The sequence below is a fragment of the Clostridium sp. AF35-15 genome (assembly GCF_003477745.1).
GTDB lineage: Bacteria > Bacillota > Clostridia > Lachnospirales > Lachnospiraceae > Otoolea > Otoolea fessa.
Window position 1 is genome coordinate 1 of the sequence record NZ_QUDY01000002.1, and the last position, 57,671, is coordinate 57,671.

A 57,671-nucleotide genomic window follows, 5' to 3' on the forward strand; every position below is an offset into this window, starting at 1 on the left:
TGTAGTAGTGATGAGTTAGGTGCGCCAAATTTTTTATCAAGATACAGAACTAGCGTTTGCCAAGTGTGGGGGCATATGGTATAATATAAACATGGAAAAAGATATATTTACTATTAAGAGAAATACACTTTCATATGGTAGAGGATATGTGTATTCTTTGCAATATCATCTTGTCTGGTGCACGAAATATCGAAAACAGGTCCTGAAAAATGGGATAGACGCAGAATGTAAAAAAATGTTGTATGGGCTTGCGGAGGAATACAAATTTAAGATTCTGGCGATGGAGGTTATGCCAGATCATATTCATTTACTTCTGGATTGCAAACCGCAATTTTTTATATCAGACATGATAAAGATTATGAAGGGGAATCTGGCACGTCAGTTGTTTCTTTCGCATCCGGAATTAAAACAGGAGCTGTGGGGAGGACATTTGTGGAATCCATCGTATTGTGCAGTCACCGTAAGTGACCGAAGCAGGGATCTGGTAGTGGCATACATTGAGGGACAAAAAGAGAAGGAAAAAAGAAAGTAGGAAATTTTATGCAGATTGTATCCAGCTATGGAGTAGAAATTAAAAAAAAGAATATACCGCTCCGCTCTACGCTGGATATTTTTCGGAAGGCAGTTTCCTATCTGATTCCGGTGTATGCAGAGACCTGGGAAGAACTTTCAGAAATCAGAAATCCACAAAAACGCTTTAATGAAGCGGAACATCTGGTACATGAGACAAAAAAGAATCATGCCAGATTTCTGTTTGACCGTCATTTCCCTAAGATGCCATCTTATCTGAGAAGAGCGGCGATTCAACACGCACTTGGAGCCGTGTCCTCCTATCAGACACGCCTTAGTTTGTGGGAAAAGGGAGAACTGAGAGGAAAACCGAAGCTGGTCTGTGAGAATCATGCGATGCCGGTATTTTATCGGGATGTCATGTATAAGGAAGCAGAACCGGGAGAAGATGCGGCACATTTAAAGCTGTTTGATGGGCGGGAGTGGAAGTGGTTTCAAGTAAAATTACTTCATACCGATATGGAATATCTGCGAAAAAAATGGAGTGGTAAAAAGGCATCTGCCCCTACTTTGGAAAGGAAACATCATAAATATTTCCTTCGGTTTTCATACACAGAGGAAGTAAGCTTATCAAAGACAGATGTAAAAGAGCAGGTGATATGCAGCGTTGCTTTAGGAATCAATACGGATGCGGTCTGCAGCATCATGCGTGCAGATGGCACTATCCTGGGACGTAAATTTATAAATTTCTCCAGTGATAAAGATCATTTGTATCATGTGCTTGGCAGAATCCGCCGTTTTCAGAGGGAACATTCCTCCAGACAGGTCCAAAGCCGATGGGATTATGCAAAAAGGCTGAATATGGAGCTGTCCCGCAAAATAGCTGCGGAGATCACGAAATATGCCGCAGAGTATCAGGCAGGTGTAATTGTGTTTGAGTATCTGGAAATGCAGGGAAAAATATCCGGAAAAAAGAAACAAAAGCTTCATTTATGGAGAAAGCGGGATATTCAGAAACTGTGTGAACATCAGGCACATCGGAACGGAATTCGTGTGTCCAGGGTCAGTGCCCGGAACACCAGCAGGCTGGCCTGTGACGGAAGCGGAGCGGTAGTAAGAAACCAGGAGAACCATAGCCTATGTACCTTCCGGACCGGAAAACAGTATAACTGCGACCTGTCAGCATCCTATAATATCGGAGCGAGATATTTTATACGGGAATTTTTAAAACCCTTGCCGGAAACGGAAAGGTCTTCACTGGAGGCAAAAGTACCTGCAGTGAAGCGTAGAACCTCCTGTGTTTATGCAGATTTGAGAAAGCTTTATGTAGAAGTAAACAATTTAAAAGCGGCATAAATGCAGGCAGATATACAGCGGACTACCTGTAATGTGGAAACCAGCCGTATCCGGCATGGGAAAAGTGCGTATCCGCACGAATTCTAAGTTACTGGCGTATCCGCCGATATTTAGTCTTGCCGTTTAAAACGGCTGAGAAGCATGTGACTTTAGCCATGTGAGGTTCACCCCCATGGACGAAAATGTTATAATTTTTATACTTTGGTTGCCGGAATCCTACGGCACAATAAATCGAAATGAGATGAATAAAATGCAAAAAAATCAAAATGATACATCATACAAGAGAGCACAGCCAAGTGAAAAGCAGGAATCCCGGATTCCAGCGGAAGGCGTTCGTTTAAATCGCTTTTTGAGCGAGGCGGGCATCTGCTCCCGGCGGGAGGCGGATCGGCGGATCGCGGACGGGCGTGTGACGATCGATGGGCGCGTGGCAGAGGTCGGACAGAAGCTGATGCCGGGACAGCGCGTGGCGTGCGATGGCGTAGCGGTGTCCGGCAAGGATGCGCCGGTGCTTTTAGCGGTCAATAAGCCGCGGGGGATTGTCTGCACGACTTCTGATAAAGATCGGGCAGAAAATATCGTAGAATTTTTAGATTATCCGGTCCGGATTTACCCGATCGGGCGTCTGGACAAGGATTCAGAAGGGCTGCTTCTCATGACGAATGAGGGCGAGCTGGTCAACCGGATTCTAAGGGCTCGTTACGGACATGAAAAGGAATATCTGGTAACGGTGGATAAACCCATTGATAGTGAGTTTGTCCGGAAGATGAGCGCAGGAGTGAAGATTTTAGATACGGTTACCCGTCCTTGTGAGGTGGAAAAGACCGGGAAGACGAGTTTCCGGATCATCCTGACCCAGGGACTCAACCGCCAGATCCGCCGGATGTGCGAGGCGCTTGGGTACCAGGTACAGACATTAAAACGCGTCCGGATGCTGAACATTACGCTGGATGGGCTGAAAACAGGCGAGTACCGGGAAGTGACAGCGGCAGAGAGACAGAAATTAGAAGATATTTTGAACGGAAAGAAGAATGGCTGAGACAATGTTGTCTGGCAGTCAGTGCAGGTTCACATATGAGGTTGCATAGAAATGCTTGAAAACGCATTCAGAGGTAGTTGGAGAGAGCGATGGGAAAGGTGGAGTCAGATAGATGGCAGAGGACAAGACAAAACGGATACGGGAGCTGATTGGGACGCTGCGGGCAGCAGGGCGCGCCTATTATCAGGAGAGCCGGGAGATCATGAGCAACTTTGAGTATGATAAGCTTTATGATGAACTGGTTTCATTGGAGAAAGAGACGGGAATTGTGTTTGCGAACAGCCCGACGCAGAATGTAGGATATGAGGTAGTCAGCGCGCTTCCGAAGGAGCGCCATGAGAAGCCGATGCTTTCGTTAAATAAGACGAAGAGCGTGGAAGAGCTGGCAGACTGGCTCGGCGGGCAGACCGGGCTTTTATCCTGGAAGATGGACGGTCTGACGATCGTCCTGACCTATCAGAATGGAACACTTGTCAAGGCGGTTACGCGTGGAAATGGTGAGATCGGCGAGGTTATCACGGCAAATGCAAAGGCGTTCGTCAATGTGCCGTTAAATATTTCCTATCAGGGTGAGCTTATCCTGCGCGGCGAGGCGATCATCCGGTATTCGGATTTTGAGAAGATCAATGAGCAGATCGAGGATGTCGATGCGAAATATAAGAATCCGCGAAACTTATGCAGCGGTTCGGTGCGTCAGTTAAACAGCGAAATCACAGCGCAGAGACAGGTCCATTTTTATGCGTTCAGCCTTGTAAAGGCGGATGGCATTGATTTCAAAAATTCGCGGAAAGAGCAGTTTGAATGGCTGAAAACACAGGGGTTTGAGGTCGTAGAGTACCATGAGGTGACAAAAGAGACGCTGCCGGAGACGGTCAAAATGTATTCTGAGGCGATTGCGGAAAATGATACGCCGTCGGATGGACTGGTGCTTTTGTATGATGATATTGCCTACGGCCAGTCGCTGGGGCGGACGGCAAAATTTCCGCGCGATTCGATCGCATTCAAGTGGGCGGATGAGATTCAGGAGACGACGCTTCTCTATATTGAATGGAGCGCGTCGAGAACGGGGCTGATTAACCCGGTGGCAGTATTTGAACCGGTTGAGCTGGAGGGAACGACGGTCAGCCGTGCCAGTGTCCACAACATCAGCATCATGGAGGCGCTGGAACTGGGGGCAGGCGACCGGATTACGGTTTATAAGGCAAATATGATCATTCCGCAGATCGCGGATAACCTGACGCGCAGCGGCGTCCGGGATATTCCGGAGGCATGTCCGGTGTGCGGCGGTCAGACGGAGGTGCGCCAGCTCAACGATGTAAAATCACTCTACTGCACGAACCCGGACTGCCAGGCGAAGAAGATCAAGAGTTTTACTCTTTTTACAAGCCGCGATGCCTTAAATATTGCGGGACTTTCAGAGGCGACGCTGGAGAAATTTATCGGCGTCGGCATGATTCATGAGTATGCGGACATTTTCCATCTGGACCGCCATCAGGAAGAGATCGTCGAGATGGACGGATTCGGGCAGAAATCGTATGACAATCTGATTGCGGCGGCTGAGAAAGCGTCCCACACGACCCTGCCGAGAATGGTGTACGGTCTGGGCGTTGCAGGCATCGGTCTGGCAAATGCCAAGATGATTTGCCGTCATTTTAAAAATGATTTTGAGGTGATGCGTCACGCCACCGTGGAAGAGCTGGTCGAGATTGATGGAATCGGGGAAGTTCTGGCGCAGGCGTGGACGGCATTCTTTTCGGATGGAAAGAATAATGCGATCGTCGATCATCTGCTGGCGGAGCTGACCTTTGAGGCAGAAGACGAAGAAAGCAGCGAGGGTGCAGATGAGGCATTCGCCGGGATGAATTTCGTCATTACCGGTTCGCTGGAACATTTCAAAAACCGGAAAGAGCTGCAGGAGCTGATTGAGCGCCGCGGCGGCAAGGTGACCGGAAGCGTGACGTCCAAGACGAATTATCTGATCAATAATGATGTGGCGTCGTCGTCCTCGAAGAATAAGAAGGCGCGGGAATTGGGGGTGCCGATTCTTTCGGAGGAGGAGTTTTTGAAGCTATAAGAGAGGTGAAAAAGCCGGACGCCAGACAGTGTTTAGCTGGCTTTTTTTTGCAGCTTGTGTTATGATTAGGAATGCTGATATAGTTTTTATTGTAAGTAGAAATGAATCATATCGGTATATAATAGAATCCTAAAATTCAAACGAATTTTATATAAAAGGGGATATATAACTATGCCAATTAAAATACAAAAGGATCTTCCTGCTAGGGCAATTTTGGAATCGGAGAATATATTTGTGATGGATGAGGATCGGGCGATGAGCCAGGATATTCGTCCGCTTGAGATTTTGATTCTGAACCTGATGCCGATCAAGGAGGATACGGAGACGCAGCTTCTGCGGGCACTTTCGAATACGCCGCTGCAGGTGGACTGTTCATTCCTGATGCTGGAAACGCACATTTCGAAAAATACATCACAGACGCATCTGAATAAGTTTTATGTGACGTTTGACGAGATCCGCCGCAAGCGCTTTGATGGTATGATTATTACCGGCGCGCCGGTGGAGAATATGGAGTTTGAGGAGATCAACTACTGGGACGAGCTGACGAAGATCATGGAGTGGAGCAAGACGCATGTGACCTCGACGTTTCATATCTGCTGGGGTATGCAGGCGGGACTCTATTATCATTATGGAATTCAGAAACATCAGAGAAAGACAAAGCTTTCCGGCATTTACAGACATCGTCTTTTGAACCGGAAGATCCCGCTGGTCCGTAGCCTTGATGATTATTTTTACTGCCCGCATTCCCGTTACACGGAAGACCGGGAAGAGGATATTCTGAAACATCCGGAATTGCAGATTCTTGCGAAATCGGATGAGGCTGGCGTATTTCTGGTGATGAACCAGGATGGAAGCCAGATTTTCGTTCAGGGGCATCCAGAGTATGATCGCATGACGTTAAACAACGAGTACCACCGCGATCTGAAAAAAGGCTTAAATCCGCAGGTACCGTGCAACTATTACCCGGACAACGATCCATTTTCCATGCCGGTGCTGAAATGGAGAAATATGTCCAACACGCTGTACACGAACTGGCTGAATTACTATGTATACCAGATGACGCCGTACGTGCTGAAAGAGGATGAGCAGGAGTAGGAACAGAAATCTGCTATTTATGAGAGTATAAGATATAGAAATAGAGATTTCGATAAAATTGATCGGGGAAAATATCTTCTTCGAACTGGATGATGGGAGCCGCCGTCGGAGTGGTGCTGCTGGCAGCTGGAATGTTTTTGATTTGGAAGAACCGCAAATAAGGCTGCAGATTAATAAAACGGTAAAAAGATAGATATAATACAGATATGAAAAAATACAGGCAGGGCTGTCGGAATTTTGCACAGTGTGGTTGAAACCATGTGTGGGAAAGATTCTGACAGCCCTGTTTATGCGGATTTTTGTTTTTATTAATTCCAGAAATCGGTTTCTTCTTTCAACTCAATATCAGCTGCTTTAAAGACCGGATTCTTCCCAGCCTGTTTCTGTGCCCGGTAGTCTTCCAGGCAGCGGAGCGCCGGCTTGGCAATCAGGAAGATAATTGGTACGTTGATGACTGCCATCAGTCCCATCAGAACATCGGCGGTATCCCACACGATGCCGAGACTTGCCACAGAACCGATGAGGACAATCACGATAGCGATCACTCTCTGGGTAATCCGGACGCCCTTGACCGGAGTTTTGCCGCAGAGATAAGCCATGCCGGTTTCAGCAAAATAGTAGTTTCCGAGTAGCGTGGTAAAGGCAAATAAAATCAGGGCAACTGTGATAAATACAACACCTGCGGTGCCGAATACGTTATTCATAGCTGCCTGCACATATGCCATGCCAGCCATGTCTGCACTCGGTGCAACGCCGGAGCAGAGCAGTAAAAATGCGGTTGCAGAGCAGATGACAACAGTATCGATAAATACGGATAATACCTGAACAAGACCCTGTTTGACCGGGTGGCTGACACCCGCGGAACCGGCTGCGGTAGCGGAAGCACCGACACCTGCCTCATTGGAGAACAAGCCTCTCTTGATGCCGAGCATCACAACGGATCCCATGAAGCCGCCGAAGATAGCCTGAATATCAAAAGCCCCTTCAAAAATGCTTGCGAACATACCCGGAATCATGTTTCCGTGGAGAATAATCATCAGCAGGGCAGCTGCAATGTAAAGTCCGCCCATTACCGGAACAAGAATTCCTGTGATTTTAGCGATCTGTTTGCCGCCGCCGCTGATGCAGATGCCGAAGATAACAGCCTGGATGATACCGATGAGAATCGGAGTCAGGCTTGGATTGTAGAAACTGTATACTTTAAAAGAATCTGCCACATTGAAGGATGCAACGAGGTTAAATCCAACCATGTAAGTCAAAATCATGAAAATAGCATAGAGAACACCCAGCCATCTTTTTTTCAGAACGGCTTCAATATAGTAGGAAGGACCGCCGTAGCAACTTCCGTCCTCGGCACGGCGTTTGTAGATCTGTGCCAGCGTACTTTCTACAAATGCGGTTGCACTTCCGAGGATCGCGGTCATCCACATCCAAAAGATAGCGCCCGGACCGCCGAAACAGATGGCGGTAGAAATGCCGGCGATATTTCCGGTGCCGACGCGCGAAGCAGTGGAAACCATCAATGCCTGAAAGGCGGAAATAGACTCATCTTCCTTGTCGGATGGCTCCAGGATAACCCGGATAGATTCAAGTAAGTAACGAAGCTGTACCCCTTTGGTGCGGATGGTAAAATATATGCCGCCGCCTACCAGCAGGATGATTAACACGTAGCTGTAAAGATAGTTGCTTGCTGTGCCGATTATCTTTGCGTATAAATCTGCCATTTTAAAATACCCCTCTCATACAATTTACATATTGTTTTTGCTATAAAGTGTGCCGCTGCGGATCAAACATATGGAGATGCAGTTCATGTGACATATATTCAAGCACGCATTCTCCAGCGACGCTGTTCCCCTTTTTATCTAACGCCGGTCCGAAGATGCCGATTCCCATCTCGCCGTCTACCACTGATAAGATACCGCCGCCGACGCCGCTTTTGGATGGGATGCCGACCCGGACGGCAAATTCGCCGGAACCATCGTACATACCGCAGGTAAACATGAGTGTTTTGACGATTTTAACCGCCTGGCTGCTTAAAAGCCGTTTCCCCGTGTCTGGATGAATGCCATCGTTGGCGAGAATCAGTCCCAGTCCGGCGAGGCTTTCTGCCGTCACGCTGAGAGAGCACATTTTGACATAAAAATGCAGGCTGTTTTCCACATCTTTATTCTTTTCGATGTACCCCTTGCTCTCCAGCAGATAGGCGATTGCCCGGTTGCGGGAAATATGAGACATTTCCGAGTGATAAACCTTTTTGTCGAGGTTGATGTCCGGATCCATGCAGAGAGCCCGGATGGTATCAAGCATGGTATCGAAACTGATTTCGGAAGCAAGGCAGCTTGCCACTACGATAGCGCCTGCATTGATCATCGGGTTGTAGGGGGAACTGTCCGTATTTTCCAGTTTCATCAGCGAGTTAAATGGATCGCCGGTCGGCTCCATGCCTACTTTTTTAAATACCTGGTCGAAGCCGCAGATTTCCAGCGCGACTGCAAGGGTGATGATTTTGGAGATACTCTGAATACTGAATCGGACTTTCGTATCCCCGACGGAAATCCGTTTGCCGTTCCGGCAAAAAACACTGACTCCGAGCTGACTGCCATCTACCTTTCCAAGTTCTGGTATGTAGGTGGCAACTGCACCCTCATGGGTATGTGTTTTTCCCAGTGCAACGGCCTGTTCAAGTACATCTCTCATACTTAAACGCCTCCTGTTTTTTATTCGGTGTTGCTTTCTGATAGTATGGTAGCATGGGGAAGACAGTTTGTATAATGCGTGTCAGCTTTAAGGGATATGACAAAAAGGTATAACGGGATATATATGTCAGATATGAATAAATATTTATGATGAACGGGGAAGAGGTGCTGAAAAGGATCAAAAAAAACTGCCGGGACGGCTGTGAATGTCCGGCAGCTTTGATGGTGTTTTTTTAGAGAAGTTTTTTCTTTAAGTCATAAATAAATTCTTGTACGATCGCCGTCATTGGCGTGTCTTTCCGCATTGCATATCCAAATTCCAGCATAAAACCACAGTTTGGAATCGGAATAGAAGTGGACTGGTAGGAGGCTTCTTGTTTGGCGAAATCGTGGATGCCGATGCTGTAGCAGTCACTGATCGAGATCATGTACATCAGGGTGGCGCGGCTGGAAATATAGGTGATTTTCGAGCGCATTTTTTCTGCATTCTGATCTCCTTCGGAGAGAAGCTGGTAAATATAATCATCGCATTGTCCAAGATACCAAAGAAAGCCGTACTCTGCCAGTGTGTGCAGGTTGACCGGTTTCTGTTGCAGCAGAAGCGGATGTTTGCGGGAAATGATAATGTGTGGTTCGATGTTGGCAAGAAAATGGTATTCCAGCCCTTTTGATTCGAGCAAGGCCTCCATTTCACGCCGTTTGCGGCTGTCAAAATGAAACACGCCTACATCGACACGCCCGGATACCACATCCTCGATGACTTCGTCTGAATTGCCTTCATACAGTCGATGGGAGAAGGATGGCTGATCGCGGTGACGCAGGACTATTTCACTGAAACTTTCCATGATATGGGAAAAACGTGTCATGGAGACAGCCAGCGGATCAGAAATTTTGATTTGTTCCTTCTTTTTCTGAAACCAGAGCTGTTCCATTTCGTCAATGATTTTTTCGGAATGTGTCAGAAATTCCATTCCTTCAGGCGTTAATGTTACGCCTGAGCGGCTGCGGTTAAAGAGCCTGGCGCCGAGATTTTCTTCCAGATCGTGCATGATTTTCCCAAGATACGGCTGGGAAATATAGAGCGCCTGGGCGGCTTTATTGATGGATCCGAGGCGCGCTACCTTGATAAAATATTCTAAATGCCGAAAATTGATATCGTATTTCAAAAAAGTTCCCCCTTTGTAAATCCCCCTGAATGTAATAAGTATAAAATAAAAAAATGTAAATTGCCAGAAAATACCTAAACATATTGCATTTAAGGGATATAGCAAAATAGCATATAATTTATTGTTTGACTGTACCTGTATGTAAGAGAAGCAGTCCTCCTATATACAGCAGGCAAAGGATACCGGACTGGATGAGGACAGGCGGAAACAGGTGAGGCAGGTAAGACGCGTTTGGAATAACTTCTAACATCCCAATCGAAACCAGCAGGCAGAATGACGGTTTTACAATGCCCTGGCTGACTGGTAGGCGGATCGGGACTTCGCAGGCGAGGGCGTGGATGTGGAGAAAGGCGAGCACCAGTTCGCTGATGAGAAGCGCCGCCAGATAGGCGAAAATTCCCCATCGCGGGATGGCGAAAAGGACGAGCGACAGGGTGAGAAGCATGGAAACCGTATGGTGGACGAAGACGGTTCCCGTTTTCCCAAGTCCGTTTAAAATACTTCCCATGGTAGTGGAGAGGTAGAGAAACGGGCAGAGCCAGGATAAAATCTGGATGAAACGTCCGGCATCGGCGTTGTGGTAAAAGGTTTCGCCCAGTGCTGGACCAAAGCGGGTGAAGAGCCCGACGCAGAGAATTCCCATGTACAGGCTGTAGCGGAGTGCCATGGAGATGGTGCGTTCGATTTTGTCCGGCTGATTCTGCGCCTGCGCTTCCGAGACTGCCGGGAGCAGGACGACGGCGAGGGAGTTGGTGATGGCGGATGGAAAGAGGACAAAGGGGAGTGCCATGCCTGTGAGGACTCCGTAAATACTGACCGATTCAACCCGCGAGAGCCCGGAGAGGAGAAGCTGGTTCGGTACAAAGATGGCTTCGAGACTCTGGAGAAAGCTGAGCGTGAGGCGATTCGCCATGAGGGGGAGTGCCATGGTGAGGAGGGGGAGGAGCAGGGGAGTAATAGGTGTGTTTGCATTTGGCAGTATGGCAACGGACTTCGAGCATCCATAAACCAGCAGACAGAACACCGCCGATGCCGCTTCCCCGATCAACAGCCCCCAGACAGCCAGCAGCACCGTGATCGGAATCCTGTTCGTGCGGCAGACATGGACGATCAGCAGGACGGAGAAAATGCGGATGCACTGCTCGACCACCTGTGAAAATGCCGGGACTGCCGTTTTTTTGAGCCCATAATAATACCCGCAGCAGCAGGCATGGATCGCGCAGAAGGGGATCGAGAGGGCGAGTGCGGGCAGAAGCGGCGCACATTCGGGCGCAAGAAGGACGCGCGCGGCGAGAAAATCGGCGAAGGTGTAGATCAAAGAGGTCAGCGGCAGGGCGATCGATAGTGAGAGTGCGAGGCTGACCCGCAAAAAGGCGCGTCCCTTTTCCGGGGAGGCGGCGGTCAGGCGGGAGAGTGAAGTCTGGATTGGACCGGCGCAGAGAGCAAATGCGATGCCATGTATGGGAAAAATCATCTGATATAAACCCAGACCTTCGGCGCCGATCGTCCGGGAGAGAAAGATGCGGTAGAAAAAGCCGAGAATCCGGCAGAAAAATCCGACTGCTGTCAGGAGCAGGGTTCCGGTAATCAAAGGATGAAATCTTCGCATAGCAGATCTCCGGGGAGGGTATGTCAGAAAAGTATATGAAGAAATAGAAAAAAGTAGAAGAAAGCTGGACGATTATAAAATGTTGGGAAGTCTTCTTTTTTAGATCAAGAAACAAACGAATAGAGAAAAAGCAGGGATTTTTTGCGTAAGATACAAAAATTAGCTGTATTTAATACATAAAATAACAGATGGACATTAAGGTGGAACAGGAATATACTAAAAACATCAAAAACAAAAGATTATGATGAAAAATAACAGGTTGGTAGGAAAGAGAGAGGAAGTATGCTGGAGGGAATTGTATTACTTGCATTTATCGCGGCGCTGGCAGGCTGCGTGTTTACCGGCGCGTCCGTGCTTTGGGCGTTGGCGGGTGGCTATCTGATTTTCTGTGCGTATGGCCTGATTCGGAAGCACAGCCTCGCGGAACTCGGAAAAATGTCGCTTTCTGGCGTTAAAACCGTCCGCAATATCCTGATGATTTTCGGACTTATTGGCTTTATCACAGCGCTGTGGCGGGCATCCGGCACGATCGCCGTGATCGTGTGCTGGTCGTCGAAGCTGGTGTCGCCGTCGGCATTTCTGGTGATCGCGTTCCTTCTTAACTGTATGGTGTCGATCCTGACCGGAACCTCCTTTGGAACCGGCGCGACGATGGGCGTTATCTGTATGGCGATGGGACGTGCGATGGAGCTTGACCCGTTCTGGATCGGCGGTGCGATTCTTTCTGGCATCTATTTTGGCGACCGCTGTTCACCGGTATCGTCCAGCGCGAATCTTGTCTGTGTGCTGACGAAGACGGATATTTATGAAAATATCCGCGAAATGATAAAGACATCGCTGGTGCCATTTGTGGCTACATGTATTCTCTATTATATAGTGGGACGTTCCATGAGTGCCGGAAACGGACGGATGGATGTGGAAGGGCTGTTTTCCAATCGTTTTGTACTTCATTGGAGCGCGGTAATCCCGGCGGCGATTATCCTGGTGCTGTCTGTGTTCCGGGTGGAGGTCAAGAAAACGATGCTGATCAGCATTGTGTTGGCGGCGTTTCTGAGCGTGGTGCTGCAGGGGCGGACAATCGAAGAAATTTTACAGATGTGCCTGACCGGTTATCAGGCAAGCGATCCGGCGCTCAATGCTATGATGAACGGCGGCGGACTGAAATCAATGATTAAGGTGGCTGCGATTGTGAGCCTGTCCTCCTGTTATGCAGGAATTTTCGAGGGAACTGGGCTCTTGAAGCCGATTCAGGGGAAAATAGAGGCGTTGAGCCGGAAAATTACTCCGTTTGGTGCGACCTTTGCGGTGGCGGCAGTTGCTTCCATGATCGCTTGTAACCAGACGCTTTCGATCATGCTGACCCATCAGCTCTGCAAGGAAGGAAATCCAGATAATAAACGATTTGCAATCGATCTGGAAAATACGGCGGTTGTGCTGGCACCGCTGGTTCCGTGGTCGATCGCCGGAGCCGTTCCTCTGGCAGCCGTCGGTGCTCCGATTGCGAGTGTGGTGGTGGCGTCGTATCTGTACATACTGCCGATCTGGAGTTTTTTGGTTCGTCTCATAAGAAGGTCGTAGGAAAAGGAGGAAGAGCCATATGAATTTACTCGAACTTTGCAACCTACAGGGTTCCTTATTCCTGATGATACTGGCGGGTGCGGTACTGAAACGTCGAGGGATCATCAGCAAGGAAGGCGAAAAATGTCTGACGGATCTCTGCGTGAATATCGTGATTCCCTGCAATATTGTGAAATCGTGCCTGATTTCATTTGATGCTTCGATTTTTAAAACGTGCGGGTTGCTGTTGGCGGTTGGATTTGTCTTGCAGCTTGTCTGTGTGGCACTCAACAAAGTGCTGTTTAAGGAATATTCAGAGCAGCACCGGAAGGTGCTTCAATACTGTACGATCGTTTCCAACGGCGGATTCCTTGGAAACCCGGTTGCGGAAGGCGTATATGGAAGTATGGGACTTCTCTACGCATCCATTTTCCTGATTCCGATGCGCGTTGTCATGTGGTCGGCGGGTACATCCTATTTTGTTGGAGGCGGTTCTGACCGGAAAAAGGTATTGAGAAATGTCCTGACGCACCCGTGTCTGGTCGGTGTCTACATCGGTATGTTCCTGATGGCGACACAGCTGCAGCTTCCGGGCGTGCTGAAATCGACGGTTACCTACATTGGAAACTGTAACTCGGCGCTGACGATGTTTATTATCGGTACGATTCTGACCGATGTGAAACTGCGTGAGATTATTAATCCGACGGCCCTCAAATTCAGTGTGCTCCGTCTGTTCCTTCTTCCGCTTCTGGCATATGGAATCAGCCTGGCGGCCGGATTGGATTCGGTGGCAGCAGGTGTGGCAGTCATCATGACGGGAATGCCAGCCGGTGCAACTGCAGCGATCTTTGCGGCGCGCTATGACAGCGATGCACCGTTTGCAGCGAAAACGGTAGTGCTCACAACGCTGATTTCGATGATTACGATTCCGGCGTGGTGTCTGTTTATAGGATAAAAAGAATAGGTAAGAAGCAACAATAATAGAAAGAATACTAGAAAAATTGAGAAAATAATGTAAATATGGTAAATGAATATAAAAAGACCTGAAAGGTGCGGTAAATGGCTGCTCTTCAGGTCTTTTATATTTTAAAATGAATCAAAGGTTAAGCAAACAGAGGTTGAAAGAATTAGTTTATGATTCTTATTCATTCGTTTCACTCTTTCGTGAAATCCGCGCTTCTTCCAGATAATTATACAGTGTATACTTGGAAATCTGCATCGCGTCGCACAGGAGCAGGCTGGTTTTTGTGATCTTGAAGACGCCTTTCTGGTCAAGATAGTCGAGTGCACGAATCTTTTCTTCCTTGTTCATCAGCATCATCGGTTTTCCGATCATGGACTCTGCCTGATAAATATAGTGCTGTAAAATATCATCGACATTCTTTTTGAGAATAAAGTCGCGGTCAGACATGGCTGCCTGATTTGCGCCATTCGTGCCGTCCGTGCTGCCAGTTCCTGAAAAGGTGCCATCAGAAGCCATTCCGGATGGTGTGCAGCCAGACATGCCGTCGATCTGTGCGCCCACAGCTGCCGATACGCCGATGGTGCCTGGGCGTCCGATCAGATTTTGCAGGGCGCTCTGTGCCAGATAGAGATCGCGAACATCCATATTTAAGCAGACAGATCCGATAATTTTGTGATGTTCGTTCTCGATGAGCGTTGTGCAGGACTTAAAAAGCCGGTCTTTCTGGCTGGTATCGAGGGAAATGATCGAATGCTTGAGCGGCTCGATATCATTGCCAAGCTGTGTGATCATGCCGCCGCGCGGGGAACCGCCGACGTCGCGCCCGCTTAGCTGTGAGTTGAATGCGTAGACGATCGTGTGATCGTAGCCTTTGCGGTAATCGTGGACGATGATCTCACAGTTATCTCCGAGAAACTTTTGAAGTCCTTCGAGAAAACGGATGAGAAACTGAAAGTCCATGTAGTTGGAAATTTCCATGAATACCTCCTTTGGGGTGCTCTGTGCCTCGAGTGTGTATCGCAAAATTTTGCGTCTTAAAATAATTCGGAAAATGAAATGCACAGGGATTGTCTTTCTTTTGTCAAAGTTCCTGAAAAAAATTTTATCGCGTTCATTTTGCTGCGTCAATCCTGTTTCTATAGAAAAAAGTTAGTAGATAGGGAACATAAATAAGAGAATGTTCTCCTTTTTTGTTTAAAAATCAAAAATTCAGGTACAAGATAACGGGAAATGAGAGCAAACCTGTTTCTTTCATCATACTCTCAGACAAACTGTTTGTCAATTAACAAACCAAACTGTAAGTTTTTCTTGACAATTTGTCAGTGCATCCCTATAATTGAGAAAAAATCAAACAGACAGTTAGTCAAACAAAAAATAAGTTTGGAAAAATACAAACTGAAAGTGAGGGAGCAGGATGGACAGGGACAGTTATGTATATAAGACACCGGCTTCAAAGCTGGTACAGGTGGCTGCGATTGCGGCGGAATACAAGGGCAGACCGGATATGCTGATGACAGTGATCATCCGGGCGCAGAAGGTTGTGTCGGCATTTTCCAAGGAGGTGGCGTCAGTCATCGCCAGGGAGATGGATATTCCGATGAACAAGGTGTACAGTTTCATCACCTTTTATGCGATGCTGTCGGTAAAACCGAGGGGGCGCTACATTGTCCGGATGTGCAAGAGCGCGCCGTGCCACGTACATGGGGCGCAGGCAGTCGTTCAGGCGCTGGAGGATCAGCTCGGCATCAGCATCGGGGAGACGACCGAGGACGGAAGGTTCACCCTGGAATACTGTCCCTGCCTGGGACTCTGTGAAATATCCCCGGCGATCATGATCAATGAGCACGTGTACGGCAACCTGACGCCGGAATCGGTGCGGGATATTATCAAACAATATATACGGGAGGATGTGGAATAGTATGGAGGAAATGCACGTATTGCTGAAAAACCGCGGCAAGATTAATCCGAGAAGTTCACAGGAGTATGCGGACCGCGGCGGATTTGAAGCGCTGAAAAAAGCACTTTCGATGGACAGTGAAGCGATTATCGATGTGATCCGCGCCTCCGGACTTCGTGGACGCGGCGGTGCGGGATTCCCGACCTATCGCAAGATGGAGTTTACCGCCCACGCATCTGACCCAACGAGATACATCGTCTGTAACGCCGATGAGGGAGAGCCGGGAACGAATAAAGACCGGATTCTTCTCTCTACCGACCCGTGTGCGGTCTTCGAGGGCATGGCGATTGCTGGAAAAGCAGTCGGCGCCCATACCGGATATATTTATCTGAGAGCCGAGTATACATATTTGTTCCCGGTATTAAAAGATGCGCTGGAGGATGCGGAAAAACGCGGATTTTTAGGAAAAAATATGATGGAGAGCGGTTTTGACTTTGAAATCAAGTTCCGCTCCGGTGCGGGTGCTTACGTCTGCGGCGAGGAGACGGCATTGTTTGAGTCCATTGAGGGAAAACGAGGCGAGCCACGTTTCCGTCCGCCGTTTCCAAGCATTCACGGACTCTTTGGAAAACCGACCATGTTAAATAACGTAGAGACGCTGGCGAATATTGCACCGATCCTCTTAAACGGAGCGGAATGGTACCGCAGCATCGGCACAGCGAACAGCCCTGGCACAAAGCTTTTTACGGTCTGTGGAAATGTAGTCCGCAGGGGCGTATTTGAATTTCCGATGGGCGTGAACCTCAAAGATATCATTTATGAAGTGTGCGGCGGCATCGCGGATGGAAAAGGGCTTCTGGGCGTGCAGACCGGTGGTACCTCCGGTGCGATCATCAATGCCGATCAGATCGATATGACACTGGATATTGATACAGTTTCGGCATCCGGCGGACGTCTTGGCTGCGGTACGATTCTGGTCATCGACGACAGCAACTGTATTGTAGATATTGTGCGAAACAATTTGGACTTCTTCCGCGGCGAGTCATGCGGAAAATGTACACCGTGCCGCGAGGGCGGCCAGCAGCTTTACAATCTGGTTACCCGCATCAGCCGGGGGCTGGCGACTCTGCCGGATCTGGAAAAAATCGATGAGCTGACGGAGACGATGCGCCTGACTGCCCTGTGTGGTCTGGGACATTCGACCGCTGTTCCGGTGCAGACGAGCATCCAGAACTTCCGTAAGGAATATCTGGCGCACATCGACCGCGATTACTGCCCGGTCTGCGCTCAGGCAGCCGTGGCGGAAGGAATTTATGAAGCAGAAGAAGATTATAGAAACGATGGAAACAGCCGGATGGGAAGACGGCGTGCAGCAGTCGGTGAACGCGATGTCATGTATGATTCGTATGACGCGTATGCGAGACACCGCAGCCGGGGAACATCCTACGCGGGACGATTTGAGCGGAGAGGAGGAAGAGAAGCATGATGGTACATCTGACAATCGACGGGCAGCCGGTAGAGGTGGAGGAAGGAACGACGATCCTACAGGCGGCGAAAAAAGCCTGTATCCACATTCCGACTCTCTGTTATCATGAGGATCTGAGCATCAAGGCGGTCTGCCGCATCTGCGTGGTCGAGGTAGAAGGACAGAGACTGCTTCCGACGGCGTGCAGCACACCGGTTTCGGAGGGAATGGTCGTGCAGACGGCCTCCCCGAAGGTATTGAAAGCGAGAAGAAATATTCTGGAACTGATTTTTGCGAGACATCCGCAGGAATGCCTCGTATGTCCGAAGGACGGAAAATGCGATCTGCAGAAGGTAGCGCAGGATGTCGGAATGCACCTCGATATCCGCTATGACAAGCAGCTCCGCCATCAGAAGGAGGACTGGAGTTCTCCGGCCATCATGCGGAATCCGCAGAAATGTATTCTGTGCGGGCGTTGTATGGAGGTCTGCAATGAGATTCAGGGAATCAATGTCCTTTCGAAGGAAAACCGTGGATTCCATACGCTGATTGCCCCGGCCTATGGGGAAAAACTGGCTGATACCAATTGTATTAACTGCGGCCAGTGCGTGCAGGTGTGTCCGACCGGAGCATTGACGGTGCATTATCATACCTACGGGTTATATCGCCAGAAAGAATTAGGCAAAAAACTGATTATCCAGGTGGCTCCGTCCGTCCGCATTACGCTGGCGGAGGCACTGGGCGAACAGCCGGGCGTTGTCAGCACAGGACGTCTGGTGTCGGCTCTCAAGCGCCTGGGATTTTACAAGGTATTCGATTCCGATTTCTCTGCCGATCTGACGATCATGGAGGAAGGAACCGAGCTTTTGAACCGCCTGCAGAACGGCGGAACCCTGCCGATGATCACCTCCTGCTGTCCGGCGTGGGTCAAATATTGTGAAACCTATGCACCGGAGTATACAAAGCATTTATCGACGGCGAAATCTCCGCAGCAGATGTTCGGCGCGCTGATTAAAACCTGGTTTGCGAAGCGCGAGGGCATCGATCCGGGTGAGATCTGCAGTGTTTCCGTTATGCCGTGTACGGCAAAGAAATTTGAGTGTACCCGTCCGGAAATGAAGGACAGCGGCTACCAGGATGTGGATATTTCCATCACGGTTCAGGAACTGGCTGCCTTGATCCGTGCCGGTGGAATCGATTTTGCCGAGCTTCCGGATACACCGTTTGACGATCCATTTGGCGAAGGAAGCGGCGCGGGACTTATTTTCGGTGCTACTGGCGGCGTCATGGAGGCGGCACTCCGCACCGTCTACGCGGTGGTAACCGGCAAAGAGATGGAACATCTCGACTATACACCGGTCCGCGGCTTCGAGGGAATCAAGGAATCACAGGTTGATTTGAACGGCAGAGTCATCAAGGTAGCGGTGGCACATGGCATTAAAAATGCGAAAGTTTTGCTGGAAAAGGTAAAAAACGGAACCGCCGATTATCAGTTTATCGAGATCATGGCATGTCCGGGCGGCTGCATCGGCGGCGGTGGAAATCCGCCTAAGACATGGTCGATCATGGAGAAGCGGAAGAAAGCCATCTATGAGGCAGAGGCAGAGCTTCCGGTCAGACAGTCGCACAAGAACCCGGCGATCCAGAAAATTTATGAGACGTATCTGGGAGAACCGTGCGGGGAGCTGTCACATAAGCTGCTGCATACAGAGTACTGCAACCGGCAGGATCTGTTGCAATAAATTATTTTATTCCAACCATCATTTTCTTAAAAACAAGGTGAAAACCTGAGAACGGCTTCCAGTGCTGCCGCTCTCAGGTTTTTCACGTCCCACTACGGCTCCTCCCAGGTTTCAATCCTCGCCTTACGGTTCAAAATTCCTTTCTCCCATATCATTAAATGCATCTTAAATTCAATCGAATCCTGCGCTGTCGTAAAGGGTTCTTCACGCAGCAGTTCGGAGCGGATGCCGCGCTTTTCAAGCTCTTTCTGTCTTTTTTTGGCAAGAAGTTCGAGAGCCAGGTGACGGGTCTGCTGGGCTTTTCCGAAGGTGCGGGACGGATAGGCGGAAGAGGCTTTTTGAAGTTTCCGGGTCAGGAGATCGACTGTCTTGGCATGGGTGTTCCGGTGCAGGAGGCGGGCAATCTGACGGGCACGGCGCTTGGTGGGGTGCTGCTCATAGTCCTTCAGGCGATGTAGCAGTTTTGGATCACCGGCTTCGACGGCGATGGACTGGAAGACGCGCGAAGCGTCTTCGGAGAGATGCCAGGGATTTTCACGGATGACGCGGTATTTTTCCGGGACCGCCGGGTAGCAGCAGACGTTTAGCGGAGGAAATTCCGCGAGGGAGGCAAGCTCCCGCTCGTTTGCGTTGCAGGAGTTTTCCCCCAGATAGTCGAGTTTGTCGCGCAGGATGGCGATGCGGTATTCGAGCTGGCGGAGGTATTCGTAGCCTTTCATCCAGAAGTGCCCGATCTGACTGTAGTCATAGTAGTGATTTTCGAGAGTCAGATCTTCGAAAAAGAGTGTGACAACCGAGTCTCCCTGATGGACGATCAGGGCGTAGCGTTCGTTTTCATCCTGGGTTAAGAGGGCATCGAGTTCGCCCTCGTATGCCGGATCGTAGGTACCGGTCAGGCGGGCGTTGTGGAAGAGAAGGAAACTTTCGACTGCATCATTCATCAGGTAAACCAGGCGGATCGTGTCGGGAGCAGAAGTGCCGGTTTCCGGGAGAATAAGTTCGAACTGGTTTTCGGATAATAGTAATTCTAACATGGAAAAGGGATCCATTTTATAAAACTCCTTAATGTATAAAAATCAAAATGTTTTCCGACACAGGCAGAAAAACGGAGCCAGTGACTATCGTATTCTCAATACAGGAAAACATAGAACAATCATGGTAATTATAAGAGAAATAAGAAGAGGATGCAAGAGAAGAGCAATGCTGCTGCCGGATTGTACAAAATTTTCAGCTCAGAAAAATTTTTCCAGTGAATCGTAACATTTTCTATGTTTCACAAAAAAAGATAGTAAAACCGCGCGATTCGTGTTAATATAAGAAAGCATAAGAATAATCGCGGTGTTTTTGCAGCGGCGGTGAAAACCACAAAGCTGCGTAAGAGACTGCAAGTATGAATAGAAAGGAAAATTTATCATGGAAATCACAAAAGCAACCACGATGGGCGAGATGCTTCAGTATGATATGGGTATTGCATATGTTCTGATGGAGGCAGGCATGCACTGTGTTGGCTGTCCGTCTTCGATCGGTGAGTCTCTGGAGGAGGCCTGCATGGTACATGGTCTGAACGCAGACGAGGTTATGGCAAACATCCAGGAGTACCTGAACGCAAAGAAAGAGTCTGAGCAGGCTGAATAATTCAAATTTTAGATTTTAATAAAATTCTGGATAAAAAGACGCTGTGTACGAAGTAATGAGGCTTCAGCATAGCGTCTTTTTCGTTGTTTTATAGGAAAGAACGCCTCATAAAGCAAGAGTGAAAAATACTCGGATTGTTGTTTAGAGACTGAAAATTGTGTAAAATTAGTATACATTACAGAATTGACGTGATAAAAAGAACTCGTTATAATGGCATAAAAAAATATTTTTACTTTTTTTCGGGGAGTGGCTTAAACATATAACCGGACAAAAGATAAAGTAGTACATAAAGATACAATGGAGGGATGGGAGTATGTTCAGTAAGCGTGAGTATGAATACGTGATGGAAATTGCGAAGGAAGGAAGTTTTTCAAAAGCAGCCCAGAAACTCTATATTTCCCAGCCAGCCCTCAGCGGCGCGATCAAGAAGATAGAGAAGCAGTTATATGGAATCGCTCTCTTTGACCGTAATGTGAACCCGGTGGCACTGACCCCGGCGGGGCAGTATTATCTGGAAAAAACGCGGAAGATATACGAGCTCAGCAATGAGATGGAGCAGCATTTTGCAGAGCTGGCGGGTATCCGTTCCGGTGTGATTAACATCGGAAGCTCCGGATATTTCTGTGCGTATTTTCTTCCGGAGGTGATCCGGGGCTATTGCAGACTGAATCCAAAGTGCCGGATCAACGTGACGGAGACGGATATTTCAGGGATGGATGCGGGGCTTAGAACCGGGCAGTTTGATATCACGATGGATGTCGAGGCACTCGACCCGGAGATGTTTGAGAGTGTGACGCTGGGGTATGAGTATATGATTATGGCGGTTCCTGCTTCCTTTGCTGTGAATGAGAAGCTGAAAGAGTTTCAGATCTCCAGGGAATCAATCCTGGAGCGGAGTTTTCTGGATGAAGCGGTGCGTGCGGTGGACCTTTCCAAAGTCTCGAAAGAACCATTTCTGATGCTGAAAAAGAATCAGGATTCTTATAAAAGGAGTATGGATATCTGCGCCCACGCTGGTTTCGAGCCGAAGGTGATTATGTATTTTGATCAGCTTCAGACTGCCTATAATGTGGCGCGGAGCGGACAGTCCGGTATCATCTTTTTTAGGGATGCACTGCTGAAATACATAGAGAAAACGGAAAAACTCTGTTATTACAAGATTGGCGATCCGCTGGCAAAGCGTGCAATCCTTTTGTCGATGAAGCGCTATCCGGGCGTGGGGGCAACAGTAGATGATTTTATCAAATACATTCTACTGGCTAAAAAATAGTTTAAAATTTCACAAAATACTGATAGGAAATTGCTTATAGTGCCATATTTAAAAATAACTCGGATTTTTAACCAGATAAAATACTGGAGTATATCCCATAGCTGAAAAAATAGAAACTCGGATGCAGAGCCTGGGCGGCGGCTATTCCCATGACTGTGCGAAAGCGATTGCACTGGTGCCGTTTTTCAAGGCTGCATATTAAAATAAGTGTTCAAATTCTCAGTGTCATGGACAGGCATAAGGATTCTCCTATGGACATCAAACATACTACTAGAACGATTAACTTATAAAATCCATAATAAAACGATTATATATATTTAAAATCATACGTCTGGAACAGGCATTTCCACTTCCTCCAACCACAAGGAAAGCCTGTATCCAGGCGTATTTTCGCTTATTAGGGAAGGTCAAGTATCATTTTAGACACGTTATGGTCCATAACCATTTACCTATACGTCCATATTCGAAAGAGAGTTGGAACATTTTTGGTGGGAATGGTAAAGTAATGTCAGAAAGAAACAGAGAGCTTCATGAGGTTGGGTTTCAGACGCTGAAACAAAATGAAAAGAAACAGACAAATAGAACTTCTGAAGAAGCAATCTCTGACAGATAAAGGAGGAAACCATATGAGATTTGCAACTATCAAAGTGAACGGAACAGAACAAGCCGGTATCGTCTTAAAGAATGGAGTGCTTCCGATTGAGGCACTGAATGCAGCAAAGGGAACTGCATGGGCCGAGGATGTCATGAGTCTCATCCAGAAGCAGCAGATTCCGGGACTGACAAAATGGTATAACGCAGGCGGCAAGGAAGAGCTGGAAAGTATTCCGGGACTGGTTCCGAGCGAGAAAGTTGTATACGGACCGCTCTACCGCAACCCGAAACGTATCTTTGGTATCGGCCTTAACTATGTAGACCATGCCGGAGACATCGGTTCTGCAGCTCCGAAGGGATTTCCGGGAAGCTTCTTCAAGCAGGCAGACACCCTGATTGGTCCGGGCGATGAAATCCTGCTTCCGAAGTTAAAAGAAGCACAGAAAACCACCGCAGAGGCTGAGCTTGGAATCATCATGGGCAAGGATTGCAGAGATGTATCCGAAGAAAACTGGCAGGATGCCATCGTCGGTTACACCACCATCCTTGATATGACCGAGGAATCCATCTTAAAGGGAAATGATTATGTAAGCGGCAATCCGAGATATTTAACTATCGTAAAGAACTTCCCGACCTTCTTCTCCTTCGGTCCGGAGCTTGTAACTCCGGATGAGGTACCGGATGTCAATGAACTTCTGGTTCAGAGTGTTCACAACGGTGAAGTTCATGCAGAAAACGTAGTAGCAAACATGACCCACAGACCGCCGCGTCTGGTATCCCTGCACAGCAGCATCCAGGGCTGGTACGCCGGAGACATCCTTTCCACCGGAACACCGAGAGCGTTCCACATCCAGGATGGCGATGTAGCAGAGTGCCGCATCACCGGACCGGACGGATTCGAGATGACACCACTTGTAAACCCGGTTGTTGATTTAAAGAAACATCCGGAGAAAGAAGCGTAAAAAATGAGATTTCATCCGTGATGGATGGAGATAAAAATGGGCTGCATGGTGATTTCCCCCAAATAGAATCGCCTTGTAATATGTACCGGGGATGGCGTGAAAGCGCCATCCCAATTCCAAGAAACTGACACATATCAGATACATTTGGGAAATAAGATACTTCAAAAAAACGAAAAATTCAAAAAGAACATTCAAATCATTTTATATATTCATTTTAAGCAGGAGGTAGCAACATGGATTTAGGATTAAAAGACAAAGTAGTTCTCTGTATGGCATCAGCAGCCGGACTTGGCAAGGGAATTGCAACCGAGATGGCAAGAGAAGGTGCAAAGGTTATGATTTGTACCGCAGAACCGTTTAAAGATCAGCTTCTGGAAGCACAGGCTGAGATTGAGAAAGAAACCGGAAACCGTCCGGAGACCTTCCTCTGCGATGTTAACAAGGCGGAGGACATCGAGGCACTTGTAAAACACACCGTTGAAACACTGGGCGATATCTACGCACTCGTAAATATGTGTCCGGGTCCGAAGCCGGGACCGTTCGTAAGCTTTGATGATGCGGCATGGGAGGGCGCTTTTGAGATGTGCCTGCTCTCCTACGTAAGAACCATCCGTGCGGTACTCCCGTCCATGAAACGTCTCGGCGGCGGTCGTATCGTAAACTCAACTTCTTCTTCCGTTAAGGACTGCCTGGACAACCTGATTCTTTCCAATACCATGAGAATGGGCGTTGTCGGCATGAGCAAGACCCTGGCGAGTGAGGTCGGCAAAGACAATATCTTAGTCAATGTCATTGGACCAGGTCGTATCGGCACCGCAAGAATTGAGAATCTGAACAAGATGCGTGCAGACAAGGCTGGCATCAGCGTAGCAGATTACGAGAAGGAAGACCTGAAGAAGTTCCCGATGGGACGCTACGGCACCATCGATGAATACGGACGTCTGGCTACATGGCTGTGCTCCGAGGCGAATACATACGTATCTGGTCAGACCATCCTGTTAGACGGTGCGATGACAAGAGCATACTAATTGCAAAACATGGCAAAGATGCATTTCCGGAATGCAGGACATCCGGAAGAGTTCACGGAAGGCATGTTTTGCAGGTGAATTGGGAAATTTACCCGGAACTGCAGATACCTCTCTCCCGGAGGACATTTGGGGAAATGAAATCTGGGAGAGAATATAGCATAGAGGAGGTTGTTTAAAGCAGGCACTTTTGAAATAGAAAGTGCTGTGAAACAACATGGTGGTCACATATGTGTGAACAGTAAGTGAGGGTATTGCATAAGAAGGGGAATATTCATGAAAGAAAAAAAGAAATTGAGCTTGGCGACAAAGACGTTCATCGGTTTTGGTCTTGGTATTGTCATCGGACTCGTATTTGGAGAAAAAGCAACCATTGTAAAACCTCTGGGAACCATCTTTTTAAATATGATTAAAATGATTGTCGTTCCGATGGTATTCTTTTCCATCACAGCGGGAGTCGCGAGCTTAGGAGACTTGAAAAAGCTTCGGAACATTGGCGTGAAGGTGGTTGGACTGTATGCGCTGACATCTGCACTCTGTGTAGGATTAGGGCTTATCATGGCAAACATCATCAATCCAGGAAAAGGATTTGATTTAACCGCGTTATCACAATCGACTGATTATGAGGCGCAGGCGATGCCGAGTATCATTGATACGTTAATCGATATGTTCCCATCCAACATTTTCACTTCTTTTACCAACACAAATATGCTGCAGATTATTGTATTTTCGGTATTCTTAGGCGTAGCACTTATCATGATGGGAAAAGAGGGGGAACGCCTTTTAGCAGGTGTACAGAGCTGTGCCAATGCAATGTATAAAATCACAGCCATTGTTATGGAGTTTTCTCCGATTGGTGTATGTGCACTGTTAGCAGATTCAGTTGGTGCATATGGTCTGAAAATCTTTGGACCGCTCGGAAAGCTGATTCTCACGGTTCATGCTTCCGATGTAATCCTTGTTTTACTGATGTATATTCCGATGGTAGCGCTTCTGGCAAAGTTCCCGGTAAAGAAATGGCTGCAGGGTATCTGGAAAGTATGGGTTGTAACGGCCAGCACCACCAGCAGCAGCGGTTCTCTTCCGATCACAACCTCTGTTACGAATGATGAGTTTGGTGTATCTTCCGAGTTATCATCGTTCTCCCTGCCGCTTGGCGCAACCATCAACATGAATGGTGGATGTATCTACTATGCAGCGGCTATCGTAATGACGGCACAGATTTATGGAATGAACCTGACACCGTCCGCATTGGTAAACATTATTATTTCTACTGTATTAGTAGCTATGGGCTGTCCGGGTGTTCCGGGAGGCGCGATCATCATGACCACGATTCTTCTGACGAACATGGGACTTCCGCTGGAGATTGTAGGTCTGATTGCCGGTATCTTCCGACTGATTGATATGGCAAATACAACCTTTAACGTAACCGGTGATGTGGTAACCACCATGGTGGTAGCACGTAGCGAGGGCATGATGCATACGCTGGGAACTGGTGCGGAAACCGAGACAAAGGCAGCGTAAGGGCTGGAGAACAGAAAAACGGAATTCCGGCCGGCTACCAGGAAAAATAAAATATTCTTGGAAAAGTGTCAGCAGATGCGGACCAATGAGAATCTGAGAGTATATGCAGAATGAAAAGGAGATTTTATTATGGATAAATTATTCGCAAAAAGAATGGATGAACTGGTTCCGTCTGGAATCCGTAAAGTAAACGAAAAGGCGCTGGCAATGGAGCGCGCAGGAGAGACGGTCATTCACTTTGAGTTAGGACGTCCGGATTTCGATACACCGGAATACATCAAGAATGCCTGCATCGAGGATATCAAAAAAGGCGATGTATTCTATACTTCCAACTTTGGTACCATGGAGCTGCGGGAGGCGATTGCCTGGAAATTAAAGACGCAGAACAATGTAGAGTACAAACCGACTGAGATCATCGTCAGTGTAGGTCTTTCCGAGGCAGTTTTTGATGTCATGGCAGCAATTCTCGACGAGGGCGATGAGGTTCTGGTTCCGAATCCGGGCTGGTTAAACTACTTAAATGTTCCGAAGCTTCTGGGCGCGGTTCCGATTACCTATACATTGAAAGAGGAGAATGATTACCAGATTGATCTCGATGAGATTCGTGCAAAGGTTACCCCACGGACCAAGGCACTCGTTCTTATCACTCCGAGCAATCCGACCGGCGGTGTGCTGGCAGAGGATGTGCTGAAAGAACTGGCAGAGATTGCTGTGAAGAACGATATCATGATTATATCAGATGAGGTATATGAGAGACTGTTATACGATGATGCAAAACACATCAGCATCGCCTCTCTTCCGGGCATGAAGGAGAGAACCATCACATTAAACGGCTTCTCCAAAGCATACTCCATGACCGGCTGGCGTCTCGGCTACGCAGCCTGCAGCGAAGAGATTGTCAAGACTGTCAATAAGCTGCATCAGCACGTGGTTACCTGTGCAAGTTCCTTCGTACAGAAAGCCGGCGTCGTAGCGCTGAAAGAAGAGAAGAACGAAGTAGCAGACATGGTAAAAGAGTATCAGAGACGTCGCGACTATGCAGTTAAAGCAATCAACGAGATCGACGGACTGAGCTGCCGCTGCCCGAAGGGTGCGTTCTACATCTTCATCAACATCGAAAAACTCGGCATGAGTGGACAGGAATTTGCCCCGTTGCTTCTTGAAAATGCCAAGGTAGCAATGGTACCGGGCGATGTATTCGGAAGCGAAGGCGACCACTATATCCGTATGTCCTTTGCAAACAGCTATGAGAATGTTGTTGAGGGATGCAAGAGACTGAAGGAATTTGTGGAGAAGATTCGTAAGTAATTTTAGAATTATAGAGAAATAGACTTCATACAACCTAATACACATATAAAAAAATTGAGCAGGTTGTCATATCCAGAAGGTGTGGCAACCTGTCTGAGTATTATTTTGCTTTACAGTTTGTCCTTTACAGATGTTTGTTAATGACTGGAGACATGATCCTTCAACTTGAACAGTTCTTAAGAGGAAGAGAACTGCAAATGCTGTATAGGAGCAAGCTTATAGAAAGATCGCTTTGCAAAAAAAATTATTATAATGACAAAACAGGAGGGGAACAAACAAATGAAAAAAGTCATGTATGTAGAACGAGAAAGAGACGAACACGGGATGTATGATGGCATTTCAGATGCGATGAAAAATCTGGATACAGAACTGGTTATTTCATTGGATCCGAAGGTGGTTGAAGAGTGCGATGGCATCTTGTTTCCAGGCGGTCTTCCGGATGTGGACCCGGCTCTCTATGGGGAAGAGAACCAGGGCAGCAAAAATCTGGACCGGGAACTGGATGAGCTTCAGCTTGCAGTTGTGGACGCGGCCGTTAAGGCTAAAAAACCAATTTTAGCGATTTGCCGAGGAATGCAGCTTGTCAACATATATTTTGGAGGAACCATTATCCAGGATCTGGAAAAAGGCAATATGCATACATATGAGTCAGGTGAAATTAAGCTGCATAATACGATTAATATCCGGAGAACACCGTTTGAGCTGATGTATGGGGCGAGCGGAATTGTAAACTCTGCACATCATCAGGCGGTTAAGAAGCCGGGAAAGGGATTTAAGATTGGCCAGGTATGGTTTTCCGGAATCCTTTCAAAAGAAGAAAAAGAAGAATGGATGAGAAAAATTGAAAATGAAGAAAAAGTTGAAGTGGAGTGTAAACGAAGCTGCATTATAGAGGGAATGGTCCATAAGGAACTTCCGATTATCGCGGTTCAGTGGCATCCGGAACTGATGCATGCGGATCCGGTTAGTGGAACGTTGGATCAGGATCGGATGTTTGTATATTTTGCATCTATGTACGAGTAATAAGAAAGCAGAGCTTATTAAGAAGGGAGATACGTATGGCAATCTATAATGCAATTATGGCGTTTACTGGGTGGATGTGGACACTTCCGATGCTGATTGTTCTGATTGGCGGAGGTCTGGTTATCACGGTCGCCTGCGATTTTGTACAGATCAAGCATTTTGGACATATGCTTAAGACAACCTTTGGAGATGCAGCACATCATAAGGATGAATCAGGTATTTCCAGCTGGTCGGCTATGGTGGCTACACTGGCCAACACGATCGGAACAGGAAACATCATTGGTGTCGGCAGCGCAATTGCACTGGGTGGACCGGGAGCTGTCTTTTGGATGTGGGTGATTGGATTTATCGCGATGGCTTTAAAATATGCGGAGGCTCTGCTGGGCGTTTACACACGGCAGAAAGATGAAAATGGACAGTGGCGTGGCGGAGCCAATATTTATCTGGCGAAGATATGGAAACCGCTTGGATGGATTTGGGCGGTATCCTGTTGCTTTGGTATGGGAATTGGCTGCGGCGTACATACAGGAGCCATTACATCATCCGTTGCTACGTTTGGCGTCCAACCAATGATTACAACCATTATCTGCTGCGTGATTATTATTGCAGTTCTCCTGGGCGGATTAGGTGCCCTGGTAAAGGTAACCGATAAACTGGTCCCGACGATGGCATTTATTTACATGGCAGCGGGAGCAATCCTGATTATTTTAAATATTCAAAATTTTGTTCCAGCATTTGTATCTATCTTTACGAACGCATTTACCGGAACGGCAGCAACCGGCGGATTTGCAGGAGCGGCGCTCTCAGCTACGATTAAAAATGGATGCGCAAGAGGTGTTTATTCGAATGATGGCGGAAACGGAAGTGCAAGTATCCTTCATGCCCAGGCGAATACCAATGAACCGGTAAAACAGGGAATGTTCGGTATTTTTGAAGTATTTATGTGTACGATGGTTATCTGTACATTCAGTGCGATGGTTATTTTGGTAACTGGAACATGGACAACAGGTGCTCCGGGTTCTGTCCTTGCAATCAATGCATTTGGCACGATTGGCTTAATCGGAAGACTGGTAGCTTCCATCAGCTTGATTTTGTTTGCAGCATCCTCGGCGTTATCCATGTCAACTTCTTCCGGAATTCTGGCAGAGAACCTGCTCGGTAAAGCAGCCAGAAAAATAATGCAGGTGCTGGTAGTTGTATTTTGCTTCTTAGGCGGAACGGTTGGTGTAGATGCAGCTCTGCCGTGGGTAGATGTCGGAAATATGATTATAATTTTAGTTCATGTCATTGGCATTATGTTCTGGGTTCCGAAAATGCGGGAACTGACACTTGATTACTTTAAACGTCTGAAAAATGGGGAAGTAGAGGCGTAAGAGGATGATTTTGTGGATGGTTGCAGTGTAATCGGCACTATTGAAATACAAAAACGTGTAAACTTGAAAGTATTAGTATTAAATAAATGGGAGATGGAAAGATGACAAACTTTGTTGCAGTACTGACGATTAAAAGCGGGAAAAGAAGTGAATACGCAGCGGAACTCAGACGCTTGCAGCTGATTGAAAACTTCCGCAAGCAAAAGGGTAATATTTATTATCAGATTGGTGAATCGATCACGGACTCTGATAAAATGGTAGTATCCGATGCCTGGGAAAAGGAGGCTGATTTTAAAGCGCATTGCAGCTCTGAACTGGTTCAGAATGAGTGGAATGAGCTTTATAAAAAATATGTAGAAGCAGAAGTATCAGATGTCTATGAAAAATAAAGGCCGGTAAATGGTAAAGCTGAAGGACATTTAGGATAGAATTACCTAAATGTCTTTTGGCTGCTCCGGAAATAGGGGGCAGAGTATTGATATATATTCAAGCATGGAGGAAGAGTTTGTGAATAAGAAAATTGTAATTTTAAATGGAAGCCCGAGGGAAAAGGGAAATACAGCTGCATTAGTAAATGCATTTTCAAAAGGCGCCGAGGAGGCCGGAAATACCGTCCGGATTTTCTGGCTTGGAAAGATGGAGATCCATGGCTGTAAAGGATGTTTTGGAGGAAAAAATGAGGAAGAATATCCCTGCGTCCAAAAAGATGATATGCAGCAGATTTATCAGCCGGTGAAAGAGGCAGATGTCGTTGTTATGGCATCACCGCTATATTATTGGAATATGAGTGGGCAGCTCCGGACGGCAGTGGATCGTTTGTTTGCACTTGAAGAAGGAAATAAAAATTACCTTCGCGGCAATAAGTCATCTGCACTTCTGATGGCAGCGGAAGGAAATGGGTTTGAGGATGCGGTGGTATATTACGATCACCTGATGGAATATTTAAGATGGAAAAATCTGGGCCATGTCCTGGCGGGCGGCAATATGATGCCGGGAGACGTTGACGGGAAAAAAGAAGTGGAACAGGCATATGAATTAGGAAAAAGCATTTAATTTATGTCTATTGCTGCCCATTTTCGGAAAATAAACGGTTCAAAGGCATATTTGAATGGAAGAGCGGAGTGAAGAGCACAAACGCCGGCCATCACTTTTTAGAAGAAAAGCCAGGATGGCGTTTGTGGGTATGAAATTATAGCCGATGCTTGTCACCCCAGTCACACATTCCGTCTAAAATGGGAATCAGGGACTTTCCGCGCTCGGTTAAGCTGTATTCTACTTTTGGAGGAATTTGTGGGTATTCTTCGCGATGAATTAATTGATCCATTTCAAGTTCTTTTAGGGTAGAACTAAGTGTTTTGTAAGAAATTCCACCGATATACTTTTTCATTTCATTGAAACGGACGACACCAAATTCCATCAGGGTATAGAGGATGGTCATTTTGTATTTTCCGTTGATTAATGACAGTGTGTAGCTAAATCCAGTGGTTTCCAATTGTTCTTTTGATATGCAGCGGGCCCCCATTTTACACTCTCCTTTTGGTTAGTATTGCACTTTTATGTGCGTACTTGTTCTTTTGATTATTATTGATATAATTATAATATAGTTATTAAGTAAAGTCAATTTGAACCGAAAAGAATGTGCGGATGGATGTCCTCTTACATAAACAGCTTGGACACCGCGAAAGAAAATAAACATATAAGGCAAATTGCTTTACATAAAATTAAAATGTATTCATTAAGGAGGAAACGATTATGAGAGCAGAATTAAAAGAGTATCAGGCGGTAGAAGAAGCAGCAATGAAATTTGTTAAGAGTGTCGCAGAGGGAAACAGTAAATATGCGAAAGAGCTGTTTACCGATGAAGCGGTTCTGTTTGGCTATCTGGATGGAAAACTGGAGCATGGTTCGATTGAGCAGTTTTATCATAATGTAGATACCGTTCCTGGTGGAGACAATTTTAAAGCCCGCGTTGATGTACTTCTGGTAGAGGAATCACTTGCGGTTGTACGTGTTCTGGAAGAAGGCTGGGGCAATCGGATTGATTTCACAGATGTATTGCTTCTGTTAAAGATGAATGGTGAATGGAAGTGCGTAGCGAAAGCATACAATCAGAATTCCAACACGATTCAGCGGTAATTAAAAAATAGTTGTTTGGATTTGGCGCAGCGGTTCTTGTAACTGCTGCGCATATTTTGGATGATAGGAAACTTTTTAATCATACCGAAATAGAAAGTGAGGAAAAGATGAAAAAGCTTTGTAGTAAACCCATATCTATTTCTAATGCCAACCTATATGATGATTCAGTGGATATTATGATGATGGCATGGAAGAGCAGTGCAGGATTGATGAAAAAGTGATGAGCAGGCTGCCACATTGAGGGAGATGTGGCAGCCTGTTTGGAACATGGCAAAAGAAGTATATTGACCTACTATATGAATTCGAAAATATGGTCAAAGGACTGGAGCTGGATCAAGAGGAAGTTTAAGCAGAAGAAGCAAATGCGAAAAGCACATGAAAGACATTTGGGAACAATAGAAGACTTTCATGTGCTTTTTGTGCTTAATAGAGCCTATGGCTTTATTCTTTTATTTTGTTTGCTTCCAGATTCCGGTAATACTCCTTCACCATATCGATAAAATCCTTCGCGTGTGGTGAAATAATGCTGTTCTTCTTATATAAAAGCAGCAGCGGCACGCTGAACGGTGGATTGTCTACGGTGAAGAATGCAAGCTGCTCCACGTGGGCAGTGTGGCGGATTCCGCCTTCCGGGAGGAAGGTGATGCCGAACCCTCTTGCCGCCAGGTTGACCGAAGTCGTACTGCTGGTGGTGTATAGGGCATCCTTTGGTTCCATATTCATCTTGGCAAAGAGGTTTTTCATGGCGTGTCCCATGACCTGATCCTCCTGCAGCAGGATGAAGCGTTCCCGGCGCAGCTTTTTCATGTCGATTGGAAGCGGATGGTCCGGAGTGCCTGCTTCCAGACCGCGGATAGCCGGATGGTCCTTGCTGGCTACCAGAAGGAGGCGCTCATTGAAGACGGTGTCATAGACGAAATCATCCAGATTGAGCGGCATATTCATCAGAGCGAAATCGATCTGATCCTCCTGTAACAGCTTGGAAAGCTGGGCAGTGTGGTGTTCACGTAAGGTGATGCGGACATCCGGGTGGCTTTCAGAGTAGCTTGGCAGGATATCCGGCAGCAGGACGGATCCGCGCCACAGCGTCATGCCGACATTCAGAGTACGGCTGCGCCCCGTTTTCAGCTCGCCGAGCTGTTCCTCAAACTGCCCGGTCAGGACTCCGACACTTTCCAGATAACGCATATAGATTTTTCCTGCCTCAGTTAGTTTGAGCGGCATATGGCTGCGATCGAAGAGCTTGACACCTAATTCCTTTTCGGTTCGTGCGATACACTGGCTTAAATATGGCTGTGACAGATATAATTTTTCAGCCGCTTTGGAAATGCTTCCCTCACGGACGGTGGTAATAAAATACTCCGGGTTTTTAATATACATTTTTCCGCCTCCATTTAGCTTAATTAGCCTTTGCTTTATAGGACTATTTTTAAATGCTTATATTATTGTAAAAAAACAATATTTATATTCTCGTTCCGGGGATGGTATTTCAAGTTGATGCGTGTTATATTATAGCCATCAGGAAAAAACAAGAGTTTTCACTTAGAAGTATCCTAATAATATATAATAATATTACAATAGCGATATGTCAAGTGAAGAACCGACCTGATTCTATACCAATCCCTTTTATGTATAAGTATTGACAGGTATCCGTTACCAGTTTATTTCTTTTTATTTATGTAAACCCTATTGCATCAACCCTCCATGTGCGGTCAGAAGCCAATGACAGCACTACAGCAGTTATCCGAAGATTCCCTCTTGGAGGATAACATGCGTTTCCACGGAATTGCTGCCGATTGGGTAACGGATTTCAAGGCAGAAGTGGAGCAAAGATTTAATAAAAAACCGTTTAGTCAGGAGTTGACCCCTCCTAGCTGGACGGTTTTTTATTGTCTGGATAAGTAAGGTGGAATAGCTTGAGCACATTATATACCCCATTTTTAACTAGGTTTTTTCAAAAACCCGCTCATTCTTGCTTGTATTTTTTCAATTTTCCTATATAATAATAAAGAACGTAGATGAAGCTTTTACCTTTATTGCTACAAACTATGTACGCAGCAAATGTTTACAGGCGGGGAGTTCCTGCCGTGAGATTCCGTGTGATACAATCACAATAAAGGCAGGCGTGCATACACTAAGAAGAAAGGCGGATTTATTAGTTATGAAACAGTTGATTTATCTGGACAATGCGGCGACAACCAAAACGCGTCCGGAAGTAGTGGAGGCAATGCTCCCGTATTTTACGGAGTATTACGGCAACCCGTCTTCCGTTTATGAATTTTCGGCAGAGCCGAAGAGAGCGATTGCACAGGCCCGCGAGACGATCGCGAAAGCGCTGGGCGCAAAGTCCAACGAGATTTACTTTACCTACGGCGGCACGGAGTCTGATAACTGGGCGCTGATTTCCACAGCAGAGGCATATCAGGCAAAGGGCAAGCACATTATCACGACCAAGATTGAGCACCATGCGATTCTGCACACCTGTGAGTACCTGGAGCAGAGAGGCTTTGAGGTTACTTATCTGGATGTAGATGAGTTCGGTGTTGTTAAATTAGACGAGCTGGAGAAGGCGATCCGTCCGGACACCATCCTCATCTCTGTTATGTTTGCAAACAATGAGATCGGTACGATTGAGCCGATCAAGGAAATTGGTGAGATTGCGAAGAAACACGGCATTTTATTCCACACCGATGCGGTACAGGCATTTTGTCATGTTCCGATCAATGTAGATGAGTGTCATATCGATATGCTCAGTTCCAGCGCCCACAAGTTAAATGGACCGAAGGGAACCGGCTTCCTTTATATCCGTACCGGATTAAAGACTCGTTCCTTCATCCACGGCGGCGCGCAGGAGCGTAAACGCCGCGGCGGTACCGAGAATACGGCTGGTATCGTAGGATTCGGCAAGGCAGTTGAGATTGCGATGGCGACGATGGAAGAGCGCACAGCAAAAGAAAAAGCGATGCGTGACCACCTGATCGAGCGTGTATTAAAAGAAATTCCATTTGCACGCCTCAACGGACATCCGTCCCAGAGACTTTCCAACAATGCAAACTTTGCATTCCAGTTCATCGAGGGTGAATCCATGCTGATCATGCTTGACATGGAAGGCATCTGTGGTTCCAGCGGTTCTGCATGTACCTCCGGATCCCTGGATCCGTCCCATGTACTTCTGGCGATCGGACTGCCGCATGAGATTGCACACGGTTCCCTGCGTCTGACCCTGTCAGCCGAGACAACCATGGAGCAGATTGATTTCACGGTAGACTGCTTAAAGAAGATTGTAGAACGTCTTCGTTCTATGTCTCCGCTGTATGAGGATTACATTAAGAAACATCCGCAGCAGTAAGATTTAGACATTTTAAGCAAAATGAACATTCACAGTGAATGAAGATATAGAGAGGAAACACCCGATGTATTCAGAAAAAGTAATGGATCATTTCCAGCATCCGAGAAATGTAGGCGAGATTGAAAATGCCAGCGGTATGGGTACCGTCGGCAACGCAAAATGCGGTGATATTATGCGTATTTACCTGGATATCGATGACAACCAGATCATCCAGGATGTAAAATTTAAAACATTTGGCTGCGGTGCAGCCGTTGCGACCAGCAGCATGGCGACCGAGATGGTAAAAGGAAAAACTATCCAGGAAGCGATGGAAGTTACCAACAAAGCTGTTATGGAGGCACTGGACGGACTTCCGCCAGTTAAGGTACACTGTTCTCTGCTCGCAGAGGAGGCAATTCACGCTGCTCTCTGGGATTATGCTCAGAAGAATGGCATTGAGATCAAAGGACTCGTAAAACCGAAGACGGATATCGGCGAGGAAGACGTCGAAGAAGAGTATTGATGAAAAAGAAAAAAGTAGTAGTCGGCATGTCAGGAGGAGTTGACTCCTCCGTGGCTGCCTGGCTTTTAAAAGAACAAGGATACGATGTGATCGGCGTCACAATGCAGATCTGGCAGGATGAGACGAATGTAGAGCAGGAAGAGCACGGCGGCTGCTGTGGTCTGAGCGCTGTCGATGATGCCAGACGGGTTGCGGAACGGCTTGAGATCCCGTATTACGTGATGAACTTCAAAAAAGAGTTCAAAGAAAATGTCATGGATTACTTTGTACAGGAATATCTGGACGGACACACACCAAATCCATGTATTGCCTGTAACCGATATGTAAAATGGGAGTCCCTTTTGCAGAGAAGTCTGGAAATTGGGGCTGATTATATTGCAACGGGACATTATGCGCGCGTGAGGAAGCTGCCGAATGGCCGCTATGCGATCTGCAAGTCTGCGACGGCGGCGAAGGATCAGACCTACGCGCTTTATAACCTGACCCAGCATCAGCTTGCACACACTTTGATGCCGGTCGGCGAATATACGAAAGACAAGATTCGAGAGATGGCGGAGGAGATTGGACTTCCGGTGGCACACAAGCCGGACAGTCAGGAGATCTGTTTCGTGCCGGACAACGATTATGCAAAATTTATCGAGGAAAATAGTGATTGCCGGATTGACGAAGGCAATTTTGTAGATAAGTACGGCAATATTTTAGGTCATCATAAAGGAATTACCCATTATACGGTGGGACAGAGAAAGGGCTTAAATCTGGCACTTGGTCATCCGGTGTTCGTGACGGAGATCCGTCCGGAGACGAACGAGGTTGTGATCGGGGAAAATGAGGACGTCTTTTCTAACCGCCTGACCTGCCGGAACCTCAACTGGATGGCGATTGAGGATCTGGGCGATCAGGAGATGCGCGTCAGTGCGAAGATTCGTTACAGCCACAAAGGGGCATCCTGTACGATCCGCAAGATTGGCGAAGATCGGGTGGAATGCGTATTTGATGAGCCGCAGAGAGCGGCGACGCCGGGACAGGCAGTCGTTTTTTATGACGGCGAATATGTCGTAGGCGGCGGTACGATCGAATAATTTAGAAATGAAAGAAGATTTTAATTGGGCTGAAATCTCTGTCGGCATCAAAGTTGTGCTGCGATGCGATTGATTGGAAACAGTGAATGCGCGGATCATGGAGAGGTTAGAATCTTCTGTAAGATTGGAGTTTTTTATAAATGGCAAGAGGAGAAAGCAGAAAAAGAAAGCCAGGCACACCGGATTACCGGAAACGTTTCTGGGCGGCGGTGACCGCGATTGTGGTCGCGGCGGGTTCCATTGGCGTAAGCCATGCGGGATTTACCCTTCCGAATCAGGCACAGAAGCAGGTGCAGATGGCGGCTGCTGAGACAGAACCGGCGGAACAGACAGCGAAGAAACAGGTGCCGAATGCGGCAAAGCAAAGTCTGGAGCTGGAAGATGCACAGGGCATTCAGGAGGCGGATGCAGCGGCGGTTGCGGATCAGAGCGAGCTGGAGAGTGACAAAACGACGGCGAGCGGCTTCCGGAGTGTCGACGAGACAGTGTATGCGACTGAGAACCTGCTCAACGTGCGTTCGGGCTGTGGAACGGAGTATGAGATTGTGACACAGCTGAATCAGGGCGACAGCGTGCAGCGCGTCGGTATCGGAGACGGCTGGAGCGAGGTGCTTTATAAGGACAAGAGCTGTTTTATCCGTTCCGAATACTTGACGACGACCGAGCCGGGCAGTGAGGAAGCGACGGTCACAGCGCAGGGGGCAGAAGCGGATGCACAGGGTGCACCGGTGTCCAATGGACGTATCGTAGCGATCGACGCGGGACATCAGGCAAAGGGCAATCCGGACAAAGAACCAGTCGGACCGGGCTCCTCAACCATGAAGGCGAAGGTGGCTTCCGGCACCGAGGGCATATCGACGAAGCTGCCGGAATATGAGCTGACTTTATCAGTTTCGAAGAAGTTAAAACGGATTTTGGAAGAGAGAGGCTATCAGGTCGTCATGATCCGCGAGTCCAACGATGTCAACTTAAGCAATGCGGAGAGAGCGGAGATCGCCAACAAGAGCGGCGCCTCCATTTTCGTCCGGATTCACGGTAATTCGTTGGATAACACGACGGTCAACGGTACTCTTTCCATGTGCCAGACGGCGTCCAACCCGTACAACGGCGGGCTTCACGCGGCAAGCTATTCTCTTTCCAAGAAGATCACGGACTCTGTCTGCGCGGCAACCGGCTTCAAGAACCGCGGTGTGCAGGAGACAGACAGCATGAGCGGCATCAACTGGTGTAAGATACCGGTTTCCATTGTCGAGATGGGCTTTATGAGCAACCCGGAAGAAGATCAGAAGATGGCACGGGATGATTATCAGGAATTGATTGCCGGGGGAATTGCGAACGGAATTGATGCGTATTATCAGTAAATAGTGAAAAAAACAGATGACAAAAGTCAAAATATCATGTATAATAGTATAGGTGTTTCGAAGAGAAACACCTAATATCTGGAGACGTAGCGAAGCGGTCGTAACGCGGCGCACTCGAAATGCGTTTGTCGGTTCATCCCGGCACGAGGGTTCGAATCTCTCCGTCTCCGCGTCCTGGGGATCCTTGTAAATACAGGGATCCCTTATTTTATTTCATAGGAAATTGCGTCCTGTGAAACAAAAAATGCTCCGCGAGGATGCGCACTTGTGCGAAGCAGAAACATGTCGCAAGCGAAAAAGAGCTGCCACGTTTTGAGTGACAGCTCTTGGCAAATTTATGGATTTTTACCGTACCTTCGTATCTTCCGCATAAAACTCCGCATAAGCATCCTGCAAAGTCTTCAGCGTCTTCGGATCTTTTCCTCCGATTGGTTTTCCATCGAGTTCAACGGCCTGGATGCAGAGCCCGCCGGAGCTGCTGACAATGATTTCGTCGGCGTCTGCCAGTTCCTGCATGGTAAATGGTGCCTCGCTGGTCGGGATGCCGTTTTTCTCAGCTAACATCAGCAGATGTTTTAACGTGATGCCCGGAAGAATCAGATTATCTCTCGGTGGGGTGCGGAGAACGCCGTCCTTGATGATTAAGATATTGCTGTGGGCGCATTCGGTGACGCGTTCGCCGCGGTGGAAGACCGTTTCCTGGCAGCCCTGTTCGATGCAGCGCTGGTAAGCGATGACACTTGGAATCAGGTTCAGCGTCTTGATGTTGCAGTGCAGGAAACGGGTGTCCTCCATCGAGATCAGGCGGAAAGTCTTATCAAATGGAATCAGGTCGCACGGAACAGTAAAAATCATCAGATTTGGTTTTACGGAAGCAGGTGGAAACTGATGTCCACGATAGGTAGTTCCGCGGGAACACTGCCAGTACAGCATACCGTGGTCAATCTCATTGGCATCGATGCATTTCTGCAGCTCGGCACGCAGTTCTTCACGCGACATTTCAAACGGGATTTCCAGCAGCTTGCAGCTGTTGTAGAAACGGTCGAGGTGGTCGTCTGCGGCAAAAATGTTGTTGTTTGCAAAGGTGGTGGCATCGTAGCAGCCATCTCCAAAATAAACGGCGCGGTCCAACATCGGGATTTTCATTTCCTCGAGGGGGCCGATTTCTCCATTGTAATATCCGACATATTTCATTGCATATACTTCCTTTCTATGTTGATTCGAAAATACCTCGTCAAGTGTTTACATTATACCACATCCGCCTATAAGATGAAATCTCCCACAGGCGGATGTGTTCTTATCATTACATATTTATTTGTCTTTATGTTTAATAATCTTATATCCGCCTACCAGCAGCGTCGGCAGCAGGTAGAAGAGGATAAATCCGTAAGACAGGTACGAATAGCCCTGCTCGATCAAGGTGACAACGCCGACGCGGGATAATACGAGTGCAGCGATCAGCGTGATGACCGTAATCATACCGCGGTTTGTATCGGACAGCTTGGCAGCGCCCTTTTCCTCCATGGCAACGTCGAAACGGTCGATGATCATGTGGATGCAGCCAGTTGCCGTCTCAACCAGCGTCCAGCCCATAACGAGACTGAACAGTGCCATCAGTGCCGGTCCGCCGTTGACTGCCTTGATCATTTCCATCCACGGGGTTGTGACATCCGCGCCGACGATGGAGGTGTCACCGTAGAAGCACATCATCGCAAAGTAAGACAAAAACCACGGAATAACCATCAGAAGACCGGCGATCAGACCGGAAATAAAGGTTTCTTTCCGTTTGGTCTGGCGTGTCAGGGAGAACATGCCCATCGGGATGGAATTGATGTTGTAGGCAACATACAGGATACCGGTGTAAATGCACAGCGGAACAGTGACAGAGCCGTCGTAGGTGCTGGTGTCCATCGTGCTGAATACATGGGAAATGTTGCCGCCCTTGTTGACGAGTACCAGAATTGTAAACAGAATATAGCCGCCGTACAGTAAAATAGTACCGATCGATTCAAATTTCTCGATCACCTTGGAACCCTTAAAGTTCAGGAGTCCGCAGATCAGAACGATCACAACGGAGCCGAGAATATTCGGAAGTCCGACCTGCTCGAAAATACTTCCAGTTGCGGCTGCCATAACGGCAATCAGCAGAATCGCGATGAGGACAGTTAAAATATCCATCATCGGCCAGAGCGGTCCAATGACCTGCTTGATATAGTTTTTATAATCGTAAACCTTGTAGATCCGGCAGATCTCAAAGGTCAGGAAGGCAAACAGGGCAAAACCGATGCCGATCGTCAGTCCGGAGATCCAGCCCATCGCTCCGAATTTCGCACCGTAAGAATAAATCTCACGTCCGGTTGCATAGCCGCCGCCAATCAGAACCGATTGCAACAGGACGCCCGGCAGAATGTACTTGGCGTATGTGCCTTCGTAGAAATTTTTGAATTGTTTCATACCTTTCACTCACTTTCTTTTGTTGACTATTAAAAATTATAAAGGATGAATGAAAAACTTGCCAATAGAAAGAACAGATATTATAATAAGGGAAACTTATAACAAAACAGGAAAAGCCAGATCGAAAGCCCGTAAATTGGGCGGCATGATTCATTTTTTTGCTCGATCGAAAAGACGCGATTACATATAGGATATAGAAATGGGGAAATGAGATGAATTTAAAACAAATGGAATATTTTGTGGCGGCGGCGGAGCAGCTGAATTTTACGCGGGCGGCGAAAAAATGTTTTATTTCGCAGACAGCGATGACGCTGCAGATTCAGTCGTTGGAGGAGAAGATCGGGGTGCCGCTTTTTGTGCGGGACAAGCACCATGTCGAGCTGACGGCGGCGGGAAAGGTATATCTGAACGAGGCGCGGGCGGTTCTGGTCCGCGCCGAGGAGGCGGCGAAGCTCGCGCGGACGGCAGCGGAAGGCGTAGCTGGGGAGCTGACGATCGGATTTATCCGGGGATATGAGCAGAGCCGTTTTTCGGAGACGCTCAGAAGTTTTCATGAGGCGTACCCGAATATTTCGATTCATCTGCTGCGGGAAAATATGAGCGCGCTCTATGAGCTGTTAGATAATGGAACCTGCGATCTTGCGTTTAATCTGTCTCTGTACACGCAGAATTACGAGGATTTAAAGCACCGGTTCCTCAAACGATTTCCGATGATGGCGGTTCTTTATCCGGGGCATACGCTGGCGGGAGAGAGCCATCTGATGTACCGTGATCTGGCGCGGGAAGACTTTATCATCATGCAGCCGCAGGGGCGTTCCAACGATGAGGCGGAGGAAGTATTGATTTGTTACAATAAGGGCGGTTTTATACCGAATATCGTGGCGCGTGAACGGGAGGTACAGACGGTGCTTCTGGAGGTGTCAGCGGGATTTGGCGTGGCGATTCTCCCGGAATATGCCGTCCGCCATTATCGGAATGCGCGGAATCTGGTAGTGGTTCCGCTTCTCCGCGCGGACGGCAGCCCGGAAGAACTTGATTTTGAGATCGCATGGCGTCAGAGCAACCCGAATCCGGCGATTGAAAAGCTGCTGCAGTGGGTGGAGACGCATGAGTATGTGGAATAATGAAAGCTGGAAGCTGCTGTTCATATCTGTTGAAGGGAGATTAACTGGAAAAATGAACACAACCATGTGCTTATAAAATGAAAAACAGGCATATCGCAGAGAAAAGGATGAAAATCATGCATGGATTCCTGCGTTATGCCTGTTTTGGAATAAATGGATAAGGGCTGCTATCAGTCGGGCTGCATGGTAAAAAGAGTTTGAGCGCAGTCTTTATTTAAATGGGAAAACAACCGTCAACATCCATTTAAATGCTTCCGGTGCATAAACGGCGTGCGGCTTTTTCGCCGGCATGACGAGAACTTCGCCTGCGTGAACCAGGTGCTCGACGCCATCGACCGTGAAGCGGCCGGTGCCTTCCAGAACGGTCACCATCGCATCTCCGGTGGAATCATGGGTGGAGATTTCTTCGCCTTTTGCAAATGCAAACAGAGTAACGCTGACAGCTTCGTTCTGTGCCAGAGTCTTGCTGACGATCTGACCGTCTTCTGCGTTTACCAGGCCGGCTAAAGACTGCACTTTTTCGTGAGTAATGTTTTTGATGTATGGGTATTCCATAATGAACCTCCTTAATAAAATCTCGTTTAGATATATAAATTTTCGTATTCTTTTGAGTCTGATTGAGTCCATTCGGCAGGTGTGTATGGAGAGCGGAACCTGCACGAAATGGTTGGGTAGGTCAATCGGGGAAATGGCAGATATTAATCTAAAATCCGCCCATCGATCGAAATGGTTGTTACCTGCCATGGAATGAATTTTCCGCTTGCCTGCAAGGCATTTTTAACTGCCTGTTCAATGCCTCCGCAGCATGGAACCTCCATGCGGACAACGGTCACGCTCTTGATGTCGTTGCTGCGGATGATTTCGGTCAGCTTTTCGGAGTAGTCGATGCTGTCAAGCTTTGGACATCCGATCAAAGTTATTTTACCATGAATAAAGTCCTGATGGAAGCGGCTGTATGCGTAAGCGGTACAGTCGGCAGCGACCAAAAGTTTGGCACCGTCGAAATACGGGGCGCGGATCGGGGCTAATTTGATCTGAACCGGCCAGTTGGACAGAGCGCTTATTGGGGTGTTTTCTGAATGGTCACAAGCAGCGCTGCTAGGACCGCCTGTGGATGTGGCTGCTGAGGATGCATGGGAAGCAGCTGTGTCAGGACGTTTCAGGAAACGGCTCATGGATCCAGGACATCCGCCAAATGCCGGTGTCGCCGGTTTTGCTTCGGAACGTGCGGATGTGTTTGCCGCTGCGTTTGACTCTAATACCTGCTTTGCTTTGCGTGCTGCCATGTGGACCTGGACTGCCGCCTCATCGTAAGCCGCCGCCTCGCGCTCGACAAAGGAGATCGCGCCAGTCGGACAGGCTGGCAGACAGTCGCCCAGGCCGTCACAGTAATCATCTTTTAAAAGGGTTGCTTTACCGTCCACCATGCCGATCGCGCCCTCATGACAGGCGGAAGCGCAGAGACCGCAGCCGTTGCATTTTTTCTGATCAATTTCTACAATTCTTCGTACCATATAAATTCCTCGTCTTTCTTATTCATGTGCATCTGACCGATCTTCATACATGAAAGGATGAGATATGTCAGAACATCTATTTTGATTTTTTGTTTTCTTAAGTACATGATAAGTATAATCGTCCGGCATAGAAAAGTCCGTTGTTTTTACAACATTTTTGAAAAGTTATAATAGCTGGCGAGAGCTGTTATCCTCCCTTTACTTTCCCATATCCATGTACTATAATTAATACTTATATAGCCTGATGATGCAAAGCTGGATTGATAAGATTCAGCGAGGGCAGTTCGATGTGATTTGGTGGAACTGGTTGAATAAGTCATTTGACAGAGTGATCGGGCGGATGGGAATTATTAGAGTTTTAAAGAGGATTCATAGAGATAAAAATAGAAATAGAAAAGGAAAGAAAATCGGAGATTTCTTTCAAGAAAGGACAACACAAGATGAAATTTGCAAATAGAATGGACCGGTTTGGCGAGGGCGTGTTCTCCATGCTGGCGCAGATGAAGAAGAAAAAACTGGCGGAGGGGGAGATGATCGTTGATCTGAGCATCGGCGCACCGAATATTGCCCCCGCACCGCATATTTTAAAGGCGCTCAGCGAAGCCTGTCTGGTACCGGAAAATTACCTGTATGCAATTCAGGATCAGCAGGCACTTCTGGAGGCAGTGTCCGACTGGTATGCGCGCCGCTATGGAGTGGAGCTGAACCCGGAGACAGAGATTTGCTCTTTGCTCGGTTCCCAGGAGGGACTGGCGCACATCGCACTTTCGATCGTGGACGAGGGCGATGTGGTTTTGGTACCGGATCCGTGTTATCCGGTGTTTGCGGATGGTCCGTCTTTGGCGGGGGCAGAGCTTTACTATATGCCGCAGCGCGAAGAAAATCACTACATCATTGATTTGAAGGAAATTCCGGAGGAAGTCGCTCAGAAAGCGAAATTTATGATTGTTTCCTACCCGAACAATCCGACGGCGGTGCTGGCTCCAGACAGTTTCTATGAGGAATTGATTGCATTTGCAAAGAAATATGATATTATCGTTCTTCACGACAACGCCTACAGTGAGCTTGTGTTTGACGGAAGAACCTGCGGAAGTTTCCTGCGTTTTCCGGGCGCACGCGAGGTCGGCGTGGAGTTTAATTCGCTGTCAAAAACGTACGGATTGGCGGGCGCGCGCGTCGGCTTCTGTGTGGGAAATGAGGAAGTGGTCAGTCATCTGAAAACATTGAAATCCAACATGGATTATGGTATGTTCCTGCCGATTCAGAAAGCGGCGATCGCGGCGATCAGCGGTGACCAGAGCTGTGTGGCTTCGACGAGGGCGGCATATGAGAGACGGCGCGACTGTCTGTGCGACGGACTTGCATCCATCGGCTGGAAGATGGAAAAACCGGAAGGCACGATGTTTGTGTGGGCGCCGATCCCGGCAGGATTTACGGATTCACTGGAGTTTGTAAAGGCTTTATTTGAAAAAGCAGGTGTTCTGGTGACACCGGGCAGCGCATTTGGACCGTCGGGCGAAGGTCATGTGCGGATGGCACTGGTGCAGGACGAGGATGCGATTGCGCTGGCGGTGCGCCGGATTGCAGAGAGCGGCATTTTACAATCCAATCAGTAAAGATATAAATCAATAGAAGATAGAATGGATACAGGAATTTATAGATGAATGTGGAAAAAAATATCCGGGGAAGACAGAGAGTCCTGGTGACGGTCTGGATCTGGCATATTGTTTTAATTTTATATATTTTGTTTATCTACTCCAATTCCATGCGTCCGGCAGTACAGTCATCGGCGGAGAGCGGACGGATCCTCCGGTTTTTGCAGAAGCTGGCAGCAGAGTCCGGAGTGGCTGTACCATGGCTGACCGAACATATTGTGCGCAAATGTGCTCATTTTATTGAATATACAGGGCTGGGAATGCTGCTTAGACAGAGTGATGCCTGTGTGCGCAGGAACCGGACTGTCTCAGAAAAAATGCGGATAGAGGATTTGGTTGATCGGGGAGATGGGACTGGGAGAATGTGTGCGCTGACACCGGACGGACATGTATGGCTGGAAATCCACCGCATCGCTATATTTGCGGTTCCATTTCTGGATGAGACGATTCAGCTGTTTACCGAGGGGCGTTCTGGTCAGATCAGCGATGTGTGGCTGGATATGGCAGGAGCGCTGACCGGAACGTTGCTGTATCTGGCGGCGGGACAGATATATTTACGAATAAAAAAGAATGAAAATGGATAACACATGGAGAAAAAATATGCCGGATCGAAATATAAAAATCACCCTACAGTATGACGGAAGCCGCTATGACGGGTGGCAGAAACAGGGAAATACAGACAAGACAATTCAGGGAAAACTAGAACAGATTCTTGAAAAAATGGCAGGTCAGCCGGTTGAAGTACACGGTTCCGGGCGGACCGATGCAGGTGTCCATGCCTGGGGGCAGACGGCAAATTTTCATCTGCCGTCATCCTGTGATGAAATGAGTGCAGAGGAGATAAAGGCGTATATGAACCGCTATCTTCCAGATGATATCGCTGTCTTATCGGCACAGGAGGCGGGAACGCGTTTTCACAGCCGTTTAAATGCTGTTTCCAAGACGTACTGCTACCGGATTGAGACGGCAGCGAAGAAAAATGTATTTGAGCGCCGATATGTGTACGGTCTGGGGGAACCGCTGGACATAGCGTCCATGAGACGGGCGGCTGCGTATCTGACGGGTGAGCACGATTTTAAAGCATTCTGTTCGTTGAAACGGATGAAAAAATCGACGGTGCGGAATCTCACTGCTATTGAGCTGACCATGCAGGAAAGTGTGTGCGAACTGCATTTTCGTGGTAATGGCTTCCTATATAATATGGTAAGAATCCTTACCGGTACACTGATCGAGGTAGGACTTCATAAGCGGACACCAGAATCAGTGGCGGAGGCGCTTTTTTCCTGTGACCGAGCGCTGGCAGGCTTTACGGCGCCGCCGGAGGGGCTTTTTCTGGAACGGGTCGAGTATGAATAAAGCTGCATTGATTTTTGCCAGCTGCCGTGAGGAGCTGGACAGAAATCAGAAAAAATTCATAACAAATGCAATAAGAACTGGTTTCTCTGCATTAAGTTATATAGAAAGGAAATTTCGTCCATGTTTTTGATGGGGCTTTTAACGACCATGGAAGAGACGGTCGCCTATGATAAGATGAGCGATGAAAAGCTGCTTTTGCGAGTGGCAGAGGGAGATAAGGCGGCGTTTCAGCAGCTTTATCAGAATACGGATAAAACTATATACGGTTTTATTCTGTCGATTTTGCGGAATCCGCAGGACTCTGAGGAGGTCATGCAGGAGCTTTATTTAAAGGTCTGGACTTCTGCTGGAAGCTATCAGTCGCAGGGCAAACCGCTGGCGTGGATGTTTACGATCGCTAGAAATCTTTGCTATATGCGTTTCCGTGACCAGAAGCATGAAGCGGATATCGGGCTTTCGGATCTTTCTGAGATGGAGACAGGGGAATTCTGTCCCCAGATAGAGGATGCTGCGGATAAGATGGTATTACACGCAGCACTCAAAATATTAAATGAAGAAGAACGGCAGATTGTACTTCTGCGGACATCAGCGGGGTTAAAACATCGTGAGATCGCGGCAGATTTGGAGATGCCGCTGGCAACGGTGCTTTCCAAGTACAACCGTGCTATGAAAAAACTGAAAAAACACCTGAGAGAGGAGGGAGTACATTGACCGATCACTCTGAAACAGCGTGGGAACAGGATGAGATTGAGTCACATCTGCGATCGGCGATGGACACCCTGACTCCCAACGTATTCGATAAAATCGATCTCTCGACGCCACAGGAGATCTATGTAAAACCATCCCGCCGTGTACGGATGTACCGCCGGATGAGGACCGTGGCGATGGCAGCAGCCGCCTGCCTGTGTGTGGCTGTGTTAGGAGGCGGTGTTTCATTTTACCAGAATCACCGTGTCGATTCGGTGATTGGCATCGATGTCAATCCGAGTATTGAGCTTTCCGTCAACCGGAACGAGAAAGTATTGCAGGCGAATCCGCTTAATGAGGATGCGGAGACGATCCTGGATGATATGAATTTGAAAAATGTAGACCTTGATATTGCGGTCAACGCATTGATCGGTTCGATGGTCCGGAATGGTTATCTGGATGAACTGGACAATGCGATTCTGGTTACCGTGTCCAATGAGAATGAGAAAAAGGCATCATCATTGCGTCAGGATGTCGTAGGGGATGTAGAGTCTTCCCTGCAGGAACACGCGGTACAGGCGGTTGTCTATGACCAGCGGATGAAGGTAACCGGGGAGATTCAGGATCTGGCGGAGAAATACAATATTTCTTATGGAAAAGCGTATTTTCTGCGGGAGCTGATCCGTGACAACGACCTGACCGAAAATGATATGAAAAAATTTTCCGGTATGACGATGGAAGAGATTGCGCGGGAGATCGCGGATCGTGCTTATACGGTAGGTTATTCGAAGACGGACAGCACCATTGAGACGGATGCGGCTCTGGTTCGTGAGGTGACATTGCCGCAGACCGAGGAAGAAACCTTAGCGGAGACGACCGTGGAAAGCACCGGTCAGCCGGAAAATGAACCGACGCCGGCAGAACAGCCATCGACTGCAGTACGCCCGGTGGAGACAACCGCCGCAGCAGATGAGGACGAGGAAGAAGTCGATTCGGGAGGCAAGAAAGCGAAGATTGACTATGTAGATTACGAGAGCGGTTCGCTGAACATCGTTTTTAAGGAAAAGGTTAAATGGAAAAATCCGACCGTGTCGGTGGTAGATCCGGACGGTCAGAGCTATTCGGCGAGAATCACGGACACAGGCGGAACCTCCTGTGAGATTCACGTCAAAGGGCTTCCAGCCAATACGGAGTGCACGTTTACGCTCGGCGGAGTGGCAGTGCGGGACGGCGGCTCCTTTGGTACGGTAAAAGGCTATTTCGAGACGCCGGATATTGCGGATGATCTGATTGATGAGGATGACGACGATGCGGATGATGAGACAGTGGAGACAAAGCCGTCCGAGACATCCCGCGCGCCGGAGACACTGACAGAAGCAGTAAAAGAGAGCACGCACTCGGAGACAGAGTACAGTCAGATGGAGACAAAGCCGACGGAAAAAGAAACGAAGACAGATGCGGAGTCAGCTAATTAAAGCGGAGTGTATGAGGATATATGATTCCTGCTGCCTGAACCATGATATGTCTGGAGTTACCAGAAGTTGGATTCGGGCAGCAGGAATTTTAAGAATCATTAGAATTATTTGCAGGAAGCCTCGTGACGGAAAAATATCCGGGGCATTACGAGACTGTAAAATGTTTCGAACTGGTAAATAATTATAATTGTTCAAAAAAACATAAGTGTTTGAAAAAAATACTTGACGAAACAAAAATTTATGATATAATAATAAATGTGGCTGAGACAGCTATGAAATAAAAGATTGGGCTATCGCCAAATGGTAAGGCAACGGACTCTGACTCCGTCATTTTCAAGGTTCGAATCCTTGTAGCCCAGCTATTTTGAGACAGTGAGGATGATTCATCCTTGCTGTTTTTCTTTTATCTTTTCTATTTTTTTTCTGATTGGTAGATTCTTAAAGATTCCAACGATTGACAAATTCCCTAAAGTACAATAGACTTATCTGGAAACATAATTGAGAAAAAGTTTCAATAGTATTTTTCTCTCTATGCTTTGCTTCAAAATCAGGCGGATGTAGAAGTCTGATGACATACAATGAGTTTGACTAATGAAGAGAGATGGAGGCAGAGAATGACATTAAAGGATTTACCAATAGGAAAAACTGCAACCGTTCGGACAGTTGGCGGAGAAGGTGCACTGCGGCATCATTTTCTGGATATGGGATTGATTCCGACTGCATCGGTTACGATGGTAAAATATGCGCCGATGGGCGATCCGGTTGAGGTGCGGATTCATAGCTATGAACTGACGTTGCGCCTGGCGGATGCAGAGAAGATAGAGATTGAGAATGTACGCGAGGCAGGAACCGAAGCAGCGGACAAAAAGGAACATGGGATTCCGATGGCGCGCGAGATCGATCACCCTGGACTCGGAGAAGGTGGAAAATACCATACAAAGGCGGAGGAACACCCATTGCCGGATGGCACCGTTCTGACGTTTGCCCTGGCAGGTAATCAGAACTGTGGCAAAACGACGCTTTTTAACCAGCTGACCGGATCCAATCAGCATGTGGGGAATTTCCCGGGTGTGACGGTGGACCGGAAGGATGGCACGATCCGCGGACATGAAAATACGAAAGTGACCGACCTGCCAGGAATCTATTCCTTATCGCCATATTCGAATGAGGAGCTGGTGACGCGTCAGTTTATTTTGCAGGAGCACCCGAAGGGAATCATCAATATCGTGGATGCGACAAACATTGAGCGCAACCTGTATCTGACCATGCAGCTTCTGGAACTGGATATTCCGATGGTTCTGGCGCTTAATATGATGGACGAGGTGCGCCAGAACGGCGGTTCTGTCCGTGTCAACGAACTGGAGGAAGAACTGGGGATTCCGGTTATCCCGATCTCAGCGGCAAAGAATGAAGGAATCGGAGAGCTGATCGATCATGCGCTTCATGTAACGCATTTTCAGGAGAAACCGGGACGGCAGGATTTCTGTGATGCGGATTATCACGGTGGCGCGGTGCACCGCTGCCTGCATGGTATTATGCATCTGATCGAAGATCACGCGCAGAATGCGGGTATTCCGGTGCGCTTTGCTGCATCGAAGCTGGCAGAAGGCGATGAGGAGATTGAGGCGCGTCTGAATCTGGACACGAATGAAAAAGAGACGCTGGAACATATTATCTGCCAGATGGAGAAGGAACGCGGGCTGGATCGGGCAGCTGCGATTGCGGATATGCGGTTTGGTTTTATCGAAAAAGTCTGCAGGCAGACAGTCGTCAAACCGAGGGAAAGCCGGGAACACCAGCGAAGTGTGAAGATTGACCGTCTTCTTACTGGAACCTACACGGCGATTCCGGCATTTATTGCAATCATGGGTCTGGTATTCTGGCTGACATTTAATGTGATTGGCGCGGTCCTTTCAGATGGTCTGGAACTGGTGATTGGATGGCTGACAGAGCGGGCAGACGCAGCGCTGACAGCGGCAGGTATCAATCCGGTGCTCCATTCTCTGCTGATCGATGGTGTGTGCAATGGTGTCGGAAGTGTTTTGAGCTTTCTGCCGATCATTGTGACGCTGTTTTTCTTCCTGTCGCTTTTAGAGGACAGCGGTTATATGGCACGTGTGGCGTTTGTGATGGATAAACTGCTTCGAAAGATCGGTCTTTCCGGACGGAGCATCGTGCCGATGCTGATTGGCTTTGGCTGCACGGTACCAGGAGTCATGGCAAGCCGGACGCTTTCTTCGGAGCGGGATCGAAAAATGACGATCCTGTTGACTCCGTTTATGAGCTGTTCCGCCAAGATTTCGATTTATGCGTTTTTTACCGCTGTCTTTTTCCCGCATCATGGGGCGATTGTTATGATTGCACTTTATCTGTTGGGAATCCTGATGGGAATTTTGATGGCAATGCTTCTTAAAACAACTTTATTTAAGGGTGAAGCCGTTCCGTTCGTCATGGAGCTTCCGAACTACCGGATGCCGGGGGCGCGCAATGTCGCCCAGCTTCTCTGGGAAAAGGCAAGGGATTTCCTGCAGAAAGCATTCACAGTTATTTTTGTGGCGACGATTTTAATCTGGTTCCTTCAGACATTTGATCTGCACCTGAATGTTGTGTCCAATTCCCAGCAGAGTCTTCTGGCGGTTATTTCTGGTGTGATTGCACCACTGTTTGCGCCGATGGGATTAGGCGACTGGCGTGTCTGCACGGCACTTCTGACCGGATTTATGGCAAAAGAGAGTGTTGTATCAACGCTGTCGGTTCTGTTCGGGACGACTCAGAGCCTGCGTGACATTCTGACCCCTCTTTCAGCGGTCAGTCTGCTGGTTTTCTGCCTGCTCTATACGCCGTGCGTGGCAGCGATTTCATCGGTCAGACGCGAACTGGGCGGAAAATGGGCTTGCTTTGTCGTGGTGGCGCAGTGCGTGATTGCGTGGATTGTAGCGTATGCGGTCTATCTTTTGCTAGGGATGGTAATGTAGGTTTTGACTGAAAGTGAACCAAGGAAAAATTTCAAGCAACAAAAGGAGCTGCTGTTTTATTCTTTTTATGGGTTTACAGTAGACAACATTTTAGAAAAATGTTTATAATAGTAGGAAGTGAAAAAATAGACAGGAAAGTAACCGGATGGACAGACATTCGAAAAAATGGATCTGTTTTTATCGAATAGAACCAGGAGGCGGGGACGGAGTTAATGCAGACGATCAATGAAGACATCAAAAATGGCACATTTAAGCCGGTTTATCTGCTATACGGCGAAGAGGCGTTTTTGAAGCAGAGTTATAAAAAGAAGCTGCGGGCGGCGATCTCGGGCGATGATACGATGAACTACAATTATTTCGAGGGAAAAGGGCTGGATGTGAACGAGCTGATCAGTCTGGCGGACACGATGCCATTTTTCAGCGAGCGGCGTCTGATTCTGATCGAGGACAGCGGATTTTTCAAGACTTCTTCGGAGGCGCTGGCGGAGTATCTGCCGATGATGCCGGACACGACCTGCATCGTATTTGTGGAGGAGGCGGTCGATAAGAGAAACAAACTCTACAAAAAGGTCAAGGATCTGGGTCACATTGCGGAGATGAAGCGGCAGGACAGCGCGCAGCTCGCCAGATGGGCGGCGACGATCCTGGCGCAGAATGGGCGGAAGATCACGCCGTCCACGATGAATCTCTTTTTGGAGCGCGTCGGCGATGATATGGAAAACATCCGGATGGAGCTGGAAAAACTCATTTCCTACACGATGGGCAGTGAGGTAGTGACGGCAGAGGATGTGAAAGTCATCACGACCGTGCAGATCACGAACAAGATCTTCGACATGGTAGCGGCGATCACGGCGGGAAAGACGAAGCGGGCGATGGATCTGTACGAAGACCTGCTGACACTCAGGGAGCCGCCGATGCGGATCCTGTTCCTGATTGCCAGACAGTTTAACCAGCTTTTGCTGGTGCGAGAATTGCAGGCGTCCGGCGCAGACCGGGGGACGGTTGCCTCGAAATTGAAAGTACCTCCGTTCGTAGCCGGAAAGCTCAGCAGCCAGGCGGCGGCATTTACGAAAGAACAGCTCATTTCCTATGTGCAGACCTGCGTGGATGCCGAGGAGGCAGTCAAGACCGGGCGGATGGGCGACCGGCTGGCGGTGGAGCTGCTGCTCAGTCAGCCCAGAAGTTCCGTGCGCTGATTCTAAAGGGCAGTGCCAGCATCAGAATCAGCGGTTCTTCGGCCGGACCCGGCTGGAAAAGAAGCAACAAAAAACCATTATTCTGTCACACCCACAGAATAATGGTTTTTTAATTTGGGTTAATTTTTAATATATAATTCGAAAGATCCGCTCTGGATAATTAAGCCAGAGTATTTACAGCCTTGGAAAGACGGGATACTTTGCGGGAAGCTGTATTCTTGTGGTATACGCCCTTGGAAGTAGCCTTGTCGATCTCGCTGGTAGCAGCTAATAATGCAGCCTGTGCAGCAGCCTTATCTTTTGCAGCAACAGCAGCTTCTACTTTCTTAACAGCAGTTTTAACTTTGGATCTGATAGCCTTGTTTCTTGCAGCTCTTGTCTCTGCAACTAAGATTCTTTTTTTTGCGGATTTAATGTTAGCCAATGTAGTGTACCTCCATCATAAATTCTTTTATTTTGATTCGTAATTCATTTTGTATTTGGTTTGCATTAAAGCCTGGACACGGACAGTTCAATGTAAACATACTATTACATTCTATCGAATAAAGGCAGTATTGTCAATATCTATTTGCCTGTTTTTAGGGAAAAATTCGGAAAAAATGAAAGGGGAGCTGAAAAAGCAGCTCTTGTCAAGTTGCATAAGCGGAATAAAAAATAAAAAAAATTGATCGTTCAATATGATGAAATTGTGAAAAAATAAAAAAAGTGCTTACACGAATGGAAAAAAGACGTTATAATAGCGAACCGTAACCCAAGTTGAATATAGTTTGAAAAAACGCAGTGAGATTGCATACAGCAGTAGAGATCGAAACGAGTTTCCGATTTCTGCTGCCTTTTATTTTGTGAAATTTATCACGGACAGCATCTTGTGCGTGGGTGTGTCGGACTGATTTGCCGATGCATCTGGATAGAAGCAATTATTTTATAGGAGGAGAATGAAAATGCCAAGAAATAAGAGAGAAAGTTTTATCTATTCCGTTATCATGTGTTTCACGATGGTACTCTGGATGAGTATGTACAATGTAACCCTTCATATGGGACATTTATCCTTGGAAACGATCCGCGAAGGATGGATCGGATTCCCGTTTGCATTCGTGTATGCGTTTCTGTTTGACTGGTTCATCGTGTCCGGTCCGGCGAAGGGAATTGCGTTCCGTTACTTTGTATCACCGGAGAGCAGCACACTTCGTAAAGTAATTACGATCTCCTGCTGCATGGTCGTTCCGATGGTATTTGTTATGTCCTTATATGGCGGTCTGGAAGCCTGCGTGAAATCCGGCGCATGGAGCCAGCTGCTCATCATCTGGCTGACCAATATTCCGAAGAACATCATCATGGCGCTTCCGTTCCAGCTCATTGTAGCAGGTCCGCTGGTGCGCCGCGTGTTCCGTACCGCATTCCCGGAGGGAACCGTGCTGCAGGAACCAGTTATGTAGGGAGATAGCAGAAAAAACTGGATATCCCCTTTTTGTGTCATTACGGATTCAGCAATACCGAAGCATAAAATACGCCGTCCCGCCATTCAAACCGTGCATCGCCGTGGTACTGTTCGGCGATCATGCGGATCGATTCGGTTCCGATGCCGCTTCCCGCAGGTTTGGTCGATACCAGTTTTTCATTCATCCAGGTAGGGCTGAATGCGCTGGTGTTGTCCGTGGTGATGGACAGGGTGGAGGTACCCGTCTGCACCGCGGAGAGACGGATGAAAGGCGGCGTGTTTTCAGAGCCGGAACACCCGGTCTCCCAGGAGAAAAAGTTGTAGCCGAAGAGCGCCTGACAGATGTAGAAAGCGGCGGCACGCACGACCAACAGATAATCGATGATAAATAAATATAGAAATAAAATCATTCCGCTCTCGGCGTCTACTATCAGCTTAAATAAAACGCCAAAGCAAGGGAGCGCGAGGTATTGCACCCATACACTGGACAAATCATCTACAATCGCGATTTTCAAAACAAAATCCCTCTTTTCTTCTGATTGTCTGGAAAAAGGCTGCTTACGCATGTTTCGAACCTTTTGATCCTAATATCATAAAGATGTTGGGGTCAAAAGGCATTTTGCCCCCTCTGATACCAGATTGCTCCGCACTATATGCTCCCGCAATCTTCAAAAACATTCGTAATTCGCTCATTTTTCTTGGAAAAATGGCTACTTACTCATGTTTTTGGCGGGTCCCAAGGTCAAAAATTCTCCTGCAAGCAAGCTTGCGTCGAACTTCTGACCTTTTGACCCTGGTATCATCATAAAAGTATCATAACATAAAAAGAAGCAAAAAAGGCATGGTTTTTACATCTTATGAAACAGACTTGATACGCTCTGCCGATCATGCGAAAATGTGTGATCGGCAGAGCTCTTTTTTGATGTCTGACAATCCCTTACAAATTTATGAAAAACCTATGAAAAATCCCCCCGCCCCCTCGCCAAGAGAAAAAAGTTATGTTATAATTTATGGAAGAATGCGTTTTTGGCGCAGCGGTTTCAGAAACGGGACGTATTGGACCGGAAGCCGCGGCATATATAAAAAAGGAACCATGTATGCTCAACGAAGACAAGATAAAATTAATGACCGAACTGGCACTGTTTGAGAAGAAGCATGCTTCCCATATGAAAACAGTCAATCAGTATTTTAAAAGCGACTATATCAGCCGCAATCTGCTCCGGGGATTTATAAGCTATACATTGTGCAGCATACTTCTCTTTGGAATGTGGATATTATTTAATGTAGAAGTAGTTCTGAGTTCGATAGGAATGGATGAACTGAAGGGACTGGCTTTTCGAGGAGGAGCTTTATACCTCGGGGGGCTTTTTCTGTATGTCGTGCTGACGATCATCGTGTATGGCGAGCGGTATGAGTACGAGGAAAAGATGAACCGGATCTACATAGCGAAACTGAAACATCTGGATAAGCGCTACGATATACGCCGGCGCGCCAGAAAAATGGAGAGAGAGAGGAGAGGCAGATGAGAGGACTCCTTGCAGGGAAAGAAGCACTCAAGGCTTTCTATGCGAGATACAGTGCATTTGTGAATGCATTCCTGCGTTTTATAACTGCCTTTGCGGCGGTGTTTCTGATTAACCAGAACATCGGACTGATGCCGAAACTGAGCGGCGGTCTGGTGCCGCTGTTTGCGGGAATTATATGTGCATTTCTCCCATTTGGAGCCATTGCGTTTCTGATTGGGATTTTTTTGCTGGCACAGCTCTTTGCAGCATCGATGGAAGTGGCGCTCATCACCTTGGTGTTTCTTCTGATCGTGGTGCTGCTGTATTACGGATTTCAGCCGGGTGACAGCGCGTACCTGATTGTAACGCCGCTCTTGTTTTTTCTGAAGATGCCGTTTGCAGTCCCGATGATTCTCGGACTGACTGGAAGCCTCGTATCGGTGATTCCGATGAGCTGTGGGATTTTTCTGTACTACGTGATTCTGTATGTGAAGCAGAATGGAAGCTTCCTGGCAGGCAGTGAGCAGACTGAGATCACGCAGATGCTGGCGCAGGTCGTCAAAAACCTGCTGGCAAACCCGGCGATGCTTGTCATGATTGCGGCATGCTGTCTGGGGGCGCTGACGGTCTGTGTGATCAAGAAACTGTCGATCAACTACTCCTGGGGGATCGCGATCGGAGCTGGCCTTATTTTACAGATTCTGGTTGTGTTTATCGGCGATTTCCGCTTTGGCGTTCCGGTGTCCGTGCCGGAGCTGGTTGTGGGAATGATTGGTGCGGTCATTGCATCGCTGATCTATCAGCTGTTTGTTTTTTCGGTCGATTACAGCCGGACCGAGTACACGCAGTTTGAGGATGATGATTATTATTACTATGTGAAAGCGGTTCCAAAGATTGCGATTTCGAGGACGGATGTAAAGGTACAGGAAATCAATAAAGTAAAGAGAAGATAGACTATTTTATAAAAGAAACTTGTTGTTAAAAGAAATGCGTGACGGGTCATATGTACGTGACTGGTAACAGAAACGCAGCCCGAAAGGGAGGGAAAAGAATGGCAGAGATACTGGCGGAGATTTATTCGTGGATCTCGTTCGTACCGAAGATAACCTTTAAAAATTTAATAGAGATCGCGATTATAGCAATTCTGGTATATGAAATGCTGATCTGGATCAAAAATACGCGGGCGTGGACGCTTCTGAAGGGTATTATTTTTATTCTTGCATTCTTTCTGGCAGCTGCGATCCTGGAACTGGATACGATTCTGTGGCTTCTGGAAAAGACGTCGTACATTGCGGTAACGGCGATCATCGTTATTTTCCAGCCGGAGCTGCGGAAAGCACTGGAGCAGATCGGAAGCCAGAACGTGCTGACGACGCTGTTTTCAACGGATGATACGAAGAAAAATGAGGATTTCAGCGAAAAGACGATTGCAGAGCTGGTGCGTGCTTGTTTTGAGATGGGAAAAGTCAAGACGGGCGCTTTGATCGTCATTGAGAGGGGCACGCCGCTCGGAGAGATCGAGCTGACGGGCATCGAGGTCGATGGTATCGTGACGAGCCAGCTTCTGATCAATATTTTTGAGCACAACACACCGCTGCACGACGGCGCGGTCGTGATTCGCGGTAACCGTGTGACGGCGGCGACCTGTTATCTGCCGCTCTCGGACAATATGGATATCAGCAAGGCATTGGGAACCAGACACCGTGCGGCAGTCGGAGTCAGTGAGGCGACCGATAGCGTGACCCTGGTTGTATCGGAAGAGACGGGGCGCGTGTCGGTGGCTGTGTCCGGACGGCTTAAGAGTGTCAAGGATGGCGATGAACTGAGAGATATGTTGTCGGTTCTGGTAAAACGGGAAACGGAAAACACAGGTCGTTTCAGAATATGGAAGGGAAGACGCAGAAATGAAAGAAAAGCTGACGAATAATCTTGCGATCAAGCTGATTGCCCTGTTCTGTGCTTTCTTTGTGTGGCTGGCAGT

52 protein-coding genes and 2 tRNA genes (1 of these 54 running past the window's edge) are annotated in these 57,671 nt (G+C 47.7%); 40 read left to right on the forward strand and 14 right to left on the reverse strand.

The genetic code is table 11. The annotated features are described in order from the left end of the window. Window positions 1–91 precede the first annotated feature (91 nt). From tnpA to metA, 5 genes are all read left to right on the forward strand, one after another. The gene (tnpA, locus tag DWZ76_RS03055) at window positions 92–532 is read left to right on the forward strand and encodes an IS200/IS605 family transposase (RefSeq protein WP_118472003.1); all 441 of its coding nucleotides are present in this window, start codon (window positions 92–94) and stop codon (window positions 530–532) included. 8 nt (window positions 533–540) lie between these two features. Then, window positions 541–1,866 carry an IS200/IS605 family accessory protein TnpB-related protein gene (locus tag DWZ76_RS03060; protein ID WP_118471802.1) on the forward strand — a complete coding sequence of 442 codons (1,326 nt, stop codon included), beginning with the start codon at window positions 541–543 and terminating at the stop codon, window positions 1,864–1,866. Window positions 1,867–2,116: 250 nt separating this feature from the next. Then, window positions 2,117–2,905 carry a pseudouridine synthase gene (locus DWZ76_RS03065; protein WP_118471804.1) on the forward strand — a complete coding sequence of 263 codons (789 nt, stop codon included), beginning with the start codon at window positions 2,117–2,119 and terminating at the stop codon, window positions 2,903–2,905. Between the two features lie 112 nt (window positions 2,906–3,017). After that, on the forward strand, window positions 3,018–4,979 hold the full coding sequence (gene ligA, locus DWZ76_RS03070; protein ID WP_118471806.1) for an NAD-dependent DNA ligase LigA: 1,962 nt from the start codon (window positions 3,018–3,020) through the stop codon (window positions 4,977–4,979). Between the two features lie 171 nt (window positions 4,980–5,150). Then, entirely contained in the window at window positions 5,151–6,074 is a 924-nt protein-coding gene (metA, locus tag DWZ76_RS03075) for a homoserine O-succinyltransferase (protein WP_118471808.1), read from the forward strand. A gap of 308 nt (window positions 6,075–6,382) precedes the next feature. Here metA and DWZ76_RS03085 read toward each other — a convergent pair whose 3' ends face one another. The 4 genes from DWZ76_RS03085 to DWZ76_RS03100 form a co-directional block, all read right to left on the reverse strand. After that, entirely contained in the window at window positions 6,383–7,798 is a 1,416-nt protein-coding gene (locus DWZ76_RS03085) for an alanine/glycine:cation symporter family protein (RefSeq protein ID WP_118467008.1), read from the reverse strand. 40 nt (window positions 7,799–7,838) lie between these two features. After that, a complete protein-coding gene (gene glsA / locus DWZ76_RS03090; protein ID WP_107001281.1) occupies window positions 7,839–8,771 on the reverse strand; it encodes a glutaminase A in 933 nt (310 codons plus the stop codon). A gap of 232 nt (window positions 8,772–9,003) precedes the next feature. After that, window positions 9,004–9,936: a LysR family transcriptional regulator gene (locus tag DWZ76_RS03095; protein ID WP_118471810.1), complete on the reverse strand. Its 933-nt coding sequence runs from the start codon at window positions 9,934–9,936 to the stop codon at window positions 9,004–9,006. A 118-nt stretch (window positions 9,937–10,054) separates the two neighbouring features. Next, window positions 10,055–11,545 carry a polysaccharide biosynthesis protein gene (locus DWZ76_RS03100; protein ID WP_118467012.1) on the reverse strand — a complete coding sequence of 497 codons (1,491 nt, stop codon included), beginning with the start codon at window positions 11,543–11,545 and terminating at the stop codon, window positions 10,055–10,057. Between the two features lie 282 nt (window positions 11,546–11,827). On the opposite strand from DWZ76_RS03100, the gene DWZ76_RS03105 reads away from it, so the two are divergent. Continuing rightward, window positions 11,828–13,123, forward strand: coding sequence for a Na+/H+ antiporter NhaC family protein (locus tag DWZ76_RS03105; RefSeq protein WP_118467014.1), 1,296 nt, complete (start codon window positions 11,828–11,830; stop codon window positions 13,121–13,123). 19 nt (window positions 13,124–13,142) lie between these two features. Beyond that, the gene (locus tag DWZ76_RS03110; protein ID WP_117796001.1) at window positions 13,143–14,057 is read left to right on the forward strand and encodes an AEC family transporter; all 915 of its coding nucleotides are present in this window, start codon (window positions 13,143–13,145) and stop codon (window positions 14,055–14,057) included. Between the two features lie 186 nt (window positions 14,058–14,243). Here the strand turns inward: DWZ76_RS03110 and DWZ76_RS03115 are convergent, their stop codons facing one another. Then, on the reverse strand, window positions 14,244–15,044 hold the full coding sequence (locus DWZ76_RS03115) for a helix-turn-helix transcriptional regulator (RefSeq protein WP_118467018.1): 801 nt from the start codon (window positions 15,042–15,044) through the stop codon (window positions 14,244–14,246). 436 nt (window positions 15,045–15,480) lie between these two features. Between DWZ76_RS03115 and DWZ76_RS03120 the strand changes: the two genes are divergently transcribed. The 3 genes from DWZ76_RS03120 to DWZ76_RS03130 are packed head-to-tail and all read left to right on the forward strand — an operon-like array spanning window position 15,481 to window position 19,170. Next, entirely contained in the window at window positions 15,481–15,984 is a 504-nt protein-coding gene (locus DWZ76_RS03120; protein WP_107001275.1) for an NAD(P)H-dependent oxidoreductase subunit E, read from the forward strand. Between the two features lies 1 nt (window position 15,985). Then, a complete protein-coding gene (nuoF, locus tag DWZ76_RS03125) occupies window positions 15,986–17,449 on the forward strand; it encodes an NADH-quinone oxidoreductase subunit NuoF (RefSeq protein ID WP_181986212.1) in 1,464 nt (487 codons plus the stop codon). Next, on the forward strand, window positions 17,446–19,170 hold the full coding sequence (locus tag DWZ76_RS03130; RefSeq protein WP_333549122.1) for an NADH-dependent [FeFe] hydrogenase, group A6: 1,725 nt from the start codon (window positions 17,446–17,448) through the stop codon (window positions 19,168–19,170). The genes nuoF and DWZ76_RS03130 overlap by 4 nt, the downstream gene beginning before the upstream one ends. 92 nt (window positions 19,171–19,262) lie before the next feature. Here the strand turns inward: DWZ76_RS03130 and DWZ76_RS03135 are convergent, their stop codons facing one another. Further along, the gene (locus DWZ76_RS03135; protein ID WP_118471812.1) at window positions 19,263–20,219 is read right to left on the reverse strand and encodes a DUF3878 family protein; all 957 of its coding nucleotides are present in this window, start codon (window positions 20,217–20,219) and stop codon (window positions 19,263–19,265) included. Between the two features lie 364 nt (window positions 20,220–20,583). Between DWZ76_RS03135 and DWZ76_RS03140 the strand changes: the two genes are divergently transcribed. The 10 genes from DWZ76_RS03140 (at window position 20,584) to DWZ76_RS03185 (ending at window position 30,937) form a co-directional block, all read left to right on the forward strand. Further along, complete coding sequence (locus DWZ76_RS03140) at window positions 20,584–20,805, forward strand: DUF1858 domain-containing protein (RefSeq protein WP_107001272.1); 222 nt, start codon at window positions 20,584–20,586, stop codon at window positions 20,803–20,805. 313 nt (window positions 20,806–21,118) lie between these two features. Beyond that, window positions 21,119–22,075: a LysR family transcriptional regulator gene (locus DWZ76_RS03145; RefSeq protein WP_118471814.1), complete on the forward strand. Its 957-nt coding sequence runs from the start codon at window positions 21,119–21,121 to the stop codon at window positions 22,073–22,075. Window positions 22,076–22,701: 626 nt separating this feature from the next. Next, window positions 22,702–23,631, forward strand: coding sequence for a fumarylacetoacetate hydrolase family protein (locus DWZ76_RS03150; protein ID WP_118471816.1), 930 nt, complete (start codon window positions 22,702–22,704; stop codon window positions 23,629–23,631). Between the two features lie 233 nt (window positions 23,632–23,864). Next, window positions 23,865–24,659, forward strand: a complete 795-nt coding sequence (locus DWZ76_RS03155) for an SDR family oxidoreductase (RefSeq protein ID WP_107001269.1) — start codon at window positions 23,865–23,867, stop codon at window positions 24,657–24,659. Between the two features lie 273 nt (window positions 24,660–24,932). After that, the gene (locus DWZ76_RS03160) at window positions 24,933–26,180 is read left to right on the forward strand and encodes a dicarboxylate/amino acid:cation symporter (RefSeq protein WP_118471818.1); all 1,248 of its coding nucleotides are present in this window, start codon (window positions 24,933–24,935) and stop codon (window positions 26,178–26,180) included. Window positions 26,181–26,309: 129 nt separating this feature from the next. Beyond that, window positions 26,310–27,488: a pyridoxal phosphate-dependent aminotransferase gene (locus DWZ76_RS03165; protein WP_107001267.1), complete on the forward strand. Its 1,179-nt coding sequence runs from the start codon at window positions 26,310–26,312 to the stop codon at window positions 27,486–27,488. A 279-nt stretch (window positions 27,489–27,767) separates the two neighbouring features. Beyond that, on the forward strand, window positions 27,768–28,511 hold the full coding sequence (locus DWZ76_RS03170; RefSeq protein ID WP_182427972.1) for a gamma-glutamyl-gamma-aminobutyrate hydrolase family protein: 744 nt from the start codon (window positions 27,768–27,770) through the stop codon (window positions 28,509–28,511). Window positions 28,512–28,546: 35 nt separating this feature from the next. Further along, window positions 28,547–29,884, forward strand: coding sequence for an amino acid carrier protein (locus DWZ76_RS03175; protein ID WP_118471822.1), 1,338 nt, complete (start codon window positions 28,547–28,549; stop codon window positions 29,882–29,884). A 101-nt stretch (window positions 29,885–29,985) separates the two neighbouring features. After that, on the forward strand, window positions 29,986–30,273 hold the full coding sequence (locus tag DWZ76_RS03180) for an antibiotic biosynthesis monooxygenase family protein (protein WP_182427973.1): 288 nt from the start codon (window positions 29,986–29,988) through the stop codon (window positions 30,271–30,273). A gap of 118 nt (window positions 30,274–30,391) precedes the next feature. Then, window positions 30,392–30,937 carry an NAD(P)H-dependent oxidoreductase gene (locus DWZ76_RS03185; RefSeq protein ID WP_118472006.1) on the forward strand — a complete coding sequence of 182 codons (546 nt, stop codon included), beginning with the start codon at window positions 30,392–30,394 and terminating at the stop codon, window positions 30,935–30,937. Window positions 30,938–31,073: 136 nt separating this feature from the next. On the opposite strand, the gene DWZ76_RS03190 is transcribed toward DWZ76_RS03185, so the two are convergent. Continuing rightward, a complete protein-coding gene (locus DWZ76_RS03190) occupies window positions 31,074–31,406 on the reverse strand; it encodes a helix-turn-helix domain-containing protein (protein WP_118471826.1) in 333 nt (110 codons plus the stop codon). 230 nt (window positions 31,407–31,636) lie between these two features. Here DWZ76_RS03190 and DWZ76_RS03195 point away from each other — a divergent pair, with 230 nt between their 5' ends. Further along, window positions 31,637–32,020, forward strand: coding sequence for a nuclear transport factor 2 family protein (locus DWZ76_RS03195; RefSeq protein ID WP_118471828.1), 384 nt, complete (start codon window positions 31,637–31,639; stop codon window positions 32,018–32,020). 441 nt (window positions 32,021–32,461) lie between these two features. Here the strand turns inward: DWZ76_RS03195 and DWZ76_RS03205 are convergent, their stop codons facing one another. Beyond that, the gene (locus DWZ76_RS03205; protein ID WP_118471832.1) at window positions 32,462–33,400 is read right to left on the reverse strand and encodes a LysR family transcriptional regulator; all 939 of its coding nucleotides are present in this window, start codon (window positions 33,398–33,400) and stop codon (window positions 32,462–32,464) included. Window positions 33,401–34,181: 781 nt separating this feature from the next. Between DWZ76_RS03205 and nifS the strand changes: the two genes are divergently transcribed. The 5 genes from nifS to DWZ76_RS03230 all read left to right on the forward strand — a co-directional run bounded on the left by nifS (window position 34,182) and on the right by DWZ76_RS03230 (window position 38,481). Beyond that, window positions 34,182–35,369 carry a cysteine desulfurase NifS gene (gene nifS / locus DWZ76_RS03210; protein WP_022358754.1) on the forward strand — a complete coding sequence of 396 codons (1,188 nt, stop codon included), beginning with the start codon at window positions 34,182–34,184 and terminating at the stop codon, window positions 35,367–35,369. 64 nt (window positions 35,370–35,433) lie between these two features. After that, on the forward strand, window positions 35,434–35,871 hold the full coding sequence (gene nifU / locus DWZ76_RS03215; RefSeq protein WP_022358753.1) for a Fe-S cluster assembly scaffold protein NifU: 438 nt from the start codon (window positions 35,434–35,436) through the stop codon (window positions 35,869–35,871). Further along, window positions 35,871–36,950, forward strand: a complete 1,080-nt coding sequence (gene mnmA, locus DWZ76_RS03220; RefSeq protein WP_118471834.1) for a tRNA 2-thiouridine(34) synthase MnmA — start codon at window positions 35,871–35,873, stop codon at window positions 36,948–36,950. The genes nifU and mnmA overlap by 1 nt, the downstream gene beginning before the upstream one ends. A 140-nt stretch (window positions 36,951–37,090) precedes the next feature. Next, window positions 37,091–38,311 carry an N-acetylmuramoyl-L-alanine amidase gene (locus tag DWZ76_RS03225; protein WP_118471836.1) on the forward strand — a complete coding sequence of 407 codons (1,221 nt, stop codon included), beginning with the start codon at window positions 37,091–37,093 and terminating at the stop codon, window positions 38,309–38,311. 80 nt (window positions 38,312–38,391) lie between these two features. Further along, a tRNA-Ser gene (locus tag DWZ76_RS03230) sits at window positions 38,392–38,481 on the forward strand. 175 nt (window positions 38,482–38,656) lie between these two features. On the opposite strand, the gene DWZ76_RS03235 is transcribed toward DWZ76_RS03230, so the two are convergent. Next, the gene (locus DWZ76_RS03235; protein ID WP_118471838.1) at window positions 38,657–39,505 is read right to left on the reverse strand and encodes an aminotransferase class IV; all 849 of its coding nucleotides are present in this window, start codon (window positions 39,503–39,505) and stop codon (window positions 38,657–38,659) included. A gap of 117 nt (window positions 39,506–39,622) precedes the next feature. Continuing rightward, window positions 39,623–40,765, reverse strand: a complete 1,143-nt coding sequence (locus tag DWZ76_RS03240; RefSeq protein ID WP_118471840.1) for a hypothetical protein — start codon at window positions 40,763–40,765, stop codon at window positions 39,623–39,625. 212 nt (window positions 40,766–40,977) lie between these two features. Between DWZ76_RS03240 and DWZ76_RS03245 the strand changes: the two genes are divergently transcribed. Beyond that, entirely contained in the window at window positions 40,978–41,889 is a 912-nt protein-coding gene (locus tag DWZ76_RS03245) for a LysR family transcriptional regulator (protein WP_118471842.1), read from the forward strand. A gap of 210 nt (window positions 41,890–42,099) precedes the next feature. On the opposite strand, the gene DWZ76_RS03250 is transcribed toward DWZ76_RS03245, so the two are convergent. Continuing rightward, window positions 42,100–42,444, reverse strand: a complete 345-nt coding sequence (locus DWZ76_RS03250; RefSeq protein ID WP_107001261.1) for a cupin domain-containing protein — start codon at window positions 42,442–42,444, stop codon at window positions 42,100–42,102. Window positions 42,445–42,587: 143 nt separating this feature from the next. Further along, a complete protein-coding gene (locus tag DWZ76_RS03255) occupies window positions 42,588–43,403 on the reverse strand; it encodes a 4Fe-4S binding protein (RefSeq protein ID WP_118471844.1) in 816 nt (271 codons plus the stop codon). Between the two features lie 440 nt (window positions 43,404–43,843). On the opposite strand from DWZ76_RS03255, the gene DWZ76_RS03260 reads away from it, so the two are divergent. The 8 genes from DWZ76_RS03260 to holA all read left to right on the forward strand — a co-directional run bounded on the left by DWZ76_RS03260 (window position 43,844) and on the right by holA (window position 52,747). Beyond that, window positions 43,844–45,019, forward strand: coding sequence for an aminotransferase class I/II-fold pyridoxal phosphate-dependent enzyme (locus DWZ76_RS03260; protein WP_118471846.1), 1,176 nt, complete (start codon window positions 43,844–43,846; stop codon window positions 45,017–45,019). 44 nt (window positions 45,020–45,063) lie between these two features. Beyond that, window positions 45,064–45,642, forward strand: coding sequence for a VanZ family protein (locus DWZ76_RS03265; RefSeq protein WP_118471848.1), 579 nt, complete (start codon window positions 45,064–45,066; stop codon window positions 45,640–45,642). 16 nt (window positions 45,643–45,658) lie between these two features. Beyond that, window positions 45,659–46,414, forward strand: coding sequence for a tRNA pseudouridine(38-40) synthase TruA (gene truA / locus DWZ76_RS03270; protein ID WP_118471850.1), 756 nt, complete (start codon window positions 45,659–45,661; stop codon window positions 46,412–46,414). Between the two features lie 120 nt (window positions 46,415–46,534). Continuing rightward, entirely contained in the window at window positions 46,535–47,125 is a 591-nt protein-coding gene (locus DWZ76_RS03275; protein ID WP_118471852.1) for a sigma-70 family RNA polymerase sigma factor, read from the forward strand. Further along, window positions 47,122–48,576, forward strand: coding sequence for a hypothetical protein (locus tag DWZ76_RS03280; RefSeq protein WP_118471854.1), 1,455 nt, complete (start codon window positions 47,122–47,124; stop codon window positions 48,574–48,576). Before DWZ76_RS03275 ends, DWZ76_RS03280 begins: the two co-directional genes overlap by 4 nt. Before the next feature lie 286 nt (window positions 48,577–48,862). Next, a tRNA-Gln gene (locus DWZ76_RS03285) sits at window positions 48,863–48,935 on the forward strand. A 255-nt stretch (window positions 48,936–49,190) separates the two neighbouring features. Then, the gene (gene feoB, locus DWZ76_RS03290) at window positions 49,191–51,551 is read left to right on the forward strand and encodes a ferrous iron transport protein B (RefSeq protein ID WP_118471856.1); all 2,361 of its coding nucleotides are present in this window, start codon (window positions 49,191–49,193) and stop codon (window positions 51,549–51,551) included. A 212-nt stretch (window positions 51,552–51,763) separates the two neighbouring features. Next, the gene (gene holA / locus DWZ76_RS03295; protein ID WP_118471858.1) at window positions 51,764–52,747 is read left to right on the forward strand and encodes a DNA polymerase III subunit delta; all 984 of its coding nucleotides are present in this window, start codon (window positions 51,764–51,766) and stop codon (window positions 52,745–52,747) included. A 160-nt stretch (window positions 52,748–52,907) separates the two neighbouring features. On the opposite strand, the gene rpsT is transcribed toward holA, so the two are convergent. Further along, window positions 52,908–53,171, reverse strand: a complete 264-nt coding sequence (gene rpsT, locus DWZ76_RS03300) for a 30S ribosomal protein S20 (RefSeq protein WP_022358531.1) — start codon at window positions 53,169–53,171, stop codon at window positions 52,908–52,910. A 517-nt stretch (window positions 53,172–53,688) separates the two neighbouring features. Here rpsT and DWZ76_RS03305 point away from each other — a divergent pair. Beyond that, window positions 53,689–54,183, forward strand: coding sequence for a DUF2798 domain-containing protein (locus DWZ76_RS03305; RefSeq protein WP_117795985.1), 495 nt, complete (start codon window positions 53,689–53,691; stop codon window positions 54,181–54,183). A gap of 40 nt (window positions 54,184–54,223) precedes the next feature. On the opposite strand, the gene DWZ76_RS03310 is transcribed toward DWZ76_RS03305, so the two are convergent. Further along, on the reverse strand, window positions 54,224–54,700 hold the full coding sequence (locus DWZ76_RS03310; protein WP_182431258.1) for a GHKL domain-containing protein: 477 nt from the start codon (window positions 54,698–54,700) through the stop codon (window positions 54,224–54,226). Window positions 54,701–55,282: 582 nt separating this feature from the next. Here DWZ76_RS03310 and DWZ76_RS03315 point away from each other — a divergent pair. From DWZ76_RS03315 to DWZ76_RS03330, 4 genes are all read left to right on the forward strand, one after another. After that, window positions 55,283–55,711 carry a hypothetical protein gene (locus tag DWZ76_RS03315; RefSeq protein WP_118472007.1) on the forward strand — a complete coding sequence of 143 codons (429 nt, stop codon included), beginning with the start codon at window positions 55,283–55,285 and terminating at the stop codon, window positions 55,709–55,711. Then, window positions 55,708–56,643: an ABC transporter permease gene (locus DWZ76_RS03320; RefSeq protein WP_118471862.1), complete on the forward strand. Its 936-nt coding sequence runs from the start codon at window positions 55,708–55,710 to the stop codon at window positions 56,641–56,643. The genes DWZ76_RS03315 and DWZ76_RS03320 overlap by 4 nt, the downstream gene beginning before the upstream one ends. Window positions 56,644–56,741: 98 nt before the next feature. Next, the gene (cdaA, locus tag DWZ76_RS03325; RefSeq protein WP_118471864.1) at window positions 56,742–57,617 is read left to right on the forward strand and encodes a diadenylate cyclase CdaA; all 876 of its coding nucleotides are present in this window, start codon (window positions 56,742–56,744) and stop codon (window positions 57,615–57,617) included. After that, a protein-coding gene (locus DWZ76_RS03330; RefSeq protein ID WP_118471866.1) for a CdaR family protein crosses the window boundary here: on the forward strand, window positions 57,595–57,671 show its beginning. 1,300 nt of this gene lie beyond the right edge of the window; the window shows 77 of its 1,377 coding nt (coding positions 1–77); its start codon is at window positions 57,595–57,597; its stop codon lies off the right edge, out of view. Before cdaA ends, DWZ76_RS03330 begins: the two co-directional genes overlap by 23 nt.

Bases quoted from the DNA above. Each gene is read 5' to 3' on its own strand.
- DWZ76_RS03130 (WP_333549122.1), top strand. From the start codon at position 17,446: ATGATGGTACATCTGACAATCGACGGGCAGCCGGTAGAGGTGGAGGAA.
- DWZ76_RS03135 (WP_118471812.1), bottom strand. From the start codon at position 20,219: ATGGATCCCTTTTCCATGTTAGAATTACTATTATCCGAAAACCAGTTC.
- DWZ76_RS03240 (WP_118471840.1), bottom strand. From the start codon at position 40,765: ATGAAACAATTCAAAAATTTCTACGAAGGCACATACGCCAAGTACATT.
- nifU (WP_022358753.1), top strand. From the start codon at position 35,434: ATGTATTCAGAAAAAGTAATGGATCATTTCCAGCATCCGAGAAATGTA.
- truA (WP_118471850.1), top strand. From the start codon at position 45,659: ATGCCGGATCGAAATATAAAAATCACCCTACAGTATGACGGAAGCCGC.
- DWZ76_RS03225 (WP_118471836.1), top strand. From the start codon at position 37,091: ATGGCAAGAGGAGAAAGCAGAAAAAGAAAGCCAGGCACACCGGATTAC.
- DWZ76_RS03060 (WP_118471802.1), top strand. From the start codon at position 541: ATGCAGATTGTATCCAGCTATGGAGTAGAAATTAAAAAAAAGAATATA.
- DWZ76_RS03110 (WP_117796001.1), top strand. From the start codon at position 13,143: ATGAATTTACTCGAACTTTGCAACCTACAGGGTTCCTTATTCCTGATG.
- DWZ76_RS03085 (WP_118467008.1), bottom strand. From the start codon at position 7,798: ATGGCAGATTTATACGCAAAGATAATCGGCACAGCAAGCAACTATCTT.
- DWZ76_RS03255 (WP_118471844.1), bottom strand. From the start codon at position 43,403: ATGGTACGAAGAATTGTAGAAATTGATCAGAAAAAATGCAACGGCTGC.
- DWZ76_RS03275 (WP_118471852.1), top strand. From the start codon at position 46,535: ATGTTTTTGATGGGGCTTTTAACGACCATGGAAGAGACGGTCGCCTAT.
- DWZ76_RS03065 (WP_118471804.1), top strand. From the start codon at position 2,117: ATGCAAAAAAATCAAAATGATACATCATACAAGAGAGCACAGCCAAGT.
- feoB (WP_118471856.1), top strand. From the start codon at position 49,191: ATGACATTAAAGGATTTACCAATAGGAAAAACTGCAACCGTTCGGACA.
- nifS (WP_022358754.1), top strand. From the start codon at position 34,182: ATGAAACAGTTGATTTATCTGGACAATGCGGCGACAACCAAAACGCGT.
- DWZ76_RS03265 (WP_118471848.1), top strand. From the start codon at position 45,064: ATGAATGTGGAAAAAAATATCCGGGGAAGACAGAGAGTCCTGGTGACG.
- cdaA (WP_118471864.1), top strand. From the start codon at position 56,742: ATGGCAGAGATACTGGCGGAGATTTATTCGTGGATCTCGTTCGTACCG.
- DWZ76_RS03205 (WP_118471832.1), bottom strand. From the start codon at position 33,400: ATGTATATTAAAAACCCGGAGTATTTTATTACCACCGTCCGTGAGGGA.
- DWZ76_RS03195 (WP_118471828.1), top strand. From the start codon at position 31,637: ATGAGAGCAGAATTAAAAGAGTATCAGGCGGTAGAAGAAGCAGCAATG.
- DWZ76_RS03100 (WP_118467012.1), bottom strand. From the start codon at position 11,545: ATGCGAAGATTTCATCCTTTGATTACCGGAACCCTGCTCCTGACAGCA.
- DWZ76_RS03190 (WP_118471826.1), bottom strand. From the start codon at position 31,406: ATGGGGGCCCGCTGCATATCAAAAGAACAATTGGAAACCACTGGATTT.
- ligA (WP_118471806.1), top strand. From the start codon at position 3,018: ATGGCAGAGGACAAGACAAAACGGATACGGGAGCTGATTGGGACGCTG.
- DWZ76_RS03305 (WP_117795985.1), top strand. From the start codon at position 53,689: ATGCCAAGAAATAAGAGAGAAAGTTTTATCTATTCCGTTATCATGTGT.
- DWZ76_RS03250 (WP_107001261.1), bottom strand. From the start codon at position 42,444: ATGGAATACCCATACATCAAAAACATTACTCACGAAAAAGTGCAGTCT.
- DWZ76_RS03180 (WP_182427973.1), top strand. From the start codon at position 29,986: ATGACAAACTTTGTTGCAGTACTGACGATTAAAAGCGGGAAAAGAAGT.
- DWZ76_RS03105 (WP_118467014.1), top strand. From the start codon at position 11,828: ATGCTGGAGGGAATTGTATTACTTGCATTTATCGCGGCGCTGGCAGGC.
- DWZ76_RS03320 (WP_118471862.1), top strand. From the start codon at position 55,708: ATGAGAGGACTCCTTGCAGGGAAAGAAGCACTCAAGGCTTTCTATGCG.
- DWZ76_RS03150 (WP_118471816.1), top strand. From the start codon at position 22,702: ATGAGATTTGCAACTATCAAAGTGAACGGAACAGAACAAGCCGGTATC.
- DWZ76_RS03245 (WP_118471842.1), top strand. From the start codon at position 40,978: ATGAATTTAAAACAAATGGAATATTTTGTGGCGGCGGCGGAGCAGCTG.
- DWZ76_RS03175 (WP_118471822.1), top strand. From the start codon at position 28,547: ATGGCAATCTATAATGCAATTATGGCGTTTACTGGGTGGATGTGGACA.
- holA (WP_118471858.1), top strand. From the start codon at position 51,764: ATGCAGACGATCAATGAAGACATCAAAAATGGCACATTTAAGCCGGTT.
- DWZ76_RS03260 (WP_118471846.1), top strand. From the start codon at position 43,844: ATGAAATTTGCAAATAGAATGGACCGGTTTGGCGAGGGCGTGTTCTCC.
- DWZ76_RS03120 (WP_107001275.1), top strand. From the start codon at position 15,481: ATGGACAGGGACAGTTATGTATATAAGACACCGGCTTCAAAGCTGGTA.
- mnmA (WP_118471834.1), top strand. From the start codon at position 35,871: ATGAAAAAGAAAAAAGTAGTAGTCGGCATGTCAGGAGGAGTTGACTCC.
- DWZ76_RS03155 (WP_107001269.1), top strand. From the start codon at position 23,865: ATGGATTTAGGATTAAAAGACAAAGTAGTTCTCTGTATGGCATCAGCA.
- DWZ76_RS03160 (WP_118471818.1), top strand. From the start codon at position 24,933: ATGAAAGAAAAAAAGAAATTGAGCTTGGCGACAAAGACGTTCATCGGT.
- metA (WP_118471808.1), top strand. From the start codon at position 5,151: ATGCCAATTAAAATACAAAAGGATCTTCCTGCTAGGGCAATTTTGGAA.
- DWZ76_RS03115 (WP_118467018.1), bottom strand. From the start codon at position 15,044: ATGGAAATTTCCAACTACATGGACTTTCAGTTTCTCATCCGTTTTCTC.
- tnpA (WP_118472003.1), top strand. From the start codon at position 92: ATGGAAAAAGATATATTTACTATTAAGAGAAATACACTTTCATATGGT.
- nuoF (WP_181986212.1), top strand. From the start codon at position 15,986: ATGGAGGAAATGCACGTATTGCTGAAAAACCGCGGCAAGATTAATCCG.
- DWZ76_RS03235 (WP_118471838.1), bottom strand. From the start codon at position 39,505: ATGAAATATGTCGGATATTACAATGGAGAAATCGGCCCCCTCGAGGAA.
- DWZ76_RS03145 (WP_118471814.1), top strand. From the start codon at position 21,119: ATGTTCAGTAAGCGTGAGTATGAATACGTGATGGAAATTGCGAAGGAA.
- DWZ76_RS03165 (WP_107001267.1), top strand. From the start codon at position 26,310: ATGGATAAATTATTCGCAAAAAGAATGGATGAACTGGTTCCGTCTGGA.
- glsA (WP_107001281.1), bottom strand. From the start codon at position 8,771: ATGAGAGATGTACTTGAACAGGCCGTTGCACTGGGAAAAACACATACC.
- DWZ76_RS03170 (WP_182427972.1), top strand. From the start codon at position 27,768: ATGAAAAAAGTCATGTATGTAGAACGAGAAAGAGACGAACACGGGATG.
- DWZ76_RS03140 (WP_107001272.1), top strand. From the start codon at position 20,584: ATGGAAATCACAAAAGCAACCACGATGGGCGAGATGCTTCAGTATGAT.
- DWZ76_RS03315 (WP_118472007.1), top strand. From the start codon at position 55,283: ATGCTCAACGAAGACAAGATAAAATTAATGACCGAACTGGCACTGTTT.